Origin of the sequence: Actinacidiphila sp. bgisy167 (assembly GCF_965342175.1) — a bacterium.
Lineage (GTDB): Bacteria > Actinomycetota > Actinomycetes > Streptomycetales > Streptomycetaceae > Actinacidiphila.
Map to the genome: position 1 here is coordinate 1 of NZ_CBDRBL010000043.1, position 52,803 is coordinate 52,803.

42 protein-coding genes and 2 riboswitches are annotated in these 52,803 nt (G+C 73.5%); of the genes, 26 read left to right on the forward strand and 16 right to left on the reverse strand.

Translation table 11 applies throughout. The annotated features are described in order from the left end of the window. Positions 1-121 precede the first annotated feature (121 nt). The 4 genes from ACRWND_RS17690 (at position 122) to ACRWND_RS17705 (ending at position 7,551) form a co-directional block, all read left to right on the forward strand. Entirely contained in the window at positions 122-2,017 is a 1,896-nt protein-coding gene (locus tag ACRWND_RS17690) for a serine/threonine-protein kinase (protein WP_431950382.1), read from the forward strand. A gap of 81 nt (positions 2,018-2,098) precedes the next feature. After that, positions 2,099-3,994 carry a serine/threonine-protein kinase gene (locus ACRWND_RS17695; RefSeq protein WP_431950384.1) on the forward strand — a complete coding sequence of 632 codons (1,896 nt, stop codon included), beginning with the start codon at positions 2,099-2,101 and terminating at the stop codon, positions 3,992-3,994. Between the two features lie 132 nt (positions 3,995-4,126). Next, positions 4,127-5,728, forward strand: a complete 1,602-nt coding sequence (locus ACRWND_RS17700; RefSeq protein ID WP_431950386.1) for a succinic semialdehyde dehydrogenase — start codon at positions 4,127-4,129, stop codon at positions 5,726-5,728. Then, positions 5,728-7,551 carry a GMC oxidoreductase gene (locus tag ACRWND_RS17705; RefSeq protein WP_431950388.1) on the forward strand — a complete coding sequence of 608 codons (1,824 nt, stop codon included), beginning with the start codon at positions 5,728-5,730 and terminating at the stop codon, positions 7,549-7,551. Before ACRWND_RS17700 ends, ACRWND_RS17705 begins: the two co-directional genes overlap by 1 nt. An 88-nt stretch (positions 7,552-7,639) precedes the next feature. On the opposite strand, the gene ACRWND_RS17710 is transcribed toward ACRWND_RS17705, so the two are convergent. Together ACRWND_RS17710 and ACRWND_RS17715 are read right to left on the reverse strand one after the other, a co-directional pair. After that, on the reverse strand, positions 7,640-8,686 hold the full coding sequence (locus tag ACRWND_RS17710; protein WP_431950390.1) for an LAETG motif-containing sortase-dependent surface protein: 1,047 nt from the start codon (positions 8,684-8,686) through the stop codon (positions 7,640-7,642). 505 nt (positions 8,687-9,191) lie between these two features. After that, positions 9,192-9,518 (reverse strand): chorismate mutase, encoded by a 327-nt coding sequence (locus ACRWND_RS17715; protein ID WP_431950392.1) that lies wholly within the window; start codon positions 9,516-9,518, stop codon positions 9,192-9,194. Positions 9,519-9,794: 276 nt separating this feature from the next. On the opposite strand from ACRWND_RS17715, the gene guaA reads away from it, so the two are divergent. Continuing rightward, the gene (guaA, locus tag ACRWND_RS17720; RefSeq protein WP_431950394.1) at positions 9,795-11,378 is read left to right on the forward strand and encodes a glutamine-hydrolyzing GMP synthase; all 1,584 of its coding nucleotides are present in this window, start codon (positions 9,795-9,797) and stop codon (positions 11,376-11,378) included. Positions 11,379-11,710: 332 nt separating this feature from the next. Then, positions 11,711-12,229: a DoxX family protein gene (locus ACRWND_RS17725; RefSeq protein WP_431950456.1), complete on the forward strand. Its 519-nt coding sequence runs from the start codon at positions 11,711-11,713 to the stop codon at positions 12,227-12,229. Here the strand turns inward: ACRWND_RS17725 and ACRWND_RS17730 are convergent. Beyond that, on the reverse strand, positions 12,167-12,430 hold the full coding sequence (locus ACRWND_RS17730) for a hypothetical protein (RefSeq protein ID WP_431950396.1): 264 nt from the start codon (positions 12,428-12,430) through the stop codon (positions 12,167-12,169). The genes ACRWND_RS17725 and ACRWND_RS17730 overlap by 63 nt on opposite strands. After that, a complete protein-coding gene (locus ACRWND_RS17735; RefSeq protein WP_431950398.1) occupies positions 12,427-13,680 on the reverse strand; it encodes a PspC domain-containing protein in 1,254 nt (417 codons plus the stop codon). The genes ACRWND_RS17730 and ACRWND_RS17735 overlap by 4 nt, the downstream gene beginning before the upstream one ends. Positions 13,681-13,789: 109 nt before the next feature. Here ACRWND_RS17735 and ACRWND_RS17740 point away from each other — a divergent pair, with 109 nt between their 5' ends. Both ACRWND_RS17740 and ACRWND_RS17745 read left to right on the forward strand, forming a co-directional pair. Beyond that, a complete protein-coding gene (locus ACRWND_RS17740; RefSeq protein ID WP_431950400.1) occupies positions 13,790-15,091 on the forward strand; it encodes a PspC domain-containing protein in 1,302 nt (433 codons plus the stop codon). After that, on the forward strand, positions 15,088-15,759 hold the full coding sequence (locus ACRWND_RS17745; RefSeq protein WP_431950402.1) for a LuxR C-terminal-related transcriptional regulator: 672 nt from the start codon (positions 15,088-15,090) through the stop codon (positions 15,757-15,759). The genes ACRWND_RS17740 and ACRWND_RS17745 overlap by 4 nt, the downstream gene beginning before the upstream one ends. Positions 15,760-15,963: 204 nt before the next feature. Here ACRWND_RS17745 and ACRWND_RS17750 read toward each other — a convergent pair whose 3' ends face one another. Beyond that, entirely contained in the window at positions 15,964-17,025 is a 1,062-nt protein-coding gene (locus ACRWND_RS17750; protein ID WP_431950404.1) for an NlpC/P60 family protein, read from the reverse strand. Positions 17,026-17,364: 339 nt separating this feature from the next. Here ACRWND_RS17750 and ACRWND_RS17755 point away from each other — a divergent pair, with 339 nt between their 5' ends. Next, on the forward strand, positions 17,365-17,718 hold the full coding sequence (locus tag ACRWND_RS17755) for a hypothetical protein (protein WP_431950406.1): 354 nt from the start codon (positions 17,365-17,367) through the stop codon (positions 17,716-17,718). Positions 17,719-17,746: 28 nt separating this feature from the next. Here the strand turns inward: ACRWND_RS17755 and ACRWND_RS17760 are convergent, their stop codons facing one another. Then, positions 17,747-18,886 carry an NlpC/P60 family protein gene (locus ACRWND_RS17760; RefSeq protein WP_431950408.1) on the reverse strand — a complete coding sequence of 380 codons (1,140 nt, stop codon included), beginning with the start codon at positions 18,884-18,886 and terminating at the stop codon, positions 17,747-17,749. An 8-nt stretch (positions 18,887-18,894) separates the two neighbouring features. Beyond that, positions 18,895-19,056, reverse strand: a riboswitch (cyclic di-AMP (ydaO/yuaA leader). Positions 19,057-19,304: 248 nt separating this feature from the next. Here ACRWND_RS17760 and pcrA point away from each other — a divergent pair. Then, positions 19,305-21,737: a DNA helicase PcrA gene (gene pcrA, locus ACRWND_RS17765; RefSeq protein ID WP_431950410.1), complete on the forward strand. Its 2,433-nt coding sequence runs from the start codon at positions 19,305-19,307 to the stop codon at positions 21,735-21,737. Positions 21,738-21,897: 160 nt separating this feature from the next. Here pcrA and ACRWND_RS17770 read toward each other — a convergent pair whose 3' ends face one another. Next, positions 21,898-23,310 (reverse strand): M23 family metallopeptidase, encoded by a 1,413-nt coding sequence (locus tag ACRWND_RS17770; RefSeq protein WP_431950412.1) that lies wholly within the window; start codon positions 23,308-23,310, stop codon positions 21,898-21,900. Positions 23,311-23,450: 140 nt separating this feature from the next. Further along, complete coding sequence (locus ACRWND_RS17775; RefSeq protein WP_431950414.1) at positions 23,451-24,269, reverse strand: esterase/lipase family protein; 819 nt, start codon at positions 24,267-24,269, stop codon at positions 23,451-23,453. A gap of 243 nt (positions 24,270-24,512) precedes the next feature. Here ACRWND_RS17775 and ACRWND_RS17780 point away from each other — a divergent pair, with 243 nt between their 5' ends. Next, complete coding sequence (locus ACRWND_RS17780) at positions 24,513-24,926, forward strand: cobalamin B12-binding domain-containing protein (protein WP_431950416.1); 414 nt, start codon at positions 24,513-24,515, stop codon at positions 24,924-24,926. Between the two features lie 63 nt (positions 24,927-24,989). Here the strand turns inward: ACRWND_RS17780 and ACRWND_RS17785 are convergent, their stop codons facing one another. Both ACRWND_RS17785 and ACRWND_RS17790 read right to left on the reverse strand, forming a co-directional pair. Continuing rightward, entirely contained in the window at positions 24,990-26,546 is a 1,557-nt protein-coding gene (locus ACRWND_RS17785) for a DUF5691 domain-containing protein (protein WP_431950418.1), read from the reverse strand. Between the two features lie 132 nt (positions 26,547-26,678). Further along, the gene (locus ACRWND_RS17790; RefSeq protein ID WP_431950420.1) at positions 26,679-28,043 is read right to left on the reverse strand and encodes an SWIM zinc finger family protein; all 1,365 of its coding nucleotides are present in this window, start codon (positions 28,041-28,043) and stop codon (positions 26,679-26,681) included. A gap of 165 nt (positions 28,044-28,208) precedes the next feature. Between ACRWND_RS17790 and ACRWND_RS17795 the strand changes: the two genes are divergently transcribed. The 5 genes from ACRWND_RS17795 (at position 28,209) to sucD (ending at position 35,325) form a co-directional block, all read left to right on the forward strand. Then, the gene (locus ACRWND_RS17795) at positions 28,209-29,297 is read left to right on the forward strand and encodes an ATP-binding protein (protein ID WP_431950422.1); all 1,089 of its coding nucleotides are present in this window, start codon (positions 28,209-28,211) and stop codon (positions 29,295-29,297) included. Then, entirely contained in the window at positions 29,255-31,660 is a 2,406-nt protein-coding gene (locus ACRWND_RS17800; RefSeq protein WP_431950458.1) for a DUF5682 family protein, read from the forward strand. Before ACRWND_RS17795 ends, ACRWND_RS17800 begins: the two co-directional genes overlap by 43 nt. Before the next feature lie 80 nt (positions 31,661-31,740). Then, positions 31,741-32,883: a VWA domain-containing protein gene (locus tag ACRWND_RS17805; RefSeq protein ID WP_431950424.1), complete on the forward strand. Its 1,143-nt coding sequence runs from the start codon at positions 31,741-31,743 to the stop codon at positions 32,881-32,883. A gap of 363 nt (positions 32,884-33,246) precedes the next feature. Continuing rightward, a complete protein-coding gene (gene sucC / locus ACRWND_RS17810) occupies positions 33,247-34,422 on the forward strand; it encodes an ADP-forming succinate--CoA ligase subunit beta (protein WP_431950426.1) in 1,176 nt (391 codons plus the stop codon). Positions 34,423-34,440: 18 nt separating this feature from the next. Further along, positions 34,441-35,325 carry a succinate--CoA ligase subunit alpha gene (gene sucD, locus ACRWND_RS17815; protein WP_431950428.1) on the forward strand — a complete coding sequence of 295 codons (885 nt, stop codon included), beginning with the start codon at positions 34,441-34,443 and terminating at the stop codon, positions 35,323-35,325. On the opposite strand, the gene ACRWND_RS17820 is transcribed toward sucD, so the two are convergent. After that, positions 35,326-36,204 carry an RNA polymerase sigma factor gene (locus ACRWND_RS17820; protein ID WP_431950430.1) on the reverse strand — a complete coding sequence of 293 codons (879 nt, stop codon included), beginning with the start codon at positions 36,202-36,204 and terminating at the stop codon, positions 35,326-35,328. Between the two features lie 112 nt (positions 36,205-36,316). On the opposite strand from ACRWND_RS17820, the gene ACRWND_RS17825 reads away from it, so the two are divergent. Next, the gene (locus ACRWND_RS17825) at positions 36,317-37,699 is read left to right on the forward strand and encodes a cell division protein PerM (protein WP_431950432.1); all 1,383 of its coding nucleotides are present in this window, start codon (positions 36,317-36,319) and stop codon (positions 37,697-37,699) included. Between the two features lie 44 nt (positions 37,700-37,743). On the opposite strand, the gene ACRWND_RS17830 is transcribed toward ACRWND_RS17825, so the two are convergent. After that, positions 37,744-38,451, reverse strand: coding sequence for a hypothetical protein (locus ACRWND_RS17830; protein ID WP_431950434.1), 708 nt, complete (start codon positions 38,449-38,451; stop codon positions 37,744-37,746). 228 nt (positions 38,452-38,679) lie between these two features. On the opposite strand from ACRWND_RS17830, the gene purN reads away from it, so the two are divergent. Beyond that, on the forward strand, positions 38,680-39,294 hold the full coding sequence (gene purN, locus ACRWND_RS17835; protein ID WP_431950436.1) for a phosphoribosylglycinamide formyltransferase: 615 nt from the start codon (positions 38,680-38,682) through the stop codon (positions 39,292-39,294). After that, positions 39,291-40,844, forward strand: coding sequence for a bifunctional phosphoribosylaminoimidazolecarboxamide formyltransferase/IMP cyclohydrolase (gene purH / locus ACRWND_RS17840; RefSeq protein ID WP_431950437.1), 1,554 nt, complete (start codon positions 39,291-39,293; stop codon positions 40,842-40,844). Before purN ends, purH begins: the two co-directional genes overlap by 4 nt. 284 nt (positions 40,845-41,128) lie before the next feature. Here the strand turns inward: purH and ACRWND_RS17845 are convergent, their stop codons facing one another. After that, positions 41,129-41,725, reverse strand: a complete 597-nt coding sequence (locus ACRWND_RS17845; RefSeq protein ID WP_431950439.1) for a hypothetical protein — start codon at positions 41,723-41,725, stop codon at positions 41,129-41,131. A gap of 54 nt (positions 41,726-41,779) precedes the next feature. Further along, complete coding sequence (locus tag ACRWND_RS17850) at positions 41,780-42,478, reverse strand: RDD family protein (RefSeq protein ID WP_431950441.1); 699 nt, start codon at positions 42,476-42,478, stop codon at positions 41,780-41,782. Between the two features lie 105 nt (positions 42,479-42,583). Between ACRWND_RS17850 and ACRWND_RS17855 the strand changes: the two genes are divergently transcribed. The 5 genes from ACRWND_RS17855 (at position 42,584) to ACRWND_RS17875 (ending at position 47,726) form a co-directional block, all read left to right on the forward strand. Beyond that, entirely contained in the window at positions 42,584-43,438 is an 855-nt protein-coding gene (locus ACRWND_RS17855) for a bifunctional methylenetetrahydrofolate dehydrogenase/methenyltetrahydrofolate cyclohydrolase (protein ID WP_431950443.1), read from the forward strand. Then, entirely contained in the window at positions 43,435-43,875 is a 441-nt protein-coding gene (locus tag ACRWND_RS17860) for a DUF3017 domain-containing protein (RefSeq protein WP_431950445.1), read from the forward strand. Before ACRWND_RS17855 ends, ACRWND_RS17860 begins: the two co-directional genes overlap by 4 nt. Before the next feature lie 84 nt (positions 43,876-43,959). Next, entirely contained in the window at positions 43,960-45,177 is a 1,218-nt protein-coding gene (locus ACRWND_RS17865; protein ID WP_431950447.1) for an NADP-dependent isocitrate dehydrogenase, read from the forward strand. Between the two features lie 236 nt (positions 45,178-45,413). Further along, positions 45,414-46,637 (forward strand): helix-turn-helix domain-containing protein, encoded by a 1,224-nt coding sequence (locus tag ACRWND_RS17870; protein ID WP_431950460.1) that lies wholly within the window; start codon positions 45,414-45,416, stop codon positions 46,635-46,637. A gap of 99 nt (positions 46,638-46,736) precedes the next feature. Continuing rightward, positions 46,737-47,726, forward strand: a complete 990-nt coding sequence (locus ACRWND_RS17875) for a malate dehydrogenase (RefSeq protein WP_431950448.1) — start codon at positions 46,737-46,739, stop codon at positions 47,724-47,726. A gap of 78 nt (positions 47,727-47,804) precedes the next feature. Here ACRWND_RS17875 and ACRWND_RS17880 read toward each other — a convergent pair whose 3' ends face one another. After that, on the reverse strand, positions 47,805-49,313 hold the full coding sequence (locus tag ACRWND_RS17880; RefSeq protein ID WP_431950450.1) for a PLP-dependent aminotransferase family protein: 1,509 nt from the start codon (positions 49,311-49,313) through the stop codon (positions 47,805-47,807). Positions 49,314-49,369: 56 nt separating this feature from the next. Here ACRWND_RS17880 and ACRWND_RS17885 point away from each other — a divergent pair, with 56 nt between their 5' ends. Next, the gene (locus ACRWND_RS17885; RefSeq protein ID WP_431950462.1) at positions 49,370-49,882 is read left to right on the forward strand and encodes a carboxymuconolactone decarboxylase family protein; all 513 of its coding nucleotides are present in this window, start codon (positions 49,370-49,372) and stop codon (positions 49,880-49,882) included. Between the two features lie 25 nt (positions 49,883-49,907). On the opposite strand, the gene rocD is transcribed toward ACRWND_RS17885, so the two are convergent. Continuing rightward, positions 49,908-51,113: an ornithine--oxo-acid transaminase gene (gene rocD, locus ACRWND_RS17890; RefSeq protein WP_431950452.1), complete on the reverse strand. Its 1,206-nt coding sequence runs from the start codon at positions 51,111-51,113 to the stop codon at positions 49,908-49,910. Positions 51,114-51,244: 131 nt separating this feature from the next. Beyond that, positions 51,245-51,331: riboswitch (ZMP/ZTP riboswitch) on the forward strand. 30 nt (positions 51,332-51,361) lie between these two features. Here rocD and ACRWND_RS17895 point away from each other — a divergent pair. Further along, on the forward strand, positions 51,362-52,803 hold a 1,442-nt coding region (locus tag ACRWND_RS17895; protein WP_431950454.1), incomplete at its 3' end, for a glycine hydroxymethyltransferase.

A 52,803-nucleotide genomic window follows, 5' to 3' on the forward strand; every position in this document is an offset into this window, starting at 1 on the left:
CACACGGCGGGGGCGGGGTGGGACCACGGTCCCGAGTCAGGGATGATGGAGTCCTCCATCCCGCGGTCGCCGCAAGCAGGCGATGAGGGAGCTTCATCTTCAGCGACTGCAGAGGGAATTCATGGGCCAAGCGCACGACACCGACCAGCGTCTGATCGCCGACCGGTACCGGCTCGGCGCCGTCCTCGGCAAGGGCGGCATGGGCACCGTCTGGCGGGCTGTCGACGAGACGCTCGGTCGCACGGTCGCGGTGAAGGAACTGCGCTTCCCGCACAACATCGACGAGGACGAGAAGCGCCGCCTGATCACCCGCACCCTGCGCGAGGCGAAGGCCACCGCCCGGATCCGCAACACCGGCGCGGTGACCGTCTTCGACGTGGTCGAGGAGGACGACCGGCCCTGGATCGTCATGGAGTTGGTCGAGGGCCGCTCGCTGTCGGACGCGATCCGGGAGGACGGGCCGCTGACGCCCAAGCGCGCCGCCGAAGTCGGTCTGACCGTGCTGGACGTGCTGCGGGCCGCCCACAAGGAGGGCATCCTCCACCGTGACGTGAAGCCGTCCAATGTGCTGATCGCCGACGACGGCAGGGTCGTGCTCAGCGACTTCGGCATCGCACAGATCGACGGCGACCCCTCCGTCACCTCCACCGGCATGCTGGTCGGCGCTCCCTCCTACATCTCCCCGGAGCGGGCGCGCGGCCAGAAGCCGGGCCCGCCGGCCGACCTGTGGTCGCTGGGCGCGCTGCTGTACGCCTCGGTCGAGGGGAGGCCCCCGTACGACAAGGGCTCGGCCATCGCCACGCTCACCGCGGTCATGACCGAGCCGCTGCGCACCCCGCGCAGCGCGGGCCCGCTGGCCGACGCGATTCAAGGGCTGCTCAACAAGGACCCGGAGCTGCGGCTCGACGACGAGGGCGTACGCCCGCTGCTCACCGCCGTCGCCCACGGGCCGGACGTCCCGGTCGCGGAGGCCACGCGCACCATGCCGCTGCCGCACTCGGACCCGCAGCCCACGCCCACCGACGCGCCGCCGTCCGCCCGGGCCGCCGCCGCCGACCAGGCGGCGCTGCGGGCCGCCAAGGCCAAGCCGGAAGCCGAGCCGGCGCAGGCGCAGGCGGCCGCACCGGCGACCGCGTCCGCGCCGGTCGCGCCGGCTCCGGCACCCGCCGCGGCCGCCGTCCCCCGGCTGCCGCGCCTCGCGGAGATGGACCCGCGCCACCGCCGCGGTCTGCTCCTCACCGCGATCGCGGTCGTCCTCGCGCTGCTCGGGACGGGCATCGGCCTGTGGGTCGGCCGCGGGGACGGCGACGCCACCGCGGGCCGGCCCGCAGCCCCGTCCTCCTCGGCCGGCCTCACCTCCGGTGACGGCAACGTCCACAACGGCGAGGGCGGCGACGGCGAGAGCGGAGACGGCAAGAGCGGCACGGGGAGCACGGGCGCCTCCGGCACGGGCGGCGGCCAGGACCAGGGGAAGGGCGACGACTCCGACAAGGATGCGGGTAGTTCTTCCTCCTCCGGGTCCGGCTCCGGCGACGGCTCCGGCAGCGGGGACAGCGGCTCCCCCGCCGTTCCGGCCGGCTGGACGACCTACACCGACTCCGAGGGCTTCTCGATAGCGCTGCCGGGCGGTTGGGCCGCCAACAAGGAGCGGGCCGGCAACGGCTGGATCTTCAACGCCCGCCGCAGCCCCCGGGTGCAGGTCGACTACACCCACTCCCCGGGCACGAGCGCGGCGGAGGCGTGGCGCCAGAACGAGTCCGCCACCGCGTCCCGGTTCCCCGGCTACCACAAGCTCTCCATAAAGGACGTGGACTACCGCGGCTACCGCACCGCCGCGGACTGGGAGTTCACCTACACCTCCGGCGGGACGAAGATGCGCGCCGTCAACCGGGGCTTCGTGGTCGACGACGGCCACGGCTACGCCATCCTCTTCTTCGCGCCGGACGCCGAATGGGACAGCAAGAAGATCACGGATATGCGCGAGGCGCTCTTCAGCACCTTCAAACCGGCCAAGTGACGGCGGTCGAGCACGTATTGTGAGTCACTGCGGACTGTCCGCATCCAGAACGGATCGGATCTGACGCTTTGGGGAGGCGTCGTGGACGACTACGCGGGACGCGTACTGGCCGACCGCTACCGCCTGCCGCGGCCGCCCGCCGACGAGTTCGAACTGGTGGAGACCCGGGCCTGGGACACCTTCAGCAACCAGGAGGTGCTGATACGCCAGGTCCTGCTGCCCGAGGTCGTCAGCGCCGAACCCGGGCCGCACCACGGGGACAGCGGGGACACCGCCCAGCGGGTCCTGGAGGCGGCGCGCGCCGCGGCCGCCATACCCGACCACCCCCGGCTGGTGCAGGTCTTCGACATCTTCGCCGAGGACGGCAGCGTCTGGATAGTGAGCGAGCTCGTCGCCGGCCGCCCGCTGGCCGCCGTCCTCGCCGACAAGCGGCTGAGCCCCTACCGCGCCGCCGAGGTGGCCTCCGACGTGCTGACCGCGCTGCGCGTGCTGCACGCGCACGGCTGGGTCCACCGCAATGTCACCGGCCGCACCGTGCTCGTCTGCGACGACGGCCGGGCCATGCTTTCGGGCCTGGCTGTCGGCGCCGCACAGGAGGCGCTGTGCGGGTACAACCCGGTGCCGGTGCCCGCCCTGGCCGGGGGCGGGGACGGGCCCGGCGGCGGCTGGGACGGCCCGCACTCCGCGCTGGAGCTGGAGCGGGCCCGGCAGGCCCGGCTCACCGTCGTCGGCCCCGTCACCGAGCGATGGGCCCCGGAGCAGGCCACCGAGGTCCACGGGAACTGGCGGCTGGCCCCGCCCGTCGGCCCGGCCGCCGACCTGTGGGCGCTGGGCTCGCTGCTCTTCCGCAGCGTCCAGGGCCATCCGCCGTTCCCGGAGGAGAGCACCGCGGAGCTCGTCCAGCTGGTCGTCGCCGAGCCGCCCGCCTACGCCGAGGAGTGCGGCCCGCTGCGGCCCGTCGTGGAGTCCCTGCTCCGCCAGGACCCGCAGGAGCGGCCCGACGCGGAGGAACTGCGCGGCTGGCTGCGTTCGCTCGTCCGGTCCGCGCCGGAGCCGGACCTGGGGCTGAGCACGGTGCCCGTGCCCGCCGACGACGCGCACCGGCTGCCCGTCGTACGGCGCCGGGGCGAGCTGGTCCGCCGCCGCAGGGCTGCCGCCGAATCCGTGCCCGCCCATCCCGGGCACGGACGCCACAAGCGCGCCAAGGGACGGCCGGAGCGGCAGGGTCGGGGGCCGCGCAGCCTCGGCGTCCCCCTGGTCGGGCTGGTGCTGCTGCTGATGGCCGCCGCCGTGCTGTACGCCGTGCTCTTCATGCCGCGCGGCGGGACCGCGGGCGACGAGGGCGCGGCGGGCGCCGCGCACACCCTGCCCGCGCGGATGCCCGGCGGCGAGGAGCATCCGCGAACGGCCGAGTCGCGGACGACCGGGCCGGCGCCCACCAAGGCGCCGAGCGGCCCGCCGCCCACCCGGTCGGCCCCCGCGGACGACGCCGGGGACGACGCCGGGGGCGAGGACGCCACCACCGGCCTCGGCGGCGAGTTCCGGCTGCGCACCGACCCGGAGGGCTTCCGCCTCGCCGTCCCGGGCGGGTGGCAGCGCACGGGCCGGAACACCGACGGGCAGGTCCGCTACACCGGAGGCGACTACCAGCTGCTCGTCGTGCCCGGCCGCGACACCGTCGCCGACAAGGGCAGCGACCCGATCGCCTACCAGAACGACGAGCCCGAGCTGGCGGGTTTCCGCGCCTCCGGCTGGTCGTCGGCCTCCGGGCTGCGCCGCCTGGACATGGGCGGGATCGCGGCCGCGGAGGGCGAGTTCGCGTGGAGCGACGCCGCCGGGCGGCAGCTCTTCGCGCGCAACCTGGTGATGATCCGCGACGGCCGGTACCACGTCGTCCTGGTCGTCGGGCCGGACAGCCGGCGCGCCGACGTCAAGCGGTACTTCGAGAAGGCCGCGGAGACCTACCGCACCACCTGAACGCGTCCGGGGCGGCACGGCCTCCGACGAACCGCGGTCCGGGCCGAGGTGTCGTGAAGGCCCCGCGGAGGCATCGCGAAAACCGGCTACTGGCGGGTATGCAGGCACAGTCGGCCGTCGTACGATCCCGACATGACGGACTCTCCCGCCGCCGGTAACGGCAATCCGGTCGCCTCCTCCGGCACCAGGACCGCCGCGGACGTGGTGACCCCGGACCTCGTGGCGCGACTGACGCGGGGTGTCGGCGGCAGCGGCCGCACCGTGAACCACACGCCGCTGACCGGCGAGAAGCTGGCGGAGCTCCCCGAGGCGACGCCGCAGGAGGTGGCGGCGGCGTACGCCAGGGCGCGGGAGGCGCAACGGGCGTGGGCGGCGACACCGGTGCGCCGCCGCGCCGCGGTACTGCTCCGCTTCCACGATCTCGTGCTGGCCCGGCAGCCCGAGGTGCTGGACCTGATCCAGCTGGAGACCGGCAAGGCGCGGCTGCACGCGCACGAGGAGGTGCTGGCGGTGGCCGTCGCCGCCCGCCACTACGGCCTGAAGGCCCCCGCCTACCTGAGGCCCAAGCGGCACACCGGCGCCGTCCCGGCCCTCACCAAGGTGCGGGAGCTGCGGCACCCGCGCGGTGTCGTCGGCCAGATCGCGCCGTGGAACTACCCGCTCGAACTCTCCGTCGGCGACGCGCTGCCCGCCTTCGCCGCCGGCAACGCCGTCGTGATGAAGCCGGACACCGAGACCGCGCTGACCGCGCTGTGGGCCCGGGAGCAACTGATCGAGGCCGGGCTGCCCGCCGACGTCTGGCAGGTCGTCATCGGCGAGGGCCCGGTCGTGGGCCCCGCGGTCGTCGAGCACGCCGACTACGTGTCCTTCACCGGTTCCACCCGTACCGGCCGGGACGTGGCGACGCGCGCCGCGGCCCGACTGATCGGCGCCTCCCTCGAACTCGGCGGCAAGAACGCCCTGCTGGTGCTCGAGGACGCGGATCTCGAGCGGGCCGCCGAGGGCGCGGTCCGCGCCTGCTTCTCCTCGGCGGGCCAGCTGTGCATCTCCATCGAGCGGCTCTTCGTCCACGCATCGGTGGCCGACGCCTTCCTGGAGCGCTTCACCGCACGCACCCGGGCCCTCAGACTCGGCACCGCCCTCGCCTACGGCGCCGGGATGGGGTCGCTGGCCGGCGAGCGCCAGCTGGAGACCGTCACCCGGCATGTGGCGGACGCCGTCGCCAAGGGCGCCACCGTCCTGACCGGCGGCAAGGCCCGCCCCGACGTCGGCCCGTTCTTCTTCGAGCCGACGGTCCTGGACGGCGTCGAGCCGCCGATGGCCGTGTGCGACGAGGAGACCTTCGGGCCGGTGGTGTCCGTCTACCGCTTCACCGACGAGGACGAGGCGGTCGAGCGCGCCAACGCGACGCCGTACGGCCTCAATTCCAGCGTCTGGACCAGGGACACCCGCCGTGGCGCCCGCATCGCCGCCCGGCTGCACAGCGGCACCGTCAACGTCAACGAGGGCTATGCGCCGGCGTACGGCAGCGTGCGCTCCCCGATGGGCGGCATGAAGGACTCCGGGCTCGGCCGCCGACACGGCTCCGAGGGCATCCTCAAGTACACCGAGGCGCAGACCGTGGCGACGCAGCGGCTGCTGCCGATGGCCCCGTCGCTGGGCATGGACGACGCGGCCTACGCGGCCCTCATGAGCCGCGGTCTGCGCGTGATGAAGACGCTGAGGCTGCGCTGATGGCGGGGGAGCGGACGTCCTCGGGCAACCCCCACCCCGTTCGCGCACAGGACTACGACGTGATCGTGATCGGTTCCGGCTTCGGGGGCGCGGTCGCGGCGCTGCGCCTGGCCGAGAAGGGCTACACGGTCGGCGTCCTGGAGGCGGGCCGCCGCTGGACCCGGGAGTCGCTGCCGAAGAACTCCTGGCACCTGCGGGACTACCTGTGGGTTCCGGCGCTGGGCCTGTACGGGATCCAGCGCATCCACCTGCTCGGGAAGGTGATGGTGCTGGCCGGCGCGGGAGTCGGCGGCGGTTCGCTGAACTACGCCAACACCCTCTACGTCCCGCCGAAGGTCTTCTTCGAGGACCGCCAGTGGGGCCGCATCACCGACTGGCAGGAGGAACTGGCCCCCTACTACGACCAGGCCGAGCGCATGCTCGGCGTGCGGCTCAACCCGACGACGACCCCCGTGGACGTCCACCTCAGGGCGACCGCCGAGCGCATGGGCGTCGGCGACTCCTTCCGCATGGCCCCCGTCGGCGTGTTCTTCGGGGACGGCCGGGACGCCGGCGGGCAGGGGCCGGGCGGCGCCGGGGCCGCGCCCGGCGAGGAGGTCCCCGACCCGTACTTCGGCGGCGCGGGCCCGTCCCGGCGGGCCTGCACGGAGTGCGGGGAGTGCATGACCGGCTGCCGCCACGGCGCCAAGAACACCCTGAACGAGAACTACCTCCACCTCGCCGAGCAGGCGGGCGCCGAGATCCACGCGATGAGCACCGTCACCGCCCTGGCGCCCGGTCCCGGGGGCGGCTACGAGGTCACCGTCGTCCCCACCGACCGCCGCCGCAGGGGCAGGCCGCGCGTACTGCGCGCCGGGCAGGTCGTCGTCGCCGCCGGAACCTACGGCACCCAGACGCTGCTGCACCGCATGCGCGACGAGGGCCGACTGCCGGGCCTGTCCGCCCGGCTCGGCGAGCTGACCCGCACCAACTCCGAGGCGCTGGTGGGCGCGCAGACCGACAGCCGCCGCTACCGCGAGCGCACGGGCGAGCAGCGGGTGGACTTCACGCGCGGTGTGGCGATCACGTCCTCGATCCACCCCGACGAGAACACCCACATGGAGCCGGTGCGCTACGGCAAGGGCTCGAACGCGATGGGCGCCCTGTCGATCCTCCAGGTCCCGCACGGCGGCCGACTGCCGCGCGCACTCGCCTACCTGGCGCACTGCGCGCGCCAACCCGTGCTGCTGCTGCGGTCGCTGTCCAACCGCCGCTGGTCCGAGCGCACCATCATCGGCCTGGTCATGCAGTCCCTGGACAACTCGCTGACCACCTACCGCAGACCCTCGGGCCCGGGGAAGGGCCTGCTCACCGCCCGGCAGGGGCACGGAGCGCCGAACCCCTCCTTCATCCCGCAGGCCGCCGAGGCGGCGCGCCTGCTGGCCGAGGAGATCAACGGCTTCGCGGGCGGCACCGTCGGCGACCTGACGGGCACCCCGCTCACCGCCCACTTCCTGGGCGGGTGTGTGATCGGGGAGGACGCCGGGCACGGCGTGATCGACCCGTACCACCGGCTGTTCGGCCACCCGGGCATCCATGTGGTGGACGGCTCCGCGGTATCCGCCAACCTCGGGGTCAATCCCGCGCTCACCATCACCGCACAGGCCGAGCGCGCCATGTCCCTGTGGCCCAACAAGGGCGACGCCGACCCGCGTCCGCCCCAGGGCGCGCCCTACCGGCGGGTCGCCGCCGTCGAGCCCAGGCACCCGGTCGTCCCCGCGGACGCCTTCGGGGCGCTGCGGCTCCCGGTGCTTCCGGTGCCGCCGGTCCCCCCGAAGGACTGAGTACGGCACGGGCCGCCCCGCCGGGTGCGGCGAGGGGGCCGCACCCCTACGGGATGCGGCCCCCTGGCGGTGCCGGGCGCCGGTCGGCTCAGGCGGCGACGCCGCTCTTGCGACGGCGGACGGTGAAGATCGCGCCCGCGCCGACGACCATGGCGACGCCGCCGACGGTCGCGATGAGCGGCAGCGAGGAGGACGCGCCGGTCTCAGCCAGCGAGCCGATCGGCGTGTCGCCCGAGGGCCTGGTCACCGGGGTCGTGCCGCCGGTCTGCGGCTTGGAGTCGTCCACGTCGCCCGCGTCCGTGCCGGCGGCGAGGATGTCGAACTGGTAGAAGGAGTCGCCGTTGCCGGAGACGACGCAGTCGCCCTCGTCGTTGGCGTACATGCCGATGCTGATGGCGATGCCGAGGCCGGCCGGGGCGGACTTGTCCACCGACAGGCGCAGGTCGAGGGAGAAGGACTCCTTCGGGTCGACGTTGGTCCAGCCGACGTAGCCGGCGCCCTCGTCGGTGTCGTCGAGCGAGATGTCGATCCACTCGCCGCTGTCCGGGTCCTGCCACTGCAGGGTGAGGTGGCCCCCGGAGTGCTCGAAAGTCGCCTTGCTGATCGCGGAGGCGAAGACCCCGAGGTCCACGCGCTTGTAGGACGCGTCGCCCTTGGTGGCGACGTTCAGCTTGAAGCCGTGCCAGCCGCTGCCCGCGACGACCTTCGAGGGCAGCCCGCTGAGGGTGGTCGAGAGGTTCTCGTCGGAGGCCGGCTCGTCCTGGTCGTTGCAGGTGATCGGGCCGTCGCCGGGCTTGGTGCTCATGGAGGGTGAGGGCGGGGAGGAGACGGTGGCCGAGGGTGAGGGCGAGCCCGTGTCCGTGGGCGTGGCCGTGACCGAGGGCGATGCGCTGCTTGTCGCCGTCGTGTCGTCCGAGGGGGTGCCGCTCGGCGTGGAGGTGACGTCGGACGCCGGGTCCGTGCCGGTGGGGGAGCCGGTGCTGTCGCCGGGGGTCCGCTCAGGGGTGGGGGACGTGGTCGAGGACTCCGACGCCGTGGGGGACGCGTCGGCGTGGGCGATGCCGGCACCGAGCAGGGTGGCGGGAACGAGGGCTGCGGAGGCCGCAGCGGCCGCGAGAGTACGGCGGAGCTTCATATGGGGTCCTAGAAACCGGTTGATGGTGACGTACCGGTCAGACCCGTGTGAAGGCCCTGGGGTTGTACGCGTTACCGAGATCGCGGTGTGTGATCCGGCTCACTCGATCGAGGGTCGGAAACCTGCCCACGTGCCGCGAAATGAGTAGTGTGTTCCTCGCAGAGCGGCCGGTCCCGGGCGTCCCCGGAACCGACCGCCACTTTGAGTCGCGACCGGGCTGCTGTCCCCTGCCGTCCGGTCACTGAGCACCGGAGCGAGGTCCCACGGCGCGGCCGCATTGCTTCCACTCGCGCGGGCGCGCCTCATCGCTCCGGTGATACCCCGCCCAGCTGCGTCTGAGCGGTGTCCACGCGTGGTGTTCGACGTCCTTGCTTGCTTCCCTGGCCCGGGGTGGCCGCACCTGGCTGGCACGGACACCGGATTCAACGAAGGCATTCGTGGGCGGTCACGTGCCGTACGGGTGATGCCCCCCGAACGGGTCACGGGCCCGGTGTCCGCGAACGGGTCAGGACCGGCCGCGGCACAGCTCCAGCAGGGTCATGGCGAGTGCGGTGCCGGGCCTCCCCAGCGGATCGCCGTAGCGGCGCAGCACCTCCATCTCGCGGGAGAGGTGCACGCGGCGGCCGCCGGACTCGATGCGGGTGCGCTGGATGCCGGCCGAGACCGTCATCCGCTCCTGCACCAGCGCGATGATCCGCGCGTCGAGGTCGTCGATCCGTTCGCGGGCCTGCGCGATGACGGCGCCGGGGTCGGCGCCCGGGCCGCCGGCGCGGTCGGTGGCGGTGTCACCCGCGTGGTCGGCGGACCGCGGTGCCGCGGGGGTGCTGGTCATGGGGTTCCTCCTCGGGGAACGGGCCCCCGGGCCGCCGGGACGGGAAACGCGAGGCGCCCCGGGCCGTGTGGCCCGGGGCGCCTGGTGACGTCGTGTGCGTTTCCTCGCTCAGACAGCACGACCTCGGCAGCCGGACCAGCCGGTGCCATAGGTAAACGCGAAGCGCGTGCCGTGCAGCATGCCGCACAGTGTGCGCCCTCGGGCCGGGCAAGTAAAGCCGTGAGCGCCGGTAGAATCGGTGGGGACCTCACGTTCGACACCGCCGGAAGGCCCACCGTGGCATCAGCGACCCCAGCCGCCCCCGACACCGTCCTCGTCGTCGACTTCGGGGCGCAGTACGCCCAGCTCATCGCCCGCCGCGTCCGCGAGGCCCGGGTCTACAGCGAGATCGTGCCGAGCACCATGCCGGTCGAGGAGATGCTGGACAAGCGTCCCGCGGCGATCATCCTGTCGGGCGGCCCCTCGTCCGTGTACGCCGAGGGCGCCCCGCGGCTGGACCGCGCGATCTTCGAGGCGGGCATCCCCGTCTTCGGCATGTGCTACGGCTTCCAGTTGATGGCCATCACCCTCGGCGGCACCGTCGACAACACCGGCGCCCGCGAGTACGGCCGTACCCCCCTGCACGTGGGCAAGGCCGGCTCGACGCTCTTCGAGGGCACCCCCGCCGAGCAGTCGGTGTGGATGTCGCACGGCGACACCTGCACCGCCGCCCCGGAGGGTTTCGCCGTCTCGGCCTCCACCGACCTGGTGCCGGTGGCCGCGTTCGAGAACGACGAGAAGAAGCTCTACGGCGTCCAGTACCACCCCGAGGTCCTGCACTCCGACCACGGGCAGCAGGTGCTCGAGCACTTCCTCTACCGCGGCGCGGGCATCGCTCCGAACTGGACCACGCACAACGTGGTCGAGGAGCAGATCGCCGCGATCCGCGCCCAGGTCGGCGACAAGCGCGCCATCTGCGGCCTGTCCGGCGGCGTGGACTCCGCGGTCGCCGCGGCCCTGGTCAACAAGGCCATCGGGGACCGGCTCACCTGCGTGTACGTCGACCACGGCCTGATGCGCAAGGGCGAGTCCGAGCAGGTCGAGAAGGACTTCGTGGCCGCCACCGGCGTCCAGTTGAAGGTCGTCGACGCGCAGGAGCGCTTCCTGACCGCGCTCGCCGGGGTGTCCGACCCGGAGCAGAAGCGCAAGATCATCGGCCGGGAGTTCATCCGGGTCTTCGAGCAGGCCGCGAGCGAGATCGTCGCCGAGGCCGGCGCCCACGGCGAGTCGGTGGAGTTCCTGGTGCAGGGCACCCTCTACCCCGACGTCGTGGAGTCCGGGGGCGGCACCGGCACCGCCAACATCAAGTCCCACCACAACGTGGGCGGCCTCCCCGAGGACCTGCAGTTCCAGCTCGTCGAGCCGCTGCGCAAGCTGTTCAAGGACGAGGTCCGCATGGTCGGACAGGAGCTCGGCCTGCCCGAGGAGATCGTTCAGCGCCAGCCCTTCCCGGGCCCGGGGCTGGGCATCCGCATCGTCGGCGAGGTCACCAAGGAGCGCCTGGACCTGCTCCGTGAGGCCGACGCCATCGCCCGCGAGGAGCTGACCGCCGCCGGTCTCGACCGCGACATCTGGCAGTGCCCTGTGGTGCTGCTCGCGGACGTCCGCTCGGTCGGCGTGCAGGGCGACGGCCGCACCTACGGTCACCCGATCGTGCTGCGCCCGGTCTCCAGCGAGGACGCCATGACCGCGGACTGGTCGCGGCTGCCGTACGAGGTGCTCGCCCGGATCTCCACCCGGATCACCAACGAGGTGGCCGACGTCAACCGCGTCGTGCTGGACGTCACCAGCAAGCCCCCGGGCACCATCGAGTGGGAGTAGCCCCCCGCGCGGGGCAGTAGGGGCGATACCGGGAAGAGCCGGTGTCGCCCCTGTCCGTATCCGGGCCCCGCGGAGCCCCGCGGTGCGGCCCGCGTCGACCGCGCGTGGGGGCGCACTCGCCGCATGTGAGTGATCGGGACGCGATCTGGTCGCCTGGATCAACTACCCGCCCGCTGACGAGCGAACGGCCCGCGAAAAGCAGAGCTTTTCGATTGAACAACGGCCGCTTCGCCTACGTATCCCCTAGGACGCTCCCGGACAATCGGTTCGAGACGTCGACGGCAGGTGCGGTGCGAGAGGCGGACGGCATGAGCGTGACGGGCATAAAGGGCATGAACGGACCGCGGGACCTGGAGCGGTACCCCAGTCAGGGACCGTGGCGGGACACGGCACGGCGCTATGCGCTGCTGCCGCTGCGCATCTTCCTCGGCGTGACCTTCGTCTACGCCGGCTTCGACAAGCTGCTGTCCGACACCTTCTTCAACGACAGCGCCCCCGGCTCCCTCCTGGGCACCCTCAACGCGGTGCGCGGCAGCGCCGCGATCCCGGCCATGGTCGACCTGGCGCTGAAGAACCCGCACGGCTTCGGCTACGCCATCGCCTTCGGCGAGATCGCCGTCGGCATCGGCACGCTGGTCGGCCTGCTCAGCCGGATCGCCGCCCTGGGCGGGGCGCTGATCTCGCTGAGCCTGTGGCTCACCGTCAGCTGGTCCACGCAGCCGTACTACTACGGCAACGACCTCGCCTACCTGATGGCCTGGCTGCCGCTGGTCCTGGCGGGTGCTCCGCTACTGTCCGTCGACGCGATGATCGCCGGACGGCGGGGTCGGGGGCGGCGCGGGCGGGCTTGAGCGCTTGGCGGCGCGCCCCCGCAGCGCCCATGAGGTGACCGAGCCGAGTGCCGCGAGGGTCAGACCCGCGCAGGTCAGGGGCACCGCGGCAGCTGGGGGCAGCGACAACTCCCCGGCGGCGTCGAGCAGGTACACCGCGGCCAGGCCCAGCAGGACCAGTCCGGTCAGCAGCGCCGAGGGCGCGAACGGATGCCGTCTCACGGGGACTGCACCACCTTCACCTGTCCGACGCCCACTTCCACGTCCAGCTCCAGCGTGCCGACGGGCTTTCGCCCGTCCACCGGGGCCAGGGCGACCTTACGGTCCAGCCCGGGCCGGACGTCGATGTCCTGGTCCTTGTCGCCCGGCAGCTTCAGGTCGCCCACCCCCACCTGGACGTGCATCCGCAGCGCGACGTCCTGCGGGATCCGGACCACCAGCTGCCCGGCGCCCACCTGGGCCCGCGTCGAGACGGTGCGTCCGCCCGGCTGGAGCCGCGACAGGTCCAGCGTCGCTCGGCCGGCGCCCAGCTCGTAGGAGTCCCGCACCGTCGCGAGCGTCGTCGGCGTCCAGGTGCGCTGCTGCCAGTCGGTGCCGACCGACGGCGGCAGCGTCGTGGAGCCCACCAGCAGCGCGGCCGTCAGCAGCACCATGACGACGGTGCCGCCGCCGAGCCGCCCCCACCAGGTGCTGACCACGAAGCCCAGGCCGAAGACGGCCAGCGCGGAACCCAGTGCGATCTGCACGCTGGTGGCCAGCGGCTGGGCCGACCAGGACGCGGCCAGGCCCCCCGCCGCCGCGGCCGCCGCCAGGCAGAACACCAGCCCGCCGAGCCAGGCGCCCTCGCGGCGTACCGCCCGGCGCCGCTCCCGCCACTCACGGCGGTCGCGCTCCTCGTCGGCGGGACCGTCGTCCGGTCCCCACAGGTAGCCGCCCGGCCCCGGCGCCGAAGGCGCGTCCTCGACCGCTGTCTCCTTCCACCACGCGGCCGCGGCGGGCTGTGGCGGCGGCTGGGTCGGCGGCGGCGCGACCGGCTGCGCGGGCGCCTCGGTCGCCTGCCGCCGGTGCACCGACCAGTACACGGCGCCGGCGAAGGCCGCCAGCAAGGCCAGTGAGAAGGTCAGGTTCCCGCCGCTGCCCAGCGTCGACAGGAACAGACCGCAGCCGACGAGTGCGACCAGCACCGCCGTCAGCGCCGTCCCCTCGACCCGCCCTGACAGCAGCCGGTGCGCCTCGCTCGCGCTCTCCCCCTCCAGCGGGACGAGCAGCCACGCCAGGCCGTAGGCCACCAGCCCGAGGCCGCCGGTGAGCGCCAGCACGCCGAGTACGATCCGGAAGACCACCGGGTCGATGCCGAAGTACCGTCCCGCGCCCTCGCAGACGCCCGCGATCACCTTCCGCTCGCGGTGGCGCGCCAGCCGCGGGCCCGGTGGCGCGGCGGCCGGCTCCGCCCGTGTGTCCTGCTCCGTCATGGCTCCATGGTGGCGGTCCGCGAGGTGTGCGGGTATCCGGAACGACCCTGACCCCGCATGGGGGCGAACCCTGATACCCCCGGCCCGCGAAACGTGTGACGATCGGGACATGCCAGCCGCCGGACCGCCGACCAGCCCGCCCAACGGCGCGTCGTACTTCGCGCCGCCGGATGCAGCGGGATCCCCGGTCCGCAAGCTCTACCGCAGCTCCGAGGGCCGGGTGATCGGCGGCGTCGCCCGCGGGCTGGCCGGGCACCTCGGACTGCCCGTGGCCTGGGTGCGGGTGGTCTTCGTCGTCCTGGCCACCATCCAGGGCCTCGGCATCCTGCTGTACGCGGTCTTCTGGTTCGTGGTGCCGCTGGGCGTCGGCGGAGTGGTCGAGGCCAAGGAGCCGCGCGACGCCCGTTCCTGGCTCGCCGGGCGCAGGCCCGACCGCGGCCAGGTCGTCGCGCTCGTCGCGCTCGCCATCGGTGTCGGCATCCTGCTGGACAACCTGCACCTCGGCAAGGCCAACGCCTACGTGTGGCCGCTGCTGCTGGTCGGGCTCGGCGTCGCCCTGGTGTGGCGGCAGGCCGACAACGCCCGCCGGGCCCGTTGGGCCGAGCTGAGCCGCCGCAAGAGGCTGCTGCCCTTCGCGCGTGGCGCCGCCGGGGTCATCCTCGTCGGCGTGGGCGTGACCGCGTTCCTCGTCGTACAGGGCTCGGTCAGCCATCTGGGCACCATCCTGCAGGCTGCGCTCGCCGTCCTGGTGGGGGTGGCGCTGATCGCCGGCCCGTACCTCGTGCGCATGGCCCAGGACCTCTCCGCCGAGCGGCTGGCCCGCATCCGCGCGCAGGAGCGCGCCGAGGTCGCCGCGCACGTCCACGACTCCGTGCTGCACACCCTGACCCTCATCCAGCGGCACGCCGAGGACCCGCGCGAGGTGGCCCGGCTGGCCCGCGCGCAGGAGCGGGAGCTGCGGGCCTGGCTCTACCGGCCCGAGGGAAACGGCCGGGAGGACGAACCGGCCGGCCTCGCCGAGGCGGTGCGCCGCGCCGCGGCCGAGGTGGAGGACGCGCACGGCGTCCCCGTCGAGGTGGTGTGCGTCGGTGACTGCCCGCTCGACGAACGCCTGGTGGCGCAGATGCAGGCGGCCCGCGAGGCCATGGTCAACGCCGCCAAGTACGGTGGGGACGAAGCCGTGCAGGTGTACGCGGAGGTCGAGGAGAGCAGGGTCTTCGTGTCGGTCCGCGACCGCGGCCCGGGCTTCGAGCTCGACGACGTGCCGCCGGACAGGATGGGCGTCCGGGAGTCGATCATCGGCAGGATGCGGCGCAACGGCGGCGAGGCGCGGCTGCGCTCCGCACCGGGCGGGGGGACGGAAGTGGAGCTGGAGATGGACAGGGCGCAGGAGCCAGGGAGGCCCTCATGAGCACGGAACGGCGCGCGAGGGTCGTCCTCGTCGACGACCACCGGATGTTCCGCACCGGGGTGCAGGCCGAGATCGGCGAGACCGAGCGGACCGGGGTCGAGGTGGTCGGCGAGGCCGCAGACGTGGACCAGGCGGTCTCCGTGATCACCGCGACGCGACCGGACGTCGTGCTGCTCGACGTCCACCTGCCCGGCGGCGGCGGGGTCGAGGTCCTCAAGCGCTGCGCGGGGCTCATGGGCGACGCCGAACACCCGGTCCGCTTCCTGGCGTTGTCGGTCTCCGACGCAGCCGAGGACGTCATCGGGGTGATCCGCGGCGGCGCCCGCGGCTATGTCACCAAGACCATCACAGGCCCCGACCTGGTCAGCTCGGTCTTCCGGGTCGCCGACGGCGACGCCGTCTTCTCGCCCCGGCTGGCCGGCTTCGTGCTGGACGCCTTCGCCTCCACCGACGCCCCGCCGGTGGACGAGGACCTGGACCGGCTGACCCAGCGCGAGCGCGAGGTGCTGCGGCTGATCGCGCGGGGCTATGCGTACAAAGAGGTCGCCAAGCAGCTGTACATCTCGGTGAAGACGGTCGAGTCGCATGTCTCCGCGGTGCTGAGGAAGTTGCAGCTGAGCAACCGGCACGAGCTCACGCGGTGGGCGACCGCGCGCCGGCTGGTCTGAGCCGGGGCGGCGCGGGTGCCACTCGCGCCGCGTGACGCCGGGGGAGGTGGTCGGCGGGGTGCCGGCTTCTTGCCTCGGGCGGTCGTTTCGTGCCGGATGCCTTCGTGTCCGCCGGCACCTCGGTGGCGGGCGAGGGCCTGGGCCGGGCTGACCCCCTGCGTGAGCCCGCGCCGTGACACCGGGTTGGGCGACCCGGCACGGGTGTCACGCCGGCCGGGTGGCGCCCGCGAAGGGCATCTGGTCGACCGGGGCGAGCTTGACGACGTCTCCGGTCCGGGGGGCGTGGATCATCATGCCGTTGCCCACGTAGAGGCCGACATGGCTGATCCCGGAGTAGAAGAACACCAGGTCGCCGGGCTGCAGTCCGGAGCGGGGGATCCGGGTGCCCGCGTTGATCTGGGTGTACGTCGTGCGTGGCAGGGAGACCCCGGCCGCCCGCCACGCGGCCTGCGTGAAGCCCGAGCAGTCGTACGCAGAGGGCCCGGTGGCGCCCCAGACGTAGGGCAGCCCGAGGGAGCCGTAGGCGAAGGAGACGGCGCGGGCGGCACGCGCGTTGGGGGCCGCGGCGGGCGCCAGACCGGTGCGGGAGGTGGCGCGCCCGGCCCGGGCCGGGTCGGCGGAGCCATGGCCCCCGGAGGAGAGCACCTCGGCGCGCTGGGCGGCGGTCAGCCGGTCGAGCAGTCGCCGCGCGGAGGCCAGGCGCTGTTCCACGGTGCGCTTGTGGCGGGCGAGTTCGGCGCGGCTGCCGCGCAGCTCGTCGATCTCGGCGGCGGCTTCGGCGCGCAACTGCTCGACGCCCCGCCGCTGGGCGGACAGGACGCGCAGCGCGGCGCTCTGGCGGCTGCTCATCCGGTCCAGCATGCCGGCGCGCTCCAGGTAGTCGCCGGGGGAGGAGTCGAGGGCCAGCTGGACTGCGGGGTCGAGGCCGCCGCTGCGGTACTGGGCGGTGGCGAGGGAGCCGAGGCCGTCGCGGGCGTCGCCTAGGCGTTCGGTCCTGCGGGCGAGTTCGTCCTGGAGCCGCTCGATCCGCTCGGTGGCCGTGTCCGCCTTCTCCTTCGCGCCGTTGTACCGCTCGGTGGCCTGCTCGGCCTCCTCGTAGAGCCGGTCCACCTCGGCCCTGGCCTCGTCCGTGGTCAGCCGGGGCTCCGCGTGCCCGGCCTCCCCGAACACCGTCACCGTTGCCGCGCCCGCCAGGGCGAGACCGACGGCGGTGCGCAGGGTCGTGCCTGCGGGTCCGCGTTCCTTGGGCCTTCTGTGCGACGCCACGCGCCGTGACTCCTTCCGGGCTGTTCCGTACACCCCCCGGCGGTCCGGCGGCGGGCGGACGGGGCGCCGTCCGCCGCCGGACCTTCGGCGGGGGCGGCCGTGCCGAGGACGGGGTCCTCACGGCAGTGGGGATCGGCCACCTGGGGCAGGACGCTAAACCGGGACGCCGCGGGGGAGCCGGGGAGTGTGCGGGACTGGTCCGATTCGGCCGCGGACTGCCCGTGGATGACCGCTGTTCGACGGGTGACCTGGTCACTTGCGGTCCGGCCGTGATCGATGCCGCGGAAGAGTCCGACCTCGGTGCGGGGCGCTGCTACGGGCTGGCTAGGGTCCTGAGCCATGGACGTACTCATCAACCTGATCGTCGGCCTGCACATCGTCGGCATCGCCGCCCTTCTCGGCGGCTTCCTCACCCAGATGAAGGCCATGGGCCGCGGCGAGGCCCGTTTCGTGCCGGGCATGCTGCACGGCGCGCTGACCATGCTGGTCACGGGCGCGCTGCTGGTCGGCCTCAACCAGGCCGACGACCAGCCGGTGAACAACATCAAGATCGGTGTGAAGCTCGCGATCCTGGTGGTCGTCCTCGGCCTGGTCTACGTCAAGCGGGACGAGGAGAAGGTGCCGGCGGCGGCCTTCGGCACCGTGGGCGCGCTGACCACCGCCAACATCTTCATCGCGGTGCTGTGGACCTGAGCCCGGCCGCGGCCGGCCGGGCGGGGGCTCAGGCCATCCGGGCGTAACCGTAGATCGGCATCTCCGTGATCGGGGCGATCTTCACCACGCTCCCGGTGTGGGGGGCGTGGATCATCTGGCCGCCGCCGATGTAGAGGCCGACATGGGTGATGTCGGAGTAGAAGAAGACCAGGTCACCGGGTTGCAGCTGGCTCGCGCTCACGCGGCTGCCGAAGTCGACCTGGTCGTAGGTGGTACGGGGGATCTTGACGCCCGCGGCGCCCCAGGCGGCCTGGGTCAGGCCCGAGCAGTCGTAGGAGTTGGGGCCGGTGGCCCCGTACACATAGGGCTTGCCCAGCTGCGCGCGCGCGAACGCGATCGCCGTGGCCGCCTTGGCGGCGTAGCTGCCGGACGCCGGTGGCGTCGAGCCCGTGGATCCGGTGGATCCGGTGGATCCGGTGGAGGAGCCGGCCTCCTTGGCGGCCTTCTCCCTGGCGGCGATCTCCGCGGCCTTCGCGGCCGCCTCCTCCTGGCGCTTCTTCTCCAGCGCCGCCAGCCGTGCCTTCTCCTGGGCGGTGAGGCTGTTCAGCAGCTTCTGCGCCGCGGCGAGCTTCTGTTTGACCGCGGTCTTCTCCGCGTTCAGCCGCTGCTGCGCCTCGGTGAGCTCGTGCAAACTCTCGACGGCCTCGGCGCGCCTGGCCGTCGTCTCGGCCTGTTCGGAGCGGAAGGTCTCCAGCGCGTGCTCCTGCTGTTCGGACAGGCGGTCCATCAGGTGCGCCTGCTCCAGGAACCCCTGGGGGTCGGAAGTGAGCAGGAACGTCGCCGTGCCGTCCAGACCGCCGCTGCGGTACTGCGCCGCGGCGTACTCGCCGATGGTGCGGCGGGCGGCGTTCAGCGTCTCGGTCTTGCGGGCCACCTGGTCCAGCAGCGCGTCGGCGCGTGCGCGCTGCCGCTGTGTCTGCTCCTTGGCGCCGTTGTAGCGCTCGGTGGCGGCCTCAGCCTGGTGGCGGAGCGTGTCGACCTGGGCCTTGACCTCGGTGATCGAGGGCTTGTCCGGTGAGGCGGGGGCCGCGCTCGCGCTTTCGCCGAAGAGGGTGACGGTCGCCAGTGCGGCGGTCGTGAGTCCCACCGCGGCCCGGGGGCCGGGGACGGTCAGCGGATGCGGGCGCGGCTTGCGGTGCGTCGCCAAGTCTGGCGGCTCCTTCCGTGGACCGCCTACCGGGTTAGCTGTCGGGTTCGGGCTTCGGAAGGCCGCCCTACGGTGCGTACGGGCGCACACTGCGCTCGTACGGACCGATTCACCCCAAGGTCGTTCGGGTCCCCGGCTCCGGCGGTCGCCGGACTCAGCGGAGGCGGCCCGTGACGGCACGGTCGCCGCCGCTGGAGCGGACCGCCTGATCCGGCACGGTAGTCACTGCGGGGGCCCCTGGGAACCCTGGTGTTCGAATTGTCCGCAATCATTTCGTGACCTTCACCTTCCCCGGACGGTTCCCGGAGGCTGCGGACCGGGCCCGCGGGGCCGTGTCCGGCGGTCAACGCGCCCAAGGGGGCCGGGCTCGGGCAAGGCGGGCAACGCTGTCCGCCGCACGGCCTAGACTCGGGAGGCGATGAGCAGCCTCTTTGACGACAGCTTCCTGGCCGGCCTCGAACCGAGGGAGGGGGAGCCCCCGCCGCCTCCCGAGGAAGAGCCGGACACGGTCCCCGACGACCTCTTCGAGGGGCGCTTCGACGCGCCCGTCGACCGGGACGCGTACTACCGGGACGGGGCCCCGCGCCCGGCCCTCGATCCGGCCGCGCTGCTCGAGGGGCTCAACGAGCAGCAGCGCGCCGCCGTCGAGCACACCGGTTCCCCGCTGCTCATCGTCGCCGGCGCGGGCTCCGGCAAGACCCGGGTGCTCACCCACCGCATCGCGTACCTGCTGGGCGCCCGCAAGGTGCACCCCGGCCAGATCCTGGCGATCACCTTCACCAACAAGGCGGCCGGGGAGATGAAGGAGCGCGTCGGGCAACTGGTCGGCCCGCGCGCCAATGTGATGTGGGTCTCCACCTTCCACAGCGCGTGCGTCCGCATCCTGCGCCGGGAGTCCAAGCGGCTCGGCTTCACCTCCAGCTTCTCGATCTACGACGCGGCCGACTCCAAGCGCCTGATGGCCCTGGTCTGCCGCGACCTGGACCTGGACCCCAAGCAGTTCCCGCCGAAGTCCTTCAGCGCCAAGGTCTCCAACCTCAAGAACGAGCTCATCGACGAGGAGACCTTCGCCGGCCAGGCCGAGAACGCCTTCGAGAAGAAGCTCGCCGAGGCCTACGCGATGTACCAGTCGCGGCTGCGCGAGGCCAACGCGCTCGACTTCGACGACATCATCATGACCACGGTCAACCTGCTCCAGGCCTTCCCTGACGTGGCCGAGCACTACTGGCGCCGCTTCCGGCACGTCCTCGTCGACGAGTACCAGGACACCAACCACGCCCAGTACACCCTGGTGCGCGAGCTGGTCGGCACCGGGGACGCGGGCGAGGGCGAGGAGCCCGCCGAGCTGTGCGTGGTCGGTGACGCCGACCAGAGCATCTACGCCTTCCGCGGCGCGACCATCCGCAACATCCTCCAGTTCGAGGAGGACTACCCGCAGGCCCGCACCATCCTGCTGGAGCAGAACTACCGCTCCACCCAGAACATCCTGACCGCCGCCAACGCCGTCATCGAGCGCAACGCCTCCCGCCGGCCGAAGAACCTCTGGACCGAAGCCGGGCAGGGCCCGGTCATCACCGGCTATGTCGCCGACCAGGAGCACGACGAGGCGCAGTTCATCGCCGACGAGATCGACCGGCTCACCGACGCCGGGGACGCCCGTCCCGGCGACGTCGCCGTCTTCTACCGGACCAACGCGCAGTCCCGTGTCTTCGAAGAGGTCTTCATCCGCGTCGGCCTGCCCTACAAGGTCGTCGGCGGGGTCCGCTTCTACGAGCGCAAGGAGGTCCGGGACGTCCTGGCCTACCTGCGCGTGCTGGCCAACCCCGAGGACACCGTCCCGCTGCGCCGCATCCTGAACGTGCCCAAGCGCGGCATCGGGGAGCGCGCCGAGGCGATGGTCGACGCTCTCGCCGCGCGCGAGCGCATCTCCTTCGCCGCCGCGCTGCGCCGGGTCGACGAGGCCTTCGGCATGGCCGCCCGCTCGGTCAACGCCGTCAAGCGGTTCAACGAGCTGCTGGAGGAGCTGCGCACGGTCGTGGACTCCGGCGCCGGCCCCGCCACCGTCCTGGAGGCCGTGCTGGAGCGCACGGGCTATCTGGCGGAGCTGCAGGCATCCACCGACCCGCAGGACGAGACCCGCATCGAGAACCTCCAGGAACTCGCCGCGGTGGCCCTGGAGTTCGAGCAGGAGCGCACCGACGAGGAGCCCGGCACGCTCGCCGAGTTCCTGGAGCGCGTCGCGCTGGTCGCCGACTCCGACCAGATCCCGGACGACGACGAGGGCGGCGGCGTCATAACGCTGATGACGCTGCACACCGCCAAGGGCCTGGAGTTCCCCGTGGTCTTCCTGACCGGCATGGAGGACGGGGTCTTCCCGCATATGCGCGCGCTCGGCCAGACCAAGGAGCTGGAGGAGGAGCGGCGGCTCGCCTACGTCGGCATCACCCGGGCGCGGCAGCGGCTGTATGTGACCCGGTCCACCATGCGCAGCGCCTGGGGCCAGCCCTCGTACAACCCGCCCTCGCGCTTTTTGGAGGAGATCCCCGAGCAGCTCATCGAGTGGAAGCGCACCGGCGCCTCCGCGGCGCCCTCCGCCTCGGTGTCGGCGGCGGCCTCGATGCTGTCGCGTTCGCCGTCGAAGGGCGGCCCCTCCGGCTTCGCGACCCGGCGCACCCAGGACCGGCCGGTCATCTCTCTGGCGGTCGGGGACCGGGTCACGCACGACACCTTCGGGCTCGGCACGGTCGTCGCGGTCGACGGCAGCGGGGAGAAGGCCAAGGCCACCATCGACTTCGGAGACGAGCGGCCGAAGGTGCTGCTGCTGCGGTACGCGCCGGTGGAGAGGCTCTAGCGCGCTCGCTCCGGCCGCGTCGGCGTCCGGCGCGGCCGGTGGCGGCGCGCCGCCGGTGCGGACACCGGGCACGGCGGGGACGGGGCTGCGGGCGGGCCGGGGTTCTGCTGCGGGGTGGGACCGGTGCGGGGGGGCGGTGCCGGGGCCGGTGGCCGAAGGCTCAGCGCGGGTCGACCCCGTGCTTGATCAGCCACTGCAGCGGGTCGATGGCGGCCCCGCCGGAGGGACGCACCTCGAAGTGGAGGTGCGGGCCGGTGGAGTTGCCCGAATTGCCGGAGTAGGCGATGACGTCGCCGGCCTTGACCGAGCCCGAGCGGATCTTGGTGCTGCTCAGGTGGCAGTACCAGGTCTCGGTGCCGTCGGGGGCCGTCACCACCGCCATGTTGCCGTAGGCACTGTTCCACTGGGTGCGCACGACGCCGTCGGTCGCGGCCATCACCGGTGTGCCGTAGTTCACCGGGAAGTCGATGCCGGTGTGGACCGACATCCAGTTCACGCCCGCCTGACCGAAGTAGGCGCTCAGACCGTGCTCGCTGACCGGGAGCAGGAACTTGGGGCGCACCTGCTCCTTGAGGGCCGCCTCCGCGGCCTTCTTCGCGCGCTCCAGCGCCTGGCGCTCCTTGAGGTCGATGCGTTCCTGGCTCCGGCTGGCGCGGTCGGTGAAGTCGTCGACGTCCCGGTTGAGCACCGCGAGCTGCTGGTCGAACTTCGTCGTCGGGGCGTTGGTCGCTTCGGGTGCGCCGTCGGCCTGGGTGCGGCTGCTGTCGGGTTCCTCGGTGTTGACGGTGACGGCGGCCGCGCAGGCGACACCCATCACCGCCACGGAGGGGACGGCGACGGTGAGCAGGGCCGAGCGCCGGGCCTGGCGGCGCCTGCGGCTCCCGCCGCCCCCGCCGCTGCGCGGGCGTGGCAGTGCGGCCTGCGCGGCGCCGTCGTCGCTGCCGACCTCCGGCTCCCCGGAGTCGGCGTCGGGGGTGGCGTCGACGGTGTCGTCCGCGGCGGCGCCATAGGCGTCGGTTTCGTGCGGCCCCGGCTCGTGCTGTTCCGGTTCGTACGCCCCGGTGTCGTGGTGCCCGGCTTCGTACGTCCCGGTGTCGTAGTGCCCGGTCTCGTACGCAGCGGTGTCGTAGGTTTCCGCGGCGTAGGCCACGGTCCCGTACTGCGCGGGCTGCTCGTAGGCGGGGGGCTCGGACACGAGGCCATGGGCGGCGTCGGGCTCGCCGTAGGCGGGGTGGAGGGCCGTGTGCTCGTAGTGCGCGTAGTCGTAGGCCGCCGCCGGCTGCGTCTGCGATGGGTCCGGATACCAGGCGCCGGTGTCCGCGCCCGTGTGCTCGCCGTAGCCGGGGGTGCCGGTCGTCTGCTCCGAGGGCCAGTATCCGGTGTCGACGGTGTCGGCGTAGGGGACGGCGGTGTAGGCCCCTGTGCCGTGGGCGGGGTACCTCTGGTGGGAGCCGAAGGGGGGGATGTCATCGGTGTAAGCGGCGCCCATGGACGCGTACGAGGCGTCGGAATGCCCCTCGTACCCGTAGCCGCTGTACTGGGGGGCGTACCCCGCCGGATGACGGTCGTTCACCGCTTCTCTTTCGCCTCGGCAGCAGGAGAATTAGCGGCGACTGTATCCCCCAGCGGGCGACGCCCACAATCTTCGGCGGTGTCCAGGCGTCTTCGGTGCCCCGTGTTCGATGGCCTTTCGATGCTTATGGGGCAAGGCCGTCACGCGGCGTCGACGGCTCCGGACGCCAGTTCCTCGCCGAGCAGCGCCTGCCGGACGCCGGCGGCGATGCCGGCGTGGACGGGCATGGTCAGATGGCCGACCCCCGCGACGTGGACGTTGCGCGCGATCAGGTCGGGATGGTCGAGTCGGGCGGCCTCGACCGGGCTCATGAGCTCGTCCAGATCGCTCCAGAACGCCACGAAGCGGGTGCGGCAACCAGGGGCGGGCTTGGCGAGCTCCTCGATGAGGTCGGAGTGGGGACGCATCTGGCGGACGATCGGGTGCGGGTTCAGCAGCGGCGCGGCCCGGGTGCCGGCGTGCGGGGTGCCCAGGGTGACCACGGTGCGCACCCGCGTGTCGCCGCCCAGGCGCTGGACGTAGTAGCGGGCGATGAGCCCACCGAGGCTGTGGCCCACGATGTCCACCCGGCGGTGCCCCGTCTGCTCGCAGATCTGTTCGACGTGGCGCCCGAGCAGGGCGGCCGCCGTGCGGATGTCGCAGGTCAGTGGCGAGTAGTTGAGCGCCTGGACATGTGGCCATCCGTGCCGCCGCAGCGACCGGCGGAGCATCGCGAACACCGAGCGGTTGTCCACGAAGCCGTGCAGCAGCAGGACCGGGGGATGGCTGCGGCCCACGGTGGGGAGGCGGGGCAGGGCCTCCGACTCGCCGGCCGCCTGCTGCGGCCCGCGTTCCTGGAAGATTCCGGTCGGGTAGAGGAAGACATGACCGGTCAGGATGGCGATCTCGATCGCCGCGGCTCGTACGTAGGCCGCCTGGCGCACCAGACGGTCTCCGACACCGAAAGACAGGACGCCCATGGCCTACCTCCCGTGGGGCACACGGAGACGGCCCTGTCCCCCGTGCGCCGAGAACGCGACGGCCCGCGTCGCCTGCTGAACCTGAGGTCGACGGCGGGCCGAACGCGTTTCCAACGTGAACGTGTCCCATGTGTGATTTCCCCCTCCGGGCGCTTCGTGAAACTGTCCGCACGGGGGATGCTGGCGATAACGTTCGTTCACACATGTGCCCGCTGAGCGCAGCAATCGTGTATGGAGGCAGCGATGGGAGTGTCCGGACCGATCCGTGTGGTGGTCGCCAAACCGGGCCTGGACGGTCACGACCGCGGGGCGAAGGTCATCGCCCGGGCGCTGCGGGACGCCGGCATGGAGGTCATCTACACCGGTCTCCACCAGACGCCCGAGCAGATCGTGGACACCGCGATCCAGGAGGACGCCGACGCGATCGGGCTGTCGATCCTCTCCGGTGCCCACATGACGCTCTTCGCCAAGGTGATCGAGCTGCTCCGCGAGCGTGAGGCGGAGGACATCAAGGTCTTCGGCGGCGGGATCATCCCGGAGGACGACATGGCCCCGCTGCGGGAACTCGGCGTGGCCGCCATCTTCACCCCGGGGACGCCGACGGGCGACGTCGTCGCCTGGGTGAACGACAACATCCGCCATCCGGCCGAGGCCTGATCGCCACCGGCGGCGGTGCGGGCGGCCCCCGTACCGCCGCGGGCCCGCCCTCGGCCGCCGCGTTCAAGCCAGTTCCTCGAGCATCGCGGCCCGCAGGCGCAAGGTGCCGACCAGGCGCTGGAATGCCTCCGCCCAGTACGCCCCGGCGCCCGGTGAGGTGTCCGCGGACTCGGCGGACACCGCGGCCAGCGGGGCCGCGCGGTCGGCCTCCGCCGGGTCCATGCAGCGCTCGGCCAGGCCCATCACCCCGCTGAAGCTCCACGGGTAGCTGCCCGCGTCCCGTGCGATGTCCAGGGCGTCCACCACCGCGGCCCCCAGCGTCCCGGACCAGGGAACGGCGCAGACCGCGAGCATCTGGAATGCCTCCGACAGGCCGTGCGCCGCGATGAAACGGGCTACCCACTCCGCCCGCTCCCTGGCCGGGAGGACCGACAGCAGCCTCGCCGGGTCCCCGACCGGGCTGACCACCGTCGAGGGGGCCGGGGCGGGCCCCAGCAGCGCACGTGCCCAGGCGGTGTCCCCCTGGCGTACCGCCGCCCGGCACCACGCCGCGTGCAGATCCGCCTGCCAGTCGTCGGCGACCGGCAGCGCGATGATCTCCTGCGGTGTCCGGCCGCCGAGCCGCTCGTGCCACACGGCGAGCGGCGCCGCGTCCACCACCTGACCGAACCACCAAGCCCGCTCCCCGCGCCCGGCCGGCGGTATCGCCACCACGCCGTCGCGTTCCATGGCCGGGTCGCATTCGTACGGCGCCTCCACGACGATCCGGCCGCCCGCCGGGTCCCACGCGACGCACGTCCTGGCCCGTGCCGCCATCCGGGCGGCCAGGGCGGAGCCGGGCAGGGCCGACAGCAGTTCGGCGGCGGTGGCCCGCACATTGCGGCTGCGGTCGGTGAGGGCCTGCTCGAGGAACGGCTCGTCCTGTGGCGACAAGCCTTCGCGGAGCGAGTCCAGGAACATCAGGCGGTCCTCGGACCGCTCGGCGGCCCACCCCGAGCGCAGCAGCTCGCGTGCCCGGTCCGGGTCGAGGGCCCGGAGTCCGGCCAGCAGGGCGACCCGTTCGGCGAAGAGGCCCTCCTCCCACAGCGTCCGCACGGCATGCGGGTCGCCGGTGTCCGGCAGGACGCCGGGCGCCCCGGCGCGCAGCGCGAACCGCCAGTCCGCGTTCAGTTCCGCCAGCCACAGCCCGCGCGGCCCCGCCAGCGCCAGGGCGTCCGGCCGCAGGTCGGTGCGCGCGCGGGCGGCGTCCAGCAGCGCGGGCAGCAGATCCGGCGGGGCCGCCCAGCCGCGGGCGCGGGCCTCGGCCAGCCACTGGGGCAGCAACTCGGCGAAGTTGGCGGCGGCGCCGCGCCGGCTTCCCCCGCCGCCTCCGCCCGAGCGGTCCGCCAGGAGCTGGGCGAGGCGCCGCCGCGCCGCCTCGGGCAGCGGTGGGCGCGGATCGTGGGGCGCCGCGGCCGGTCGCGACCTCGCCGTGGCCGGCCGTATGCCGGCGCGGCGCCGCAGGACGGTGTGCGCGGCGCAGTCCAGCAGCTCTGCGGGTGTGCCGCCCCTGCGGTCGGTGCCGAGGAGCGCGGTGCCGACCAGGTCGGCCCACGTCGATGTCGCCCACGTCGATGTCATCGTTCCCCCGTCCTCATGCTCCCCGTCGTCCCCGTCGTCCCGTCGTCCCCGTCGTCCCCGCGCGTGAGCCACCTGTGCGCCACGCCTGCCGCGCGAGCGTCCCCGTGCGTCCGTCTGCGGTGCCGGCCCGGATCACGCCGTGAGCGGCACGGGTTCCGGGTCCGTACCGGCCCAGGCCGTGAACGGCCGGAAGCCCTGGTGACCCAGCTCGCCGAACACCGTCACCGGGCGGCCGCCGGAGACCGCCGCGAGCCGCCACAACCCCGCCCCGGCAGCGGCGCCGCCCACCGTGACCGGGACGGCGTCGCTGCCCTCCGCGTCCGCCACCTGCCATTGCGGCGTGCCCGGTATCGGCACGACACCGCACAGCACGACCGGCCAGGCGTCCAGCCACGGATCGCCGGCCACGGCCTGCCCGTACGCGCCGAGCGCCGCCGCGACGGGGAGGCCCGCCGGCACGCGGCCCGGCAGCGGCCCGCTGTGCCGCGCTCCGAGCGCCGCCCGCAGCGGACGGGCCCCCGGGTGGAAGGCCAGCTCCGCCTCGAGTGACACGCCGACCGGCAGTCCCGCCTCCGGCGCCCTGCCCACCGCCTGGAAGGACAGCAGCAGCGCGATACGGCCGCTGCCCTCCCCGTGCAGCCAGGTCCTGCGGGTGGTGAGACGGTCGTCGGCGGTGTCCTGCCGTGCCAGAACCAGCCAGTGGTCGCGTACCGCCGGCCCGGCGAGGACCTGCGCCGCGTCCACGGTGAAGCCGACCCGGGACCTGATGGTGGCCGCCAGGGGTTCGGGCAGCGCCTCCTGCCGCAGGTACCCCCGGGCCAGCAGGTGCAGCAGCGCGGTCTCCTCCAGCAGCCGCGACGGCCAGTCGCCCCCCGGTGCCGCCGGCGGGCCCAGCCGGCGTACGCGGGAGGCGAGCCCGGGGGCCTGCGCGTCCACCATGCGCGCCGCCGTCTCCTCCCACCGCTGGTACCCCTCGTGGTCCGCGCCCGCCAGGCCGCCCCGCAGCAGATCCGCCAGCCGCCGCTCCAGCTCCGTGGCCCCGGCGGCGACCCGCCGGTCCCGGCGCTCGGCCCGCCTGCGCGCCGCCTCCCGGTCGGCGCCGGACGCCCCGCGCCCGCCCGGCTCCATCCGTTCCGCGGCGACGCCGCGCCCGTCGAGCCGTGCCGTGACCCAGCCGGGCCGGGCGCCCCCGTGCGCGGCCGGCCCGACCTCCCCCCAGGCCCACAGCAGGAGCAGCGCGACCACGTGCTCGCACGGGGCCGTGCTGCCGGGACAGTCGCACCCGAAGGCGGGCCCCGCCGTGTCGGCCACTGCTCGGAACGGCCTGCCGCCGCCCGCGCACAGCCCCCACACCGCTGTGCCCGAACTCCCCGTCCCGGACCAGCGGGCAGCCCTCGCCAGGCCCGTCCCTGCCCGGCGTGTCGACGCGTCGGGCGCGAGCGCGAGGACCTCGTCGGCGGTCCACCGCCGCATCTGCCGTCCACTCGTCCCGTCCATGGCCACGACGTTACGAGCGACCACTGACAACAGCCCCTGACCTGCGCTTCTCTGACGCCGGGACGGGATTGTCAGTGGGGTGCGCGATGGTGGGGACGCGGACGCCCCGCGGGGGGCTGACGGGGCGTCCGCGCCATCTGCTCCATGGGAGAACAGGGGAGAAGCATGTCCGTGGACACCGCACTCCGGCCGCACGCCGAAGACGCGTTCGCCCATGAGCTCAAGGCTCTCGCGGCAGCCGACGACCGGCCGCGCCCGGCGCGGTGGAACCTGTCGCCATGGGCGGTGTCCATGTATCTGCTCGGGGGTACGCTGCCCGACGGCACGGTCGTCACCCCCAAGTACGTGGGACCGCGGCGGATCGTCGAGGTCGCGGTCAGCACGCTCGCCACCGACCGGGCGCTGCTCCTGCTCGGCGTCCCGGGCACTGCCAAGACCTGGGTCTCGGAGCATCTCGCCGCGGCCGTCAGCGGCGACTCCACGCTGCTGGTGCAGGGCACCGCGGGCACCCCGGAGGAGGCGGTCCGCTACGGGTGGAACTACGCCCGGCTGCTGACGGACGGGCCCAGCCGCGAAGCGCTGGTCCCGAGCCCGGTCATGCGGGCGATGGCCGAGGGGCGCGTCGCCCGCGTGGAGGAGCTGACGCGCATCCCCGCGGACATCCAGGACAGCCTCATCACGATCCTCTCCGAGAAGCTCCTGCCGATACCGGAGTTGGGCACCGAGACGCAGGCGGTGCGCGGGTTCAACGTGATCGCGACGGCCAACGACCGGGACCGCGGCGTCAACGAGCTCTCCAGCGCGCTGCGCCGGCGCTTCAACACGGTCGTGCTGCCGCTGCCCGCGACCGTGGAGGAGGAGGTCGACATCGTCAGCCGCCGTGTCGGCCAGCTCGGCGGCTCGCTGGAGCTTCCGGCCGTCGCGGAGGGAGCGGACGAGATCCGGCGGGTGGTCACCGTCTTCCGCGAACTGCGGGGCGGGGTCACCACCGACGGGCGGGTGAAGGTGAAATCCCCCTCCGGCACGCTCTCCACGGCGGAGGCGATCTCCGTGGTCACAGGCGGCCTGGCCCTCGCCGCCCACTTCGGCGACGGTGTGCTGCGCGCGGGGGACGTCGCCGCCGGCATCCTCGGCGCGGTGGTCCGCGACCCGGCCGCCGACCGCGTGATCTGGCAGGAGTATCTGGAGACGGTGGTTCGCGAGCGGGAGGGCTGGAAGGACTTCTACCGGGCCTGCCGCGAGGTGACGCCGTGACCGCCGCGGACGGGGTGACGCTGCTGGGGGTACGGCACCACGGACCCGGGTCGGCCCGCGCCGTGCGGAAGGCGCTGGACGGCATCGACCCCGCAATCGTGCTCGTCGAGGGCCCGCCGGAGGCGGACGCGGTGCTGGAACTCGCCGCCGACCCCGGGATGCGGCCGCCGGTCGCGCTGCTCGCCCATGTCGTGGACGAGCCGTCCCGGGCCGGTTTCTGGCCCTTCGCGGAGTTCTCCCCGGAGTGGGCGGCGATCCGCTGGGCGGCCGGTCGCGGGGTGCCGGTGCGCTTCATCGACCTGCCCGCCGCGCACTCGCTGCTGCTGCGCGACGAGGGGGACACGCCGCAGGGCCGGCACGAGGGACGGGAGGGGGAAGAGGGGGGAGCCGGCGGGGACGAAGCCGGCGGGGGCCCGGGAGCCGGGGGAGCCGAGGGGGCGGCCGGGCACGTCGACCCGCTCGCCGTCCTGGCGCGGACGGCCGGCCACGACGATCCGGAGCGCTGGTGGGAGGACGCCGTCGAGCACCGCGGCCGGGGCACGCGGGAGGGGACGGGTGACCCGCAGGCCGTGTTCGAGGCGCTCGCCGATGCCATGGGCGCGTTGCGGGAGGCATACGGCGACGGGGGACACCCGCAGGACGCGCTCCGCGAGGCCCATATGCGCCTGCGGATACGGGAGGCGCGCCGTGGGCACGAGCGGGTGGCCGTGGTGTGCGGGGCCTGGCACGTGCCCGCGCTCGCCCGGGCGGGCGGGGTCACCGCGGACCGGGCACTGCTCAAGGGCCTGCCCAAGGCGAAGGTGGAGGTCACCTGGGTGCCCTGGACGCACCGCAGGCTCTCCCGGGCCAGTGGCTACGGCGCCGGCATCGACTCCCCAGGCTGGTACCGCCACCTGTTCACCTCGCCCGACCGTCCCGTCGAGCGGTGGATGACCAAGGTCGCCGACCTGCTGCGCGCGGAGGACCTCCCGGTCTCCTCCGCGCACGTCATCGAAGCCGTACGACTTGCCGACGCCCTCGCGGCCCTGCGCGGCCGCCCCCTGCCCGGGCTCGGCGAGACCACGGACGCGGTGCGGGCGGTGATGTGCGACGGATCGGACGTCCCGCTGGCCCTCATCCGGGACCGGCTGGTGGTCGGCGACGTGCTGGGCGAAGTCCCCGAGGGCGCCCCGGCGGTGCCCCTCGCCCGTGACCTGGCACGCGAGCAGCGCAGGCTGCGGATGAAGCCTGCGGCCCCGGAGAAGGAGGTGGACCTGGACCTGCGCAAGGACATCGACGCCGGACGCAGCCGCCTGCTGCACCGGCTGCGGTTGCTCGGCATCGGCTGGGGGGAGCCGGTCCGCTCGCGCACCGCCGCCACCGGCACCTTTCGGGAGAGCTGGAGGCTGCGCTGGGAGCCGGAGCTCGCGGTGGCGGTCGCGGAGGCCGGGGTGTGGGGCACCACGGTGGAGTCCGCGGCCACCGCCCGGGCCGAGGACGCGGCGGTGAACGCGCCGGCTCTGGCCGAGGTGACGGGTCTGGCCGAGCACTGCCTGCTCGCGGGGCTGCCGGACGCCCTGCCGACGGTGATGCGGGTGCTCGCCGACCGCGCCGCACTCGACGTGGACGTCGCTCACCTCGCGCAGGCCCTGCCGGCGCTCGTCCGCTCCCTCCGCTACGGCGACGTGCGGGGCACGGACGCGAAGGCGTTGCGCGAGGTCGCCGCAGGACTGGCGGAGCGTATCTGCGTCGGGCTCCCGCCCGCCTGCGCGGGCCTCGACGCGGACGGTGCCACCGAGATGCGCGGCCATGTCGCGCGGGTGCAGCAGGCGCTGGCCCTGTTCGGGGACGACGCGCTGCGTGTGCGCTGGGCGGGCGCGCTGCGGAAGCTGGCCGTGCGGGACCGCGGCATACCGGGGCTGCTGCGGGGCGGCGCCGCACGTCTGCTCCTCGACGACGCGCGCCTGGATCCCGGCGAGGCGGCCCGGCTGATGGGAATGGCCCTGTCACGAGGCACGGAGCCCCAGGAGGCGGCCGCCTGGGTGGAGGGCTTCCTCGCCGGGGGCAGCGGGATGCTGCTGGTCCACGACGAGCGACTGCTCGCGCTGGTCGACGGCTGGCTGAAGGCGGTGCCGGCGGCCGCCTTCGACGACGTGCTGCCGCTGCTGCGGCGCACCTTCGGCGGCTTCGACCCGGGGGTGCGGCGCACGGTGGGGGAGTTGGTACGGCGAGGTCCGCGCGGCGCCGCAGCGGGTGGGGACGCCACGCGGGAGGGCCTGCCGGGCTTCGCCGCGGAGATCGACGAGGAACGGGCGGAAGCGGCGCTCGCCGTGGTGCGGCTGCTGCTCGGCACCGGTGGAGAGGGCGGAGGTCGGGACGTATGACCGACACGGGCAGCACCACCCCGGGCGAAGGCGCGGGTCCGGCCGCGGACTCGGCCCCTGTCCCGGGCCCGGGAGGTGTCATGGACGCCGACGAGCGGCTGCGCCGCTGGCGGATGGTGCTGGGCGGCGGCCCCGCCGACGGCACGGGGAGGCGCCTCACCGGCCGGGACGCGGCGATGGACCAGTCGCTGGAGGCGCTGTACGGCACCGCCCCGCGCGGTGCCGCCGGGCCGCCGTCTGCGCGGAACGCCGGGCTGGGCGGCTCGGCGCCCCAGGTCGCGCGCTGGCTCGGGGACATCCGCCGGTACTTCCCCAGCAGCGTCGTGCAGGTGATGCAGCGCGACGCCATCGACAGGCTCGGGCTGTCGGCGCTGCTGCTGGAACCGGAGTTGCTGGAGGAGGTCGAGGCCGACGTGCACCTGGTCGGCACGCTGCTCGCGTTGCACAAGGCGATGCCCGCGGCGACGAAGGAGACGGCGCGGGCGGTCGTCCGCAAGGTCGTGGAGGACCTGGAGCGGCGTCTGGCGACCCGGACCCGGGCAGCCCTCGCCGGCGCGCTGGACCGTTCCGCCCGGGTGGACCGCCCCCGCCACCGGGACATCGACTGGGACCGCACGATCCGCGCCAACCTCCGCCACTATCTGCCCGAGCACGGCACGGTCGTGCCCGAGCGGCTGATCGGCCACGGCCGCGCCTCGCGCGCGGTGCGGAAGGACGTCGTCCTGTGCGTCGACCAGTCGGGCTCGATGGCGGCGTCCGTCGTCTACGCGTCCGTCTTCGGCGCCGTGCTCGCCTCCCTGCGCGCCGTCGACACCCGGATCGTCGTCTTCGACACGGCGGTCGCCGACCTGACGGGTCATCTGCACGACCCCGTGGACGTACTGTTCGGCACCCGGCTCGGCGGCGGCACCGACATCAACCGGGCGCTGGCCTACTGCCAGTCCCTGGTCAGCAGGCCCGCCGAGACCGTGGTCGTCCTGATCAGCGACCTCCACGAGGGCGGCATACGCGACGAGATGCTCAAGCGGGTCGCCGCGATGAAGGCGTCCGGTGTGCAGTTCGTGGCGCTGCTGGCGCTGTCGGACGAGGGCGCGCCCTCCTACGACCGCGAGCACGCGGCGGCGCTCGCGGCGCTCGGGGTACCCGCGTTCGCCTGCACCCCGGACCATTTCCCCGAGGTCATGGCGGCCGCCATCGAGAAGCGGCCGCTCCCCGTGCCCTGACCCACCACATCGGGTGACGCCAGGGCCGGGCGGCCGGCGGCGGCCCGGTCGCCCACGGTGAGCGGCTCCGCCGCGACGGCCGGCGCAGAGCGGGCCGCCGCCCACGTCAGCCGCCGTCCGCCGGTGTACGGGCGAGCCGGGGACGGCGGCTGCTCTGTGACCGTTCTCACCGCTCCGGCATCACCTCCGATTTACCCGTGCCGCCCGCGCGGCGATAACCTGCGAGACGGACATGCCGCGTGCTCGGCCGACGTGTGCGCCCCCCGTACGACCGACCGTATGGTTCGTTACGAAGACGTCAGCGACGACCGCCCCCGGCACGCACGCAGACAACGAACCCGCGATTACCAAGGACGGACGCGCGTGGACCTGTTCGAGTACCAGGCGAGGGACCTCTTCGCCAAGCACGGTGTACCGGTGCTGGCCGGTGAAGTCATCGACACGCCTGAGGCGGCGCGCGAGGTCGCGGAGCGGCTCGGCGGCAAGGCCGTCGTCAAGGCCCAGGTGAAGACCGGTGGCCGCGGCAAGGCCGGCGGTGTGAAGGTGGCGTCGGACCCCGAGGACGCGGTGGCGAAGGCCGGGCAGATCCTCGGCATGGACATCAAGGGCCACACGGTCCACAAGGTGATGCTGGCCGAGCTGGCCCCGGAGATCGCCTCCGAGTACTACGTCTCCTTCCTTCTCGACCGCGCCAACCGGACCTTCCTGGCGATCGCGTCGGTCGAGGGCGGCATGGAGATCGAGGAGGTCGCGGCCACCAACCCCGCGGCCGTCGCCCAGATCCCGGTGGACGCCATCGAGGGTGTGACCCCGGCGAAGGCCCGCGAGATCGTCGAGGCGGCCGCCTTCCCGGCCGACGTCGCCGACCAGGTCGCCGAGATCCTGCAGACCCTGTGGAAGACCTTCGTCTCCGAGGACGCGCTCCTCGTCGAGGTCAACCCGCTCGCCAAGGTCGCCGACGGCCGGGTCATCGCGCTCGACGGCAAGGTCTCCCTCGACGAGAACGCCGACTTCCGCCAGCCGGAGCACGAGGCGCTCGTCGACCACGCCGCCGCCAACCCGCTGGAGGCCGCGGCCAAGGCCAAGGGCCTCAACTACGTCAAGCTCGACGGCGAGGTCGGCATCATCGGCAACGGCGCGGGTCTCGTCATGAGCACCCTGGACGTCGTCGCCTACGCCGGCGAGAACCACGGCAACGTCAAGCCCGCCAACTTCCTCGACATCGGCGGTGGCGCCTCCGCCGAGGTCATGGCGAACGGCCTCGAGATCATCCTGGGCGACCCGGACGTCAAGTCCGTGTTCGTCAACGTCTTCGGCGGCATCACCGCCTGCGACGCGGTCGCCAACGGCATCGTTCAGGCCCTGGAGCTGCTGAAGTCCAAGGGCGAAGAGGTCACCAAGCCGCTCGTCGTCCGCCTGGACGGCAACAACGCGGAGCTGGGTCGGCAGATCCTGACCGACGCCAACCACCCGCTGGTCGAGCAGGTCGACACCATGGACGGCGCCGCGGAGCGCGCCGCCGAGCTGGCTGCGAAGTAAGGGACAGGTCACCACATCATGGCTATCTTCCTGACCAAGGAGAGCAAGGTCATCGTCCAGGGGATGACCGGTTCCGAGGGCACCAAGCACACCCGGCGCATGCTCGCCTCGGGCACCAACATCGTCGGCGGCGTGAACCCGCGCAAGGCCGGCACGAGCGTGGACTTCGACGGCACCGAGGTGCCCGTCTTCGGCTCGGTCGCCGAGGCCATGGAGCAGACCGGTGCCGACGTCACCGTCATCTTCGTCCCGCCGAAGTTCGCCAAGGACGCGGTCATCGAGGCCATCGACGCGGGCATCCCGCTGGCGGTCGTGATCACCGAGGGCATCGCGGTCCACGACACCGCCGCCTTCTGGGCCTACGCCGGCAGCAAGGGCAACAAGACCCGGATCATCGGCCCCAACTGCCCGGGCCTGATCACCCCCGGCCAGTCCAACGCGGGCATCATCCCGGCGGACATCACCACCTCCGGCCGCATCGGCCTGGTGTCGAAGTCCGGCACGCTGACCTACCAGATGATGTACGAGCTCAGCGACATCGGCTTCTCCTCGGCGGTCGGCATCGGCGGTGACCCGATCATCGGCACCACCCACATCGACGCGCTGAAGGCGTTCCAGGACGACCCCGACACCGACCTGATCGTCATGATCGGCGAGATCGGCGGCGACGCCGAGGAGCGTGCCGCGGCCTTCATCGCCGAGCACGTCACCAAGCCGGTCGTCGGCTACGTCGCGGGCTTCACCGCGCCCGAGGGCAAGACCATGGGCCACGCCGGCGCCATCGTCTCCGGCTCCTCCGGCACCGCCCAGGCGAAGAAGGAGGCCCTCGAGGCCGCCGGCGTCAAGGTCGGCAAGACCCCGTCGGAGACGGCCCGCCTCGCGCGCGCCATCCTCCAGGGCTGATCACGCAGGCTGACTCACGCCTTCCTGCGCAGGCACGGCCGGGTCGCTGTCGGCCCCGACACGTTCGCTGAGCGGACCGAAGACCAGCCCGACCGCAGTCACCAGCGCGATCAGCACCGTCGCCACCACGGCGCCCACCGTGCGGATGCGCAGCCACTGCTCGCTGAGCTGGCGCACCATGGCCGCCGGGTACTCCGCCTCAGGCTGCTCGTCCAGCAGGTCGCCCAGCCGGACCGCAGCCCCCTCGCCCAGGGCCTCGCGCCCCCGGACGATGCGCCGCCTGGTCATCGAGGTGGTGGCCATGCTCTCCGCCGCCGTCCGCAGCAGGCTCAGCCCCAGACCGTCGTGGAGCAGCACGGCGTGCCGGGTACCGGGCGACAGCCGCTGGAACGCGCTGCGCTCCCGCGGCGGGGTGCGGTACCAGGGCAGCAGTTGCTGCCAGGGCGCGAGGGCGTGGTGGTGCGCCTCCGCGCGGATCCATCCGGCCGGGTCGGGGTCGACGGCGACCTCGGGCCACCGCTGCCACGCCTGGTCGAAGGCGCGGTGCACGGCGTGCCGGGCCAGCCGCGTGCTGCCGGTGAGCAGCTCGACCTGGCGGAGCAGGGCGGGGGCGTCGCGGGTGTAGAGAAGATCGAAGGCGGCCTGAGCGGCCTCGGCGATCCGTTCGGCTTCGATTGCCGGGTTGCCGGAGGCCGGATCACGCGGTCCGTCGGCCGCCGCGGGTTCCGGCCGCCGCACGGACGCGGCGGACTTCCCCTGAGCGGCGGCCTGCGCGGCCTGCGCGGCCTGGGGGTTCGGGGCGTTCCCGGCCTGCACCGGCTGGTGGCGCCTTCGCTTCCTGACGGCCTTCGCGGCCTTCGCCGTGGGTGTGCGGCTCATGCGATCGACCACTCGGATCGAATGAAGAAACGCATAGCGCCATATTCTGCGACACGGCGGGCATTCGCACGCTGCCACGACGAAAAGGGATGTTCTTGGCAGCATGACATCCGTGAGTGCCACCAGCGCCCTGCGTCACGCCGTGCACCGGATCAAGGCCGCCCACTCGGCCCTGCGCACCTCCGAATCCGCCCCCGCCTTCACCGGCGGCGTGGTCGCCGCGGGCCTTGGCCTGGGCGGCTTCGCCATGCTCGTGGTCGCGCTGTGGGTCGTCTCCCCGTTCCCGGACAGCGGGCTGGACGGCGCTCTGCACGTCGCCGCGGACTGCTGGCTGCTCGCCCACGGAAGCGGCCTCGTGCGCACCGAGACGCTGTCCGGGACCGCCGCGCCCATCGGCGTCACACCGCTGCTGCCGATGGTGTTCCCGGTGTGGCTGCTGTTCCGGGCGGGTGCGGACGCCGTCGCGCCCGCCTCGGACGGCAGGGCCGCGCGCTCCGCCGTCGCATGGCTGATCGGCGGCTACCTCGCGGTGGGCGCCGGGGTGGTCCTCTACACCTCGTACGGGCCGGTGCGCAGCGACGCCCTCGCCGCCGGGCTGCACCTGCCCGTCGTCGCCGCCCTCGCCGCGGGCGCCGGGGCCTGGGCGGCGCGGGGACGGCCGCGGATCCCGCCGCCCGCCTGGCTGTCCCGGGCCCCCGTGTCCGTGTCGGTGCCGCTGCGGGACGCCGTGGCCGTGCTGCGGTCGGCGGGGGCGGGCGTCTGCGTGCTGGTCGCGGGGGGCGCGGCACTCACGGCGGTGACCGTGGCCCTGCACCCGGGCGCCGCGGGCGCGTCCTTCACACGGCTGAGCGAAGCGCTGTCCGGGCGGCTGGCGGTGCTCGCGGTGGCGGTGGCGCTGATCCCGAACGCCGCCGTATGGGGCGCGGCCTACGCGCTGGGCCCCGGTTTCGCGCTGGGCACCCAGGCCGCGGTGCGTCCGGCCGGGGTTCTGGGTGAGCCGGTGCTGCCGGACTTCCCACTGCTCGCGGCGCTCCCGCAGCCCGGGTCGGGTACGTCGCTGACCTTGGTGGCGCTGGTCGTTCCGGTGCTCGCCGGGGTCGCGGTGGGGGTGCTGGCCGTCGGCCGGCGGGAGCCGTGCGGCCTGGGGCGCACCGCCGCACACGCCGCCCTGGGCGGGCTGACGTGCGGATTCGCCATGGCACTGCTCACCGGGTTCGCGGCGGGACCGCTGGGCACCGGGGCCCTGGAGGACTTCGGGCCGTCCTGGTGGCTCACCGGCGCCGCCGCGGCCGGATGGACGGCGGCCGCCGGCACGCCGACGGCGCTGGTGGTGCGCTGGGTCCGACTGCGCCGCGCGGCTGCCTCGGCGGAGTACGACCAGGGAGAGGGGCACCAGGGACACCAGGCGGAGGAAGGCCCGGTGGACGGCCGCCTGGAGGAGGCGCCCGCCACGGCGGGCGGCGCGACCGCCGACGCCGCCCCGTCGGAGGTCTGATCCTCCGCCCGGGGCCGACGCGGCAGCGCGTCCGCTGCCGCGCGTCAGGGCGTGTTGAGCACGTCGCGCAGCGGGGTCGGCAGCAGCTTCTCGCAGGCGTCGCGCGACGAGGAGGTCAGCGCGTCACGGGTGCAGGCGTAGTAGTCCTGGTAGACCACCTGCGTCGTGAAGCTCACCGCCACGACGCAGAGGGCGAGCCCGCCCATGATCAGTCCGCCGAGCGCGGCCGGGCGCTGCGGTTTGCTGCGGGGGTCGGCGGGCCGCGGCGCCGGCGGGACGGCCCCTCCCTCGGCGAGCAGGGCGGCCGCCTCGGCACGGGCCTTCGCCCGCTCCTCGGGCTTCATCCGCAAGGCGTTGACGCCCCAGTACAAGGCGAGGGCGCCCAGCAGCAGACCCACATACGTCCAGCCGAGGAAGAGCGAGAAGAAGAGCCCCCACATGCCGCAGATCATGGCGTAGCGGGCCCGCCGCTGGGCCGGGTCCGTGGGGTCGAAGCGAGGGGCGTCAGGGCGCTGCCCGCCGTAGCCGCCGCCGGGGCGGTCGCCGTAGCCGCTGTCCTGGCGGCCGGGCTGCCGCTCGCTCCACCCGCTGCCCCACGCCGGGGGCGGCGGGGGAGGAGAGGGCGGTGTCGGCGGCTCGTCCCCCGAGTCGGAGGGCTGCTGCGGCGTACGCGGCTCCCAGGGCTGCTCGGGCGCGTTCTCCGGCGGCGGGGCGAACGGGTTGTCCCGCTCCTGGCCTCGGCCACTGCTCATGTTTGCCTGGGTCATCCCCTTGCCGTCGACTCCTCGAGTTGTCGGACGCGTCACTTCGCCGTTTCACCCCAGACGCTACCGCCCGCGTGCTCCCCCGTCCCGTGGGGGCGGGTGGGTGTGCCGGTATCGTTGCTGACGGTCGACGGCCTCGTAGAGTTCCCCGGAGTTCGGGCGATCTTCGAGTCGTACGATCCTCCAAAGCGCCGGATCCCCGAGAGATGACCCGCAGTGGCCGCAGTCTTTCCGCCCCTTTCCCGTCCCGCCCGACTCGTCGTGCTCGTCTCCGGTTCGGGCACGAACCTCCAGGCGCTGCTCGACGCGGGTCTGCACGTCGTCGCCGTGGGCGCCGACCGGTCCGGCATCGCCGGGCTCGAGCGCGCCGAGCGCGCCGGAGTGCCGACGTTCGTCTGCCGGGTGGCCGACCACGGCGACCGCGACGCCTGGGATGCCGCGCTGACCGGGGCGGTGGCCGCGTACGAGCCCGACCTGGTCGTCTCTGCGGGGTTCATGAAGATCGTGGGCAAGGAGTTCCTCGCCCGGTTCGGCGGGCGCTTCGTCAACACCCACCCGGCGCTGCTGCCCAGCTTCCCGGGCGCCCACGGGGTGCGCGACGCCCTCGCCTACGGCGTGAAGGTCACCGGCTGCACCGTCCACTTCGTCGACGACGGCGTCGACACCGGCCCGATCATCGCCCAGGGGGCGGTCGAGGTCCGGCAGGACGACACGGAGGAAGCGCTCCACGAGCGCATCAAGGAAGTCGAGCGCACGCTGCTCGTCGACGTCGTGGGGCGGTTGTCCCGCGACGGCTATCGCATTGAGGGACGAAAGGTTCTGTTGCCGTGAGTACCAAGCGGGAGATCCGTCGCGCACTGGTCAGCGTCTATGACAAGACCGGTCTGGAGGAGCTTGCCCGCGGCCTGCACGAGGCGGGCGTCCAGCTGGTCTCCACCGGCTCGACGGCCGGGCGGATCGCCGCCGCCGGGGTGCCGGTCACCAAGGTCGAGGAGCTGACCGGGTTCCCCGAGTGCCTGGACGGCCGGGTCAAGACCCTGCACCCGAAGGTGCACGCCGGCATCCTCGCCGACCTGCGGCTGGAGGACCACCGCCGGCAGCTGGAGGAGCTGGGCGTCGAGCCCTTCGACCTGGTCGTGGTCAACCTCTACCCGTTCCGTGAGACGGTCGCCTCCGGCGCCTCGGAGGACGAGTGCGTCGAGCAGATCGACATCGGCGGCCCCTCGATGGTCCGCGCCGCCGCCAAGAACCACCCGTCGGTGGCCGTGGTGACCAGCCCCGAGCGGTATGCGGACGTGCTCGCCGCCGTCCGTGAGGGCGGCTTCGACCTCAACACCCGCAAGCGCTTGGCGGCCGAGGCGTTCCAGCACACCGCCGCCTACGACGTCGCGGTGGCGAGCTGGTTCGCGAGTTCGTACGCCCCCGCCGACGACAGCTCCTTCCCGGACTTCCTGGGCGCCACCTACGAGCGCAAGAACGTGCTGCGCTACGGCGAGAACCCGCACCAGGCCGCCGCGCTCTACACCGACGGCAGCACGGGCCTGGCGGCTGCCGAGCAGCTGCACGGCAAGGAGATGTCCTACAACAACTACGTCGACACCGAGGCCGCGCGCCGTGCGGCGTACGACCACGACGAGCCCTGCGTCGCGATCATCAAGCACGCCAACCCGTGCGGCATCGCGGTGGGCGACGACGTCGCGCAGGCGCACCGCAGGGCGCACGCCTGCGACCCGCTGTCGGCCTTCGGCGGCGTCATCGCCGTCAACCGGCCGGTGAGCGTGGAGATGGCGGAGCAGGTCGCCGAGATCTTCACCGAGGTCATCGTGGCGCCGGACTTCGAGGAAGGCGCGGTCGAGGTCCTCGCCCGCAAGAAGAACATCCGCGTGCTGCGCTGTCCCGAGGCGCCCGCCGCGCAGACGGAGTTCCGTCCCGTCGAGGGCGGGCTGCTGCTGCAGGTCAAGGACCGCCTCCAGGCCGCGGGCGACGACCCGGCCACCTGGACGCTGGCCACCGGCGAGCCGCTGACCGACGCTGAGCTCGCCGACCTGGCGTTCGCCTGGCGGGCCTGCCGCGCGGTGAAGTCCAACGCCATCCTGCTGGCCAAGGACGGCGCGACGGTCGGCGTCGGCATGGGCCAGGTCAACCGCGTCGACTCCGCCAGGCTCGCGGTGCAGCGGGCCGGCGAGGAGCGCGCGGCGGGCTCCTACGCCGCCTCCGACGCCTTCTTCCCCTTCCCCGACGGGCTGGAGGTGCTCACGGGCGCGGGCGTCAAGGCCGTCGTGCAGCCTGGTGGTTCGGTGCGTGACGAGGCCGTGGTAGAGGCGGCCCGCAAGGCCGGCGTGACCATGTACCTGACCGGGACGCGGCACTTCTTCCACTGACACCGACCGGCCGCAGCGCCGGAACGCCGAAGGCCCCCGCCGGGGCTTGGGTTCCAACGGTCCTCGCAACACCCGCGATCTGCGGGAGTTGCGAGGACCGCGGCCGTTGAGCGGGATGATCTTGCGGGGTTGGGGGAGCGTTTCCCAGCTTGGCTGGATGCCGTGGGGAACGTGACCATGGCGGCGCGTGGGCTGGGGTGAACCGCAACACCGACCAAGTGGCGTTGCGACGGCCCCTTGACCCCAAGCTGCGCGGGGGCCTTCGGCGTACGGACTGCGGCAGGTCAGTACCGCGGGCGCTTGAACCAGGCCGCCGTCTCGGACTGCGCCGCGCAGACGATCAGCACCACGCACAGCACTACCGGAAGAAGCAGCACGAAGGCGCCGGTGGGCATGGCGGCGACACAGCTCGGTGCGAACAGCGCGCCGATCAGGATGGAGCCGACACGGGTGCCGCTACCGCCCGTCCGGTACCTGGCGCCCAGGGCGAACGACAGGACGGCGAACGCCAGGAAGAGGACTCCCAGAGCGCAGACCAGCCAGATGGGCAGCATGTTCACCGAGTCGCTGCCATCCGCGATCTTCAGGGTGACGGCTGCGACCAGCAGCGACAACCCGGCCAGGACCTGCATCACGCCAAGCGCGAAGAGCATCGCCCGGGCCGCCTTCGCCGACGACGGCATGACCGCGGGCCCGCCGGGATAGGCCGGGAACGGCACCTGCAGCGGCTGCTGCGGGTATCCGTACGGCTGCTGCCACTGCGGCTGGGACTGCGCCGGGTAGCCGTGGCCCGGCGGGGCCGGGGGCTGCTGCGGGTATCCGTACGGCCGCTGCGGTTGCTGCCGGCCGTACGGGTTGCCGGGGCCTGGCGGATGGCTCACTGGTGACTTCCTTCGTGATGACGGGACCGGCGACGGGGGCTCCTCGCGCCCGGCCTACCGGGTGCGGACGACGACCGAGTTGAGGATCTTGTCGGCGAAGGTCTGCTTCTTGTCGTCCCACAGCGGCCACAGGTAGCCGATGTAGCAGGCGGCGCCGTCCAGACCGTGGCACAGCCGGCGGACGAAGGCCATGCCGAAGCCCAGCGGACGGCCGTCCAGCTCCCGCAACACGGAGATGCCGAGGGCCTTCTTGCCCGGCGTCTGGCCGGTCGTGCCCTCGCGGTAGCACAGGAACAGGCCGCCGATCAGGGACAGCAGGAGGCCGACGCCGATCAGGGCGAGGGCGCTGCCCGGGATCTCGGGGGCGTCGCAGGGTCCGGTGGTCGCGCTGCAGCGGTCGGCCTCGTCGATCACCGCGGCGAGGAACTGGCCGTAGCCGATGCCGACGAGGACCATCGGGACGAGCCCGGCGAGCAGGAAGTCGATCAGCGTCGCCCCCACGCGGGCGCCCCAGCCGGCGTACGGCGGCATGCCCGGGACAGGGCCGGTGGGGCCTGCCGGATGGCCGTACCCGTAGCCGTAGCCGTACGGGCCCTGGGCCTGCGGCGGTACGGTGCCGTAGGGCGGCGGGGGCTGCGTCGGGTAGCCGTGAACGGGCTGGGCCGGGGGCTGCGGGTAGGCGTAAGGCGGCTGCTGCGGCTGCTGCGGGGGTTGCTGGTCGTACGGATTGCCGGGCCCGGGTGGGTAGCTCACGGTGGCCTCTTTTTTCGAGCGGATGGAGACGGGGGACGGCCACATCGTCCTGGGCGGCGTCAACCGCTGTCCAGCGTTGGTGTGCGGACCTGAGAAGATGGGTGTATGACCGCCCAGATTCTCGATGGCAAGGCCACTGCGGCCGCGATCAAGTCCGAACTGTCGACCCGCGTGCAGGCGCTCAAGGAGCGGGGTGTCACCCCGGGGCTGGGCACGCTGCTGGTCGGCGACGACCCGGGCAGCCGCTGGTACGTCGCGGGCAAGCACCGCGACTGCGCGGAGGTCGGCATCGCCTCCATCCAGCGCGAGCTGCCGGAGACCGCCACCCAGGAGGAGATCGAGGCGGTCGTCCGCGAACTGAACGAGAACCCGTCCTGCACCGGCTACATCGTCCAGCTGCCCCTGCCCAAGGGGATCGACACCAACCGCGTCCTGGAGCTGATGGACCCGGCCAAGGACGCCGACGGACTGCACCCGACCAACCTCGGGCGGCTGGTGCTGGGCGAGCGCGGCCCGCTGCCCTGCACCCCCAACGGCATCGTCGAGCTGCTGCGGCGCCACGGCGTCGAGATCAACGGCGCGCACGTCGCGGTGGTCGGCCGCGGTGTCACCGTCGGCCGCTCGATCGGGCTGCTGCTGACCCGCAAGTCGGAGAACGCCACCGTCACCCTCTGCCACACCGGTACCCGCGACCTGTCCGCCCAGCTGCGCCAGGCCGACATCATCGTGGCCGCCGCGGGTGTGCCGCACCTGGTGAAGCCGGAGGACGTACGGTCGGGCGCCGCCGTGCTGGACGTCGGCGTCAGCCGTGACGAGAACGGCAAGATCGTCGGCGACGTGCACCCGGGCGTGGCGGAGGTGGCCGGCTGGATCTCGCCGAACCCCGGCGGCGTCGGCCCGATGACCCGCGCCATGCTGCTGGCGAACGTCGTGGAGGCCGCGGAGGGCCGGTACGCATGACCGAAACGGGCCCCCGTACGGAAGCGGCGGCGCAGGAGGCCGGCAAGGCCGGCCGCGGCCGCCGCTTCCAGGTGCTGACCCGTGGCACCGCGCGCCCCGAGGGCGGCGGCCGGGCCATGGGCGCGGGCGCCCCGGCCCCGGCCCGGCAGTGGCCGATCCTCGTGGTCTCCGGCGCGGTGCTGCTCGGCCTGGTGACGGTGGCGGCGGACGTCACGCGGGCCGGCCTGGTGCTGGTCGGCTCGGCGCTGATCCTGGGCGCGCTGATGCGCTGGCTGCTGCCCTCGGTCGGCATGCTGGCCGTCCGCAGCCGCTTCACGGACGTGATCACCTACGGTGTGCTGGGCGTGCTGATCGTCCTGCTGGCCCTGATGGCGCAGCCGCACCCCGTGCTGGAGATCCCCTTCCTGGAGGACGTCGTCCGCTTCTCCGTGCGGTGATCCGGTTACGCTGTGTGGCGAGTGCCCTGACGTAGGACGTGCACTTCGGGCACACGTCACGGCGTGAGAGGGAGAGCGGCTCCCATGACCAAGATCAAGGCAAGGAACGCGGTCGTCGAGCTCGACGGCGACGAGATGGCGCGGATCATCTGGCGGTTCGTCAGGGACGAGCTGGTCCTGCCGCATGTCGACGTCGAACTGGTCCGCTTCGACCTGGGCATCGAGCACCGGGACGCCACGCACGACCGGGTGACGGCCGAGGCGGCGGAAGCGGTGGCGCGGCACGGCGTCGGCGTCAAGTGCGCCACCGTCACGCCCGACGAGGCACGGGTCGCGGAGTTCGGCCTCAGGGGGATGTACCGCTCCCCGAACGCCACGATCCGCGACCGCCTCGGCGGCGGGATCTTCCGGGAGCCCGTCGTCCCGCGGAACGTCCCGCGGGCCGTGCCCGGCGGGAGCCGCCCCGTGGTGATCGCCCGGCACGCCTTCGGCGACCAGTACCGGGCCACCGAGCTGCGGATCCCCGGCGCCGGCGCCCTCGCCTTGAGCTTCACCCCGGCCGACGGCTCCGACCCGGTCGATCTCGAGGTGCACCACTTCCCGGGCCCCGGTGTGGCGCTCGGGATGGTGAACCTCGACGAGTCGATCCGCGACTTCGCGCGCGCCGCCTTCCGCTACGGGCTGGCGCGCGGGCTGCCCGTCCGCCTGGCCACGAAGAACACGGTGCTCAGGAAGTACGACGGCCGCTTCAAGGACCTCTTCCAGGAGGTCTTCGACACCGAGTTCCGGCGCGAGTTCGCGGCCGCGGGCCTGGGCCACGAGCACCGCCAGGTCGACGACATGGCCGCCTCGGTCCTCAAGGGGGCCGGCGGCTGCGTCTGGGCGTGCAAGAACTACGACGGCGACATCCTCTCCGGCGTCCTCACTCGGGGAGTCGGTTCGGCAGGGCTGATGACCTCGGTCCTCATGACCGCCGACGGCAGGACCGTGCTGTGCGAGGCGGCGCACGGCACCGTCACCCGCCACTACCGCAGCCACCAGGCGGGCAGGCCCACCTCGACCAACCCCATCGCGACGGTCTTCGCATGGAGCCGCGGCCTTGCCCACCGCGCCCGGCTGGACGACACACCCGAACTCGCCCGCTTCGCCGGGACGCTGGAGAACGCCTGCCTGGAGGTCGTCGAGTCCGGCCAGCTGACCCAGGACCTGGCGGTGCTGATCAGCCCGGAGCAGCCGTGGCTGACGACCGAGCAGTTCCTGGCCGCCGTGGACGAGAACCTGCGCAAGCGCATGTCCTGCTGACGCGGGCGGTCGGCGGCCGGGCGGGCTCCGCGGACCGGATCTCCGTTCTCCTTCGCGTCTCTCGTTGCGGAGGACGGTAGCGCTGTCGCGTCACCGCGCGCGAAGGATTCCCGAAAGCTCCGCACCATTCGTGTGCACGTCGCTACGGTGGGTTGACCGACGGAGCCGGGGGGTGCGTGGTGGCGCGCTGGGAGCCATTGCCCGAGACGCTGGACGACGCGGCACGCCGCCTTGCCGTGCAGCTGCGCCGGGCGAAGGACCGCAGCGGGCTCAGCGTTCCCGCGCTGGCCGCGCGCACGGCGAGCGGCATCGGCGCGTGGGAGCGCTACTTCGACGGCACGCGGATTCCGCCGCGTGACGCGGTCGAGGTGCTGGGGCAGCTCAGCGGTGCCGACGACGACCGGCTCATCGCCCTGTGGGAGCTGGCCGACCGGGCGGCCGCGAAGGCGGTCGCGGATACGGCAGCCGATCCGGCCGCCGACGCAGGAAAGGGCTTCGCGCACGCCGACGCGCTCGCCCCGCTCGCCTCCGTCCCGGGGCCCCGGCACGCCCGGAGACGGCGGCGCAGAACGCTGCCGGCGGTCGCGGTCGGACTGGCGCTCGGCACGGTGTTCGCGCTGCTCGTGGCGGCCGAGGTGGCCACGGACGGGCGGGGGCGCGCCGGGACACCGCTGTCCGCCCGCCCGGCCGCCACTGCGCCGGTCGGGCCGGCGCCCTCCGCCGCCGCCTCCGCCGCCGCGGCCGCAGCCGGCCCGGCCGGCTCCGCCGCGACATCCCGCTCCCGGCCGGCTTTCCCGGCCGGGGCGACGGACGCGGCGGCCTCCCGTACGGCGAACGCCGTGTCCCCGGACGCCGGCAGGCCGACGACGCGAGTGCCCGGCGCCGAGGGTCCGCCCCCCGCCCTTGGAAGCGCCCCGCACACGGCGGAACCCGGCGGGGCGCCGGCCACGGGCGGGGCGCCGGCCACGGCACCCGGTGGAGCCGCACCCGCCACCCTTCAGGCGCCGCCGCCGCCCCGCGACGAGCGTCCCGGTGGCGCCGACGAGGGCGCCGACGCCGGCGCCCTCCGCGTCCCCGAGCCGCAGCCCGGGCAAGGGGCACTGCCTCCGCCTGATCATCGTGGGCATCTGCCTCGGTTGAGGCGGCCGGATCGTGGGGACGGTGCGGCTTGGGTCGCTTCGGCGGCTCCCTCGGGCCCCGCGACCGGGGGGCGGCCGTCATGCCGGGCCGCGAGGCCGGCCGACCCACTGCAGGACCGCGAACACCATGACGGCGCGCTCGCGGAGCGGGCCGGCCGGAGTTCTCGGGCGTGCCGGGCGGAGGGCGCTGCCGCCCGCACGGGAGGGTGCGCCGGAGAAGACCACCGGCCGCGCCGCCGGGTCGGCCCGGACGGGTGCCGGCGCAGGGCGGTGACCGGGGCCACACCAAGGGTGGCTTCGGCCGCGACGGTGCGGGTATAGCCTGGCGTGGGTCTCTTGACGCCGAGAGATCCCCGTTCCGGGGCATGGGACGCCGCCGGGGCGGCAAGGGATCCAGCAGGAGAAGGCCAGGAGAAGGCAATGACTCGCACTCCCGTCAACGTCACCGTCACCGGAGCGGCCGGGCAGATCGGCTACGCGCTGCTCTTCCGTATCGCCTCCGGCCACCTGCTCGGCCCCGAGGTCCCGGTGAAGCTGCGGCTGCTGGAGATCACCCCGGCCCTGAAGGCCGCCGAGGGCACCGCGATGGAACTGGACGACTGCGCGTTCCCGCTGCTCAAGGGCATCGACATCACCGACGACCCGAACGTCGCCTTCGACGGCGCCAACGTGGGCCTGCTCGTCGGCGCCCGTCCGCGCACCGCGGGCATGGAGCGCGGCGACCTGCTGGAGGCCAACGGCGGCATCTTCGGCCCGCAGGGCAAGGCCATCAACGACCATGCCGCGGACGACATCCGCGTCCTCGTCGTCGGCAACCCGGCGAACACCAACGCGCTCATCGCGCAGTCCTCGGCCCCGGACGTCCCGGCCGACCGCTTCACCGCGATGACCCGTCTGGACCACAACCGCGCCGTGTCGCAGCTGTCGAAGAAGACCGGCGTGCCGGTGAGCGAGATCCGCCGCCTCACCATCTGGGGCAACCACTCCGCCACCCAGTACCCGGACATCTTCCACGCCGAGGTCGCCGGCAAGAACGCCGCCGAGGTCGTGGGCGACGAGAAGTGGCTGGCCGAGGAGTTCATCCCGACGGTCGCCAAGCGCGGTGCCGCGATCATCGAGGCCCGTGGCGCCTCCTCCGCCGCGTCGGCCGCCAACGCCGCGATCGACCACGTCTTCACCTGGACCAACGGCACCGCCGAGGGTGACTGGACCTCCGCCGGTGTCGTCTCCGACGGCTCCTACGGCGTGCCGGAGGGCCTCATCTCCTCCTTCCCGGTGACCGCGAAGGACGGCAGGTTCGAGATCGTCCAGGGTCTGGAGATCAATGAGTTCTCCCGCGCCCGCATCGACGCGTCGGTGAAGGAGCTCGAGGAGGAGCGCGAGGCCGTCCGCGGCCTCGGCCTTATCTGAGCCCGGGACGCCGAACCCCCGAGCCGGCCCTCCGCCGCGCCCCGCAAGGGCGCGGCGGAGGGCCGCTCCGTGTGCTCCTCAGGCCGTGTGCGCGGCGAGCAGCGCGCACAGCATGTCCAGGCAGCCGGCGAAGGCATGCTCGGGTGGGGCGCCGTAGCCGACGACGATCGCGTCGTCCTGCACGGCCCCGAAGTCGGCGAGGCTCTGCAGCGCGAGGCCCTGTCGCCGGGCCCGTGCGACCAGCGCGCCGGCCGAGGCGCCGGGTGGCAGCCGCAGTACGGCGTGGAGTCCGGCGGCGATGCCCGACACCTGCACGGCGGGGGCGCGGGCGGCGAGCGTGGTGACGAGGCGATCGCGGCGGCGCCGGTAGTGCAGTCGCATCCGGCGCACATGGCGGTCGTAGCCGCCGGAGACGATCAGCTCGGCGAGGGTGAGCTGGTCGAGGACGGGGGACTGGTGGTCGGCGACGACCTTCTCCGCGAGCACGGGCTCCGCCAGGGAGGGCGGCAGGGCGAGCCAGGCCAGCCGAAGCCCGGGGGCGAGGCTCTTGCTGGCCGTTCCGGCGTAGACGACGTGCTCGGGTGCGAGGCCCTGCAGCGCGCCGACCGGCTGCCGGTCGTAGCGGAACTCCCCGTCGTAGTCGTCCTCGATGATCACGCCGCCGGTGTCGCGGGCCCAGGCCACGGTGGCCGCGCGTCGCTCCGGGGAGAGCGGGGCTCCGTACGGGAACTGGTGCGCCGGTGTGAGCAGGGCGGCGTCGACGCCCGTGCCGAGCGCGACGACCTGCGCCCCCTCGTCGTCGACGGGCAGGGGGACGGTGGTGAGCCCGGCCGTCCGCAGGACGCGCAGCGTGTGCGGGTAGCCGAGCGCCTCGACGGCGACACGGCGGGCCCCGCGGCCGCGAAGGGCGCGGCCGAGCAGCCCGGCAGCCTGGACGTAGCCCGTGCACACCACGACGAGTTCCGGGGTGGTGCGGACCCCGCGCACCCGGCCCAGATAGGCCGCGAGGGCCTCGCGCAGTTCGGGCCGCCCGCGGGGGTCGGTGTAGCCGAGGGCTTCGTTGGGCGCCGCCGCCAGGGCGCGGCGCGCGGCGGCGGACCACTCGGCGCGGGGGAACGAGCCGAGGTCGGGCGAACCGGGCCGCAGGTCGTACGGGACCTGCTCCCGGTGCCAGGGCGGTCCGGCCGTGGGTTTCGGGTCGCCGCCGACGGGCACGGCGTCGCCGGGGGACGGGTCGGTGAGCGGCGACGGGCCGGGGGACGGCGTCGGGGCGGTGGACGGCCTTTCGCCGGTGGCCGCTCCGGCCGGGCACCAGCCGTGGGCGACCCGGGTGCCGGAGCCCTGGCGAGCCGTCAGCCAGCCCTCTGCCACCAGCTGCCCGTAGGCGTCGGCGACGGTGTTGCGGGCGACGCCCAGATCCCTGGCGAGTGCCCGGGAGGACGGCAGCCGGGTGCCGGGGGCCAGCCTGCCGTCGCGCACGGCCTCGCGCAGCGCGTGCTCCAGCCCGGCGCGCGCACCGGCGCGGCGGGCGGGGTCGGGGTGGAGGTCGAGGTGGAGGTCGACTCCTGAAATGGCCCACTCGTTCACCCCGCAAGTGGACCACGAGTCGGGGCCACCCCGTCGCTAGGTTGGGTCACATGACGATGATCACGAATTCCGCCGGCGCCTCATCCGACCTCGGCCCGGACGACCTGGTGCCCGCCCACGAGCCGCGCATGCTGCTCGGCAAGGCTGCCCCTGACTTCTTCAAGGCGATGTTCGCCCTGGACGCGGCGGCGTCCGCCGGTCTCGAACCGGTGATCAGGGAGTTGGTCAAGGCCCGCGCCTCGCAGCTCAACGGCTGCGCCTACTGCGTGGACCAGCACCTTGCCGATGCCCGCGCGATCGGGCTGACCGAGCAGAAACTGAACGGGCTCACCGTGTGGTGGGAGACGCCCTTCTACACCGTGCGCGAGCGTGCCGCGCTGGCGCTGGCGGAGGCGGTGACCCGGCTCGGCGAGCGCGGCGTCCCGGACGAGGTCTACGACGAGGCCGCGCGGGTCTTCGACGCCGACGAACTGGCCCGGCTGGTCGCCATGTGCGTCACCATCAACGCCTGGAACCGCATCGGCGTGACGACGCGGATGTCCCCGGCGGTGCGCGCCGACGGCGTCTGACCGCCGGGCGCACCCGGGACCGCGGTCAGGCCGACAGCACGGCCCGCAGCTGGTCCAGACCCCAGTCCAGGTCCTCCTTGGAGACCACCAGCGGCGGCGCCAGCCGGATCGTGGAGCCGTGGGTGTCCTTGACCAGGACGCCCCGCTCCAGCAGCCGTTCGGAGATCTGCCGGCCCGTGCCGTGATCCGGGGCGATGTCCACGCCCGCCCACAGGCCGCGGCCGCGGACCTGGGTGACGGCCCCGGTGCCGGCCAGCAGCGCCAGCTCGTTGTGCAGGTGGTCGCCGAGTTCGGCAGCCCGCTGCTGGTACTCGCCGGTGCGCAGCATCGCGAGGACCTCCAGCGCCACCGCGCAGGCCAGCGGGTTGCCGCCGAAGGTGGAGCCGTGCTCACCGGGGCGGTAGACCCCGAGCACCTCCGACGAGGACGCGACGGCCGAGACCGGGACGACGCCCCCGCCGAGTGCCTTGCCGAGCACGTACATGTCCGGGACGACGCCCTCGTGCTCCGACGCGAAGGTCCGGCCCGTCCGGCCCAGGCCCGACTGGATCTCGTCGGCGATGAAGAGGATCCCGCGCTCCTCGGTGAGCCGGCGCACGCCCGCCCAGTACCCGGCCGGCGGCACGAGGACGCCCGCCTCGCCCTGGACGGGCTCCATCAGCACGGCCACCGTGCGCTCGTCCAGGGCCGCCTCCAGCGCGGCCAGGTCGCCGTACGGGACGACGTCGAAGCCGGGGGTGTACGGGCCGAAGTCCGCCCGGGCCTCGGGGTCGGTGGAGAAGCTGACGATGGTGGTCGTCCGCCCGTGGAAGTTGTCCGCGGCGACGATGATCCGCGCCTGGCCGTCCGGCACGCCCTTGACCTGGTAACCCCACTTCCGGGCCGTCTTCACCGCCGTCTCGACGGCTTCGGCGCCGGTGTTCATCGGCAGCACCATCTCCATGCCGCACAGCTCGGCGAGCTCCGTGCAGAAGCGCGCGAAGCGGTCGTGGTGGAACGCCCGGGACGTGAGGGTCACCCGGTCTAGCTGGGCCTTGGCAGCCTCGATGAGACGGGGGTTGCGGTGCCCGAAGTTCAGTGCCGAGTAGCCGGCGAGCATGTCGAGGTAGCGGCGGCCCTCGACGTCCGTCACCCAGGCGCCTTCGGCGGAGGCGACGACGACCGGGAGGGGATGGTAGTTGTGGGCGCTGTGCGCCTCGGCGGCGGCGATGTGCTCGGCAGCAGTCGACACGTGAGTGCTCCGTTCGTGGTACGTCGGGAGGTATGGCGCGAAGAGCCCGGTGGGGCTCTTTCTATCGTCGCTCGTCCGGGATGCGAAGAAACCTCGCGCCGGGCGGTGTCATGACGGTCGTTGCTAGGCTGGCGGCGGGCCGTGACTGGCGCGCTGGGATGGGGTTGACCATCGGGGAGCGGCCCGTGAACTGTGTGCCGTGCGCCTGGGCCGTCCCGTATGCCGTGCCGTGCAGCAGGAGGTCTGACATGCCGAGTGGTTCCAGCCAGTCCACCGCTTTCCGCAGTGCCCTTGAGGTGATCAGGGGTGTAGAGCCGCGCGTGGCCGATGCCATCGGCCAGGAGATCGAGGACCAGCGCGCCTCGCTCAAGCTCATCGCGAGTGAGAACTACGCGTCCCCGGCCGTGCTGCTGGCCATGGGCAACTGGTTCAGCGACAAGTACGCCGAGGGCACCGTCGGCCGCCGCTTCTACGCGGGCTGCCGCAACGTCGACACCGTCGAGGCGCTCGCCGCCGAGCACGCGCGCGAGGTCTTCGGCGCCCAGCACGCCTATGTGCAGCCGCACTCCGGCATCGACGCCAACCTCGTCGCCTTCTGGGCGGTGCTCGCCGCCCGGGTCGAGGCGCCCGCGCTGGAGCGGGCCGGGGTACGGCAGGTCAACGACCTCACCGAGGAGGACTGGGCGCGGCTGCGCCACGAGCTCGGCGACCAGCGGATGCTCGGGATGTCCCTGGACGCGGGCGGCCACCTCACCCACGGCTTCCGGCCCAACATCTCCGGCAAGATGTTCGACCAGCGCAGCTACGGCACCGACCCCGCCACGGGTCTGCTGGACTACGAGGCCCTGCGCAAGACCGCCCGCGAGTTCCGGCCGCTGATCATCGTGGCGGGCTATTCGGCCTACCCGCGGCTGGTGAACTTCCGGATCATGCGGGAGATCGCCGACGAGGTCGGCGCCACACTGATGGTCGACATGGCGCACTTCGCCGGCCTGGTCGCCGGCAAGGTCCTCACCGGTGACTTCGACCCCGTGCCGCACGCGCAGATCGTCACCACCACCACGCACAAGTCGCTGCGCGGCCCGCGCGGCGGCATGGTGCTGTGCGACTCCTCGCTCGCCGAGCAGGTCGACCGCGGCTGCCCCATGGTGCTCGGCGGCCCGCTGCCGCACGTCATGGCCGCCAAGGCGGTGGCCCTGGCGGAGGCCCGCCGTCCTGACTTCCACGACTACGCCCAGCGCATCGTCGACAACTCCCGGGCCCTGGCCGAGGGCCTGCTGCGCCGCGGTGCCACGCTGGTGACCGGCGGCACGGACAACCACCTCGTCCTGATCGACGTCGAGTCCTCCTACGGCCTGACCGGGCGGCAGGCCGAAGCCGCGCTCCTGGACTCGGGCATCGTCACCAACCGCAACTCCATCCCCCAGGACCCGAACGGCGCCTGGTACACCTCCGGCATCCGCATCGGCACACCGGCGCTGACCACGCGCGGCCTCGGCGCGGGCGAGATGGAGGAGATCGCCGGGCTGATCGACCGGGTGCTCACGGCCACCACGGCGGGTGTCACCTCGGCGGGCAAGCCGTCCAAGGCTCAGCACGTACTGGACGCGAAGGTCTCCGACGAGATCGCGCAGCGCGCGGCGGACCTGCTGGACGGATTCCCGCTCTACCCGGGGATCGACCTGAGCCG

Excerpts from the sequence above, each read along its gene's own strand:
- ACRWND_RS17690 (WP_431950382.1), top strand. The coding sequence starts at position 122 with ATGGGCCAAGCGCACGACACCGACCAGCGTCTGATCGCCGACCGGTAC.
- ACRWND_RS17700 (WP_431950386.1), top strand. The coding sequence starts at position 4,127 with ATGACGGACTCTCCCGCCGCCGGTAACGGCAATCCGGTCGCCTCCTCC.
- ACRWND_RS17705 (WP_431950388.1), top strand. The coding sequence starts at position 5,728 with ATGGCGGGGGAGCGGACGTCCTCGGGCAACCCCCACCCCGTTCGCGCA.
- ACRWND_RS17710 (WP_431950390.1), bottom strand. The coding sequence starts at position 8,686 with ATGAAGCTCCGCCGTACTCTCGCGGCCGCTGCGGCCTCCGCAGCCCTC.
- ACRWND_RS17715 (WP_431950392.1), bottom strand. The coding sequence starts at position 9,518 with ATGACCAGCACCCCCGCGGCACCGCGGTCCGCCGACCACGCGGGTGAC.
- ACRWND_RS17725 (WP_431950456.1), top strand. The coding sequence starts at position 11,711 with ATGAACGGACCGCGGGACCTGGAGCGGTACCCCAGTCAGGGACCGTGG.
- ACRWND_RS17735 (WP_431950398.1), bottom strand. The coding sequence starts at position 13,680 with ATGACGGAGCAGGACACACGGGCGGAGCCGGCCGCCGCGCCACCGGGC.
- ACRWND_RS17740 (WP_431950400.1), top strand. The coding sequence starts at position 13,790 with ATGCCAGCCGCCGGACCGCCGACCAGCCCGCCCAACGGCGCGTCGTAC.
- ACRWND_RS17745 (WP_431950402.1), top strand. The coding sequence starts at position 15,088 with ATGAGCACGGAACGGCGCGCGAGGGTCGTCCTCGTCGACGACCACCGG.
- ACRWND_RS17755 (WP_431950406.1), top strand. The coding sequence starts at position 17,365 with ATGGACGTACTCATCAACCTGATCGTCGGCCTGCACATCGTCGGCATC.
- pcrA (WP_431950410.1), top strand. The coding sequence starts at position 19,305 with ATGAGCAGCCTCTTTGACGACAGCTTCCTGGCCGGCCTCGAACCGAGG.
- ACRWND_RS17775 (WP_431950414.1), bottom strand. The coding sequence starts at position 24,269 with ATGGGCGTCCTGTCTTTCGGTGTCGGAGACCGTCTGGTGCGCCAGGCG.
- ACRWND_RS17780 (WP_431950416.1), top strand. The coding sequence starts at position 24,513 with ATGGGAGTGTCCGGACCGATCCGTGTGGTGGTCGCCAAACCGGGCCTG.
- ACRWND_RS17785 (WP_431950418.1), bottom strand. The coding sequence starts at position 26,546 with ATGACATCGACGTGGGCGACATCGACGTGGGCCGACCTGGTCGGCACC.
- ACRWND_RS17790 (WP_431950420.1), bottom strand. The coding sequence starts at position 28,043 with ATGGACGGGACGAGTGGACGGCAGATGCGGCGGTGGACCGCCGACGAG.
- ACRWND_RS17795 (WP_431950422.1), top strand. The coding sequence starts at position 28,209 with ATGTCCGTGGACACCGCACTCCGGCCGCACGCCGAAGACGCGTTCGCC.
- ACRWND_RS17805 (WP_431950424.1), top strand. The coding sequence starts at position 31,741 with ATGGACGCCGACGAGCGGCTGCGCCGCTGGCGGATGGTGCTGGGCGGC.
- sucD (WP_431950428.1), top strand. The coding sequence starts at position 34,441 with ATGGCTATCTTCCTGACCAAGGAGAGCAAGGTCATCGTCCAGGGGATG.
- ACRWND_RS17820 (WP_431950430.1), bottom strand. The coding sequence starts at position 36,204 with ATGAGCCGCACACCCACGGCGAAGGCCGCGAAGGCCGTCAGGAAGCGA.
- ACRWND_RS17830 (WP_431950434.1), bottom strand. The coding sequence starts at position 38,451 with ATGAGCAGTGGCCGAGGCCAGGAGCGGGACAACCCGTTCGCCCCGCCG.
- ACRWND_RS17855 (WP_431950443.1), top strand. The coding sequence starts at position 42,584 with ATGACCGCCCAGATTCTCGATGGCAAGGCCACTGCGGCCGCGATCAAG.
- ACRWND_RS17860 (WP_431950445.1), top strand. The coding sequence starts at position 43,435 with ATGACCGAAACGGGCCCCCGTACGGAAGCGGCGGCGCAGGAGGCCGGC.
- ACRWND_RS17865 (WP_431950447.1), top strand. The coding sequence starts at position 43,960 with ATGACCAAGATCAAGGCAAGGAACGCGGTCGTCGAGCTCGACGGCGAC.
- ACRWND_RS17875 (WP_431950448.1), top strand. The coding sequence starts at position 46,737 with ATGACTCGCACTCCCGTCAACGTCACCGTCACCGGAGCGGCCGGGCAG.
- ACRWND_RS17885 (WP_431950462.1), top strand. The coding sequence starts at position 49,370 with ATGATCACGAATTCCGCCGGCGCCTCATCCGACCTCGGCCCGGACGAC.